The following is a 56,941-nucleotide window of genomic DNA, read 5'->3' as shown; positions in this document are numbered from 1 at the left end:
GCGACCTTCGGCCATGAGTAATGATTCGCGCGCAACTAGAATGCTAAGTAAGCCGAGCTCGCTTATGAAGTCCTCTGACTCTTGGGTAGTCATAGGTTCTACGGCTTTCGCAAGAACTGAAATGACATCACCAGCAATAAGCGCTGCGGTATCCTGGGACCGCGACCGGGCTACTAAAGTGCCTATCTCCTCATAAGTTTTGGGGACCGCATGGCCAATGCCGTTGATGTTCATGTCTGCTGCCTCGTTATCGGAGAAGGTATCGGAGTGACTTTATCAGCGCGTTAATGGCGAACCCGGTTGTCATCGTCAGGGACGTTACCGGATCCGGTGCTAGCGCGTCTGCGGGTGGAGGCAAAGAGGGGGTAGAGGGCGTGCCCTCTATTGCTTTCGTAATATTTGAAGCTTGTTCCCCAAGTTTCGGGAGAGATTTACCTAGTGCTTGAGTTAGTTTGGTTACAGTTTCTTCACTGATCCCCTCGGATGGGTTGCCGTTTACTTCCATGGACGGGTTGGTGAAGTTCATTTCAGGCTTTGGCAATAATGGTGCTTTAGATTTAGGGAGGACGTCAGCGAAAGTGCTGAGCGCGCGTGCAAATGCGCGTCCTCGGAGACCTCCTACGAGTGTTGCTGCGGCGATGCTGATGTCCTTGCCTGCGATTGCTTGTCCAGGGTCGGGGGTGAAGCTTTTGATTAGATCGCCGTTGTGGTTGTAGGTGTTTGCGGTGCCGTTGCTGATGACAGTGAAGGTGCCGTCAGGGTTTTGCAGGGTCTGCACCGTGATTGTTTGATTATTGACTGTTGTGGTCCACAAGCTTTGTCCCTGGGGGAGCCCGTCTGGGAATATGGCGGGGTCTGGGGCGACTTGGGTCCAAATCAGCCCGTTGCTAGCGATGGTTTCGGGTCGTGATCCGGCGGGACCGGTGCCGGACAGGACTGGCAGAGCCTCGATAGCAGGATCGTTCGATGTGCTGGGATCGACCGGCGGCAGATTCGAAGAATCAGGCGGATCAGCTGGTTCCGAGAGTGTCGGCAACTGCGCAATACCGGGACTGTCTGCTATCGACGAGTCCTCGACCGGAGGCAACGACGACGCCTCCGGCGGATCGGCTGGTTCCGAGAGTGTCGGCAACTGCGCAATACCGGGACTGTCTGCTATCGATGATTGTTCGACTGGGGGTGGCGGGGTCGCGGTGGCGGTGCCCGATCCGGTGACGTCGGACAGTGTCGCGTTTGAGCCCGACATCATTCCGATGGGTAAGTCGGGTGGTTCGGTGGGGTCGGCGAGGATGGGGTAGAAGGCGTCGGGGTTGGGGTCGATGTGTTGGACGAGGTTGCCGTTGTTGTCGACGGTGTACCAGGTTTTTTGTGGGCGGCCGAGGCTGTCGTAGGCCCAGGGTTTGGCGATGGTGCCGACTGGCTGGCCGTTGCGGTCGTAGATGGTGGCGGTGCCGTCGGGGTTGACCGATATGTGTCCGCCGGGCGGCACGTCTTCGTGGAAGACGTAGCTTTTCGGGCTGGTGGGGTCGTTGATCAACACGTACTGCGAGTTGCCGATCCGGGCGCGTTCGGATCCGCCGCCGGGCAGCCACGTTCGCAGTGCGGAGGTGATGGTGGGGTAGCCGTTGGCGGTGGCTGCAGCACGGTAGCGGCCGAGCCCACCGGAGCGGGTGCTGGTGGCGCCGGCCACGATCGCGGCGGCACCACCGAGGAGCCACAACATCTGGGTGGTCTGATCCGAGCTGTTGCCGACAGGGGTTGGGATCGACGCCTTCTGGGTAGGCGCGCTCGTTCCTACTGGTGCCGGGGTGGTGGTCGGTGCCGGCGGCCGAGCGGATGTGGAGGGTGGCGGTTGGGTGGCCTGCGGTGCGGTCTGTTGCCCTGGCTGTGCCGGGCCGGCAGGGATTTGGGGTGCTGTGGGTGTGGCCGCAGGTGCTCGGGTGGCGCCGGGCGAGGTGTCGGTGGGTGCACCCGGGACGGGGACGATGGGTGTTCCGTTGCCCGTTCCGGGTCCGGGGCCGGCGTCGATACCGACTTGCGGGCCGCCACTGGACTGCCCGCCCGGATTGGTGGTGGTGGGTGCTGCTGGTGCGGTGGGGGTGAAGGTGTTGGTGGGCACCGAGATACACGGGTAGCCGGGACCGAAACGGGCCCGCATCGCATCACACAGGGCATCAGCGTGGGCGGGCGCGGGAGTGGCGGCAATGATGAACCACGCCAGTGCGAGGGCGGTGGTGATGGCGGCCAAGACCGCCGCCATCATGCGGACGGTGTATCCCGCGCTCGAGCCAGGTCGATCGGTGCTGGGGTGTTCGGGCGTGGCCAGGTGGGTCATTCGCGCCCGCCGATGACGCGGTTCAGGGCGGCGTCGATACCCATCCAGAACCAACGTCCGGCGATCGACATGACGAGAAAGAAGCACAGGAACACCAGCATGGTGCCGTGATCGCGAGTCCACTGCGGGACTTTGCTTCCCAACGCCCACGCACACGCCACCAGCACGACACAGCCGATGACGAAGCTGACCCACCGCCACAGCACCGGCCACACCCCCCAACCATCACCGCTGTGCGAGGCGTTGCCGACCCGGGGCATATCGGTGGCGGTGAGCTGCTCGGTAGGGGTGTCGTCGAGCGGGTTCCGGTGTGGTGATGAGGCTGTGGGTGCGGTCATCGACGTGTCCTTACAGCTGCAGAGACGGTCAGTGGCTCCAGTACTGGGCCACTGTGACAGGCACATTCGGGTTACGGGTGTTGATGAGAATGCCGATGCGCCCCGTGGGGTGGGCGGCGGTCTCGGCAACGAGATTCTGAGTACGGACGGTGACGAACAACCCAGGCTTGCCTGGGATCCGATGCGGAGCCTGGCGATACCGCGAATCAGGTCGCATGTAGACACCGACGTGCTCCGCGACGCCGGGCGTGGTGCTGATGTAGGTGGCCAGACCGCTACGGGCGGCTGCCACGGTCTCGGCGTGGGTGAGCCAGATGACGCCCCCGGTAGGGGTTGAGACGTACTGCGCCGCAGAGGCCGATCCGGCAGTGCCGGCGGCCACCGCAACTGCAACACCAGTGGTCACAGCGACGGTGATCACGGACCTGGCGGCAGATTTCAGGCGAGGCAACATCAGAAACTCTCCTTGAGAATGGGATTCGAGGGGTTGTCAGCGGGGGTAGTTCGGGAATCCGGTGGGGTTGCAGTTGGCGGGGTACACCGATGCGGTGCTGCGAGGGAACACAATTGCGATGGAGGGATATCCGATTCCGTTGGGGCAGGTGTAGGTGCCGAACCCGATGCCGACCGTGTCGCCGGTGTTGGTGCACCGTGGGCCGGCACAGCTGATCTGCGGACCGGGACCTGCTGCGGCGGGGCCTGCTGCGGCGAGGGTGAAGGCGGCTGCGGCTGCACCGGCCGCGATTCCAGCGGCGATACGTCGTGTCGTCGAGGTCATGGCGTGCTCTCCCTGAAGGTGGTGGGGTCGTGGATGGTGGTGTTGTGTCGCCGGATCGGCTGTGCAACAAGCGGCGGCTCCGGGTCTGCCTGTACGCCTGAGCGGCGTTGTGATGAGAAACAGTGACACACCGTCGTTTCTCACACAATCGGTCCTGCGTCGAGTGCGGGACAGTATCGACCGGTGATGTGGATCACCGTCAGGCTGTTTCCGCAGCTAACGGCCCTGTCGATGAGCAGCGCCGGCTTTGGCGACGGGGGTCAAGTGCACGATCGGTGACCAAATTGTGACCATTGCCGCAGGTCAGAGAGGTGTGAAATACGCCATTTTCAGCTTAGGCCAGTTGTGGCGCAGCCAGGATTGTGTGAGCGTTTCGGGACACGCACCCGAAACGCGGTGTGGGGTCGTCGCTTCCGATTCGGCAACGGCGAATCGCGTTTGTTTAATCAAAGATTGGATGTTCCTTATGTCGTTCTCACGTCGTATCGCCGTCACCGCAGGTGCGTGTGTTCTGGTGGGTGCAGGAGCTGCGCTGACCGCTCCCGTGGCCTCCGCTTTCACGATCGCGCCGGCTCCCGGTGGGGCAAAGATCACCGCAACTCAGTCCGAGGCCCGGGCTATCCACGACGCGAATCTCAAACCGGCGCTCGATGCCGCGCTGCCAAACTTTCGCGGCGTGCGCACCGGAAAGTCGTTGGGGACCTTGGTCGATGAGTACTCCGGCAAAGCCGCGGTAACCCCCGGCGCGACGTTCTACACAACCGTGACAGGGATCCCGGATCGGACCTACATCGACGTCGGCTACCGCTCACGCAGGTAACGCCAGGCACCGCTTTCGCCGACGTGCCCCGCACGTGGGCAGGGTCTACGGAACGGTCCCGATGACGACGACACCAGCACACATCGTCGAGGCGCTGACCGCCGTCGAGTTCGCCATGAAGGTCATCCGCCCCGATACACGCCCGCACGCCCGACGTCTCCACGCCGGATTCCTCGCCGCCCGGGGTGTCGACACCGACACCATCGCGGCGCATTGGGACAACATCGCCGATCGCTGGCCAGACGACAGCTAACGTCCGCCCGAGGTTGCGGACGCGCCGTTGTGATCTGCGGTGGGCTCGCGGTGGGGGACCTTCACAACGGTGACACCGGCCGCCTCGAACGGGTCGGTGAGGTCGGCTGTCGCCGAGGCGTCGGTGACCAGTGTCGTCCCCGGCGGCAGCGGCGCCCAGGCGTGGAATGGGCGTTTGCCGAGCTTGGCGGCGTGCGCGAGGACGTAGACGTGTTCGGCGCGGTCCATCATCGCCTCCTTGAGGCGCGTCTGGATCAGCTCGGCCTCGCAGATCCCGTAGCGGGCATCGACCGCGTCGGCACCGAGGAACGCGCGGTCGACGGTGAGCCGCGACAACGTCGCCTCGGCCAGCGGGCCGACGAACCCCTGGGTCAGCGGTCGCAGCGTCCCGCCGAGGCATTCGATGCGGATCTCCGGACTCTCCACGAGTGCCTCGAGGATGGTCAACCCGGCGGCCACCACGGTCACGTCCCGGCAGTCGCGCAGGTGGACACCCATCGCGCCGACGGTGGTGCCGGCGTCGACGAGGACGGTCTCACCCGGCTGCACCTGCTGGGCCGCCCACGCGGCGATGGCGCGTTTGGCGTCGAAACCCTCGACGGAGCGTTGCCGCAGCGACGATTCGTGGGTGGTGTCGATCGCGATCGCGCCGCCGTAGGTGCGGGCGATGAGTCCACGGGAGGTGAGGTGGCCGAGGTCTCGACGGATGGTCGAGGGGGTCACACCGAACTGCACGGCGAGGTCCTCGACACCCGCCAGACCGGTGGATCGGGCCTGACGAACGATCTCCGCACGTCGTGATTCGGACTCGCGCAGGGCCATGAACCAGAACCCTACTTCAAAGCCACTGTGCTGGTTGCCAGTTCAGCGGCCTGTCGGAGCGCCTCGACCATCGAACCCGGCTCGGCGATCCCGGTCCCAGCGATGTCGAAGGCGGTGCCGTGGTCGACCGACGTGCGGATGACCGGGAGTCCGACGGTGATGTTGACGCCGGCCTCGATGCCGAGCACCTTCACCGGGCCGTGGCCCTGGTCGTGGTACATCGCCACGATGAGGTCGTAGTCGCCGCGGCCGGCGAGGAAGAACGCGGTGTCGGCGGGCAGCGGACCGCGCGCATCGATGCCGTCGGCCTGCAACTTCTCCACCGCGGGGACGATCTTGAGATCCTCCTCGCCGTACCCGAACAGGCCGTTCTCCCCGGCGTGCGGATTGATGCCGCAGACCCCGATGATCGGGTCCGCGACACCGGACCGGCGCAGGGCATCGTGTCCGCGGCGGATCGTGCGCTCCACCAGGCCCGGTTCGATCCGGGCGACCGCGTCGAGCAGACCGATGTGCGTGGTCACATGGATGACCTTGAGTTTCGGCGTCGAGAGCATCATCGACACCTCCTCCGTACCGGTCAGATGCGCAAGGAGTTCGGTGTGGCCGGGGAAGATGTGCCCCGCGGCGTGCAATGCCTCCTTGTTCAGCGGCGCGGTGCAGATCGCCTGCACCTCGCCGGCCACGGCCAGTTCGCTTGCCACGCGGATGTATTCGTAGGCGGCGTGTCCGGCGACGGCGGAGAGCTCGCCCCACTTCAGGTCGTCGGGCAGCAGGTCGAGGTCGATGACGTTGATCCGACCCGGTGTCGACTCCGCCTCGGCCACAGTCGAGATCGTGACGATGTCCGGGGTGAGGCCGAGCACCTGCGCCGCGAGACGCAACCGCTTCGCGTCGCCGATGACGACGGGCAGGCACCACGACAGGGTGCGGGCGTCGAGCACGGCAGGCACGATCACCTCGGGCCCGATGCCGGCCCCGTCTCCCATCGTGAGGGCCACGATGGGGACCGCGGACGTCGCGGGTACTGCGGTCACGGCGTCGATCGATGTCATGGCACAAACCTCACTGTCGAGAGAACTGTCGGATGTTTCGATGTCGGATCCGCTGCGGGAGCGGAGATGGTCGACGACGCGGCGCAGGGTGTCGGCGTCGCCGAACGAACCGGGTTTGGTGGCGATCATGCGGTGGTCGGGGGTGATCGAGACGACGGCGCCACGTTCCACCTCGCCGACCGGTCGGAGGGATTCGATGCCGAGTGCGTCGATGACCGCGCGGGCGGTCTCGCCGCCGGTCAACACCAGATGGGCGCGACGGCGGAGGTCGAGTGCGGCGACGGTGGCTGCGAGGGCCCGCGCGACGCCCGAGGTGGTGCCGGGGCGCAGTTCGCCGTCGATCGTGACCACGGCTGCGCCGGAGTCGAGTGCGGCGGCGAGGGCATCGAGATCGACACGATCGGCGAGCAGGTGGTCCACGTGAACCGGTATGTGCGGTATGCCGGCGGCCCCGAGGGCGGTGATCTGCGCGATCTTGATCTCGTCCGCGGTACCGACGACGGCGAGAACCGGCAGCGACGCGGCGTGCGGTGCGGACGGCGTCACCTCGTCGGGCATGGTCCTGGCCACCGCCGCAGCCAGGGCCGATGTTCCGACGAGGCGCACGTCGGGGATGGTCGACGCGGCGGCCACGATGTCGTCGAGGTCGGTGTCGGTCGCCACGTCGCAGATCGCGACGACCCCGCGTCGGCAGGCCGCGGCGATCAGTTCGGCGCGGTGCGGACCGTGACCGATGACGACGTGGTCGATACCGTTCACCATGGCGGCGATCGATGTCGGTGCGGGGGTCGACTCCGCGGCCCACAACGAGGTCTCGTGCAACGGCGAATCGCCGACATGGACGATCCCGTCACGCACCACCCGCCGCGCCGCGGGCAGTCCCGCGGCCACGATGACCGGGTGTGACCGGGCGAGACAATGGATCTCGGCACCGACGTGGCCGCGTAGGAGTGAGTCGATCTTCTTCACGATCGGGGTGCCGGCCGGGATCAGCGACACCGCGTGGGCGAGCGCGTCGACCGCGGTGGACTCGTCAGAGGTGCGCGTGCCGAGATCGACCACCTGCGTGGGCAGTCGGCCGTCGGCGGAGCTGCGCAGGGTGTGATCTCCGAGGTGCAGTTCGACCCCGCCGCTGCGGCCGAGGAAGACGGCGGCGGTCTCGGCCGCGCCGGTGAGGTCGTCGGCGATGATAACGGGTGCAGGCGTGGTCGGACTGGCGGTCATCATCACCTCCTGTTGCGCGAAACGTGCATTAAGCATAGCAATATTGCGCGAAACGCGCATCAACCTAACGAGGTGCCCGCACACTGCACCAGCGTCTGCCCGGTGATGCTGCGTGCGGAGGGGCTCAGTAGGAACTCGACCGTGGCCGCGACCTCGGCGGGATCGATGAAGTGGCCCATCGGCGGAGTGCGTGGCGGGGTCGCGCTGCGAGCGGGATCGCTGAGCATCGGCGTGGCCGTCGGCCCGGGGGCGACGACGTTCACCGTGATGGCCCGACCGACCACCTCCGAGGCGCACGACCGGGCGAAGCCCACCAGGGCCGCCTTGGTGGCCGCGTACTGACTCTTGCCTGCGACACCGGTCATGGTGCGCGATCCGATCAGGACGATCCGTCCGCCGTCGCTCATCCGGTCGACGGTCGCGTCGACGAGGACCTGTGCGGCCGCGACATGGATTCGCCACATGAGCTCGCCGTCCGCATGATTCAACTGCCCTACCGGTGCGGAGAACTGCAGCCCGGCGGCGTGCACCACGGCGTCCGCGGCGGGTGCCTCGGTCGCGATCCGACGCAGCTGGTCGAGGTCGGCGAGATCGCATTCCTGCCAGGTGAACCGCTCGTCGGTGAACTCGGGTCGTCGGCGTGACAACCCGGTCACCGACCACCCGGACTTGGTCAGTAACGCCACGATCGACGCCCCGATCCCGGAGCTGGCCCCGGTGACGATCGCGTGCCCGGGCAGCGCCGCCGCGGTCACGGCTGCGCCCCGCTCACCCAGTCGGTGGGCACCCGCACGTACTCGATCGCCTGCCGGTAGCGGGTGAAGGCGATGTGCAGGGTGCCGTCGACCGCGACGATGCTCGGGTAGGAGAACTCCCGGTTCAGTCCGTCGCGGGAGTTGTTGCTCAGGCAGTAGCCGTCACCGGTCTCGATATCCCGCCGTTGCGGCCATGTGACGCCCTCGTCGTCGGAGATCGCCACGGTCATCGGTGCGCGCGGTGCACCCCAGAACGCCGAACGGGCATCGCCGTCGTCGAGCGGGGTCGCCGCCTCAGCCGCGACCGCGGGGTCGGTCAGACCGCCGTCGGGATCTATCTCGTCGTAGAGGGAGACGCGTCGGGCGGTGGCGTCGAGCGCACTGGCCTCGTTGAACACCATCGCGAGTCGGTCGTCGTCGAGGACGACGAGCTGGATCGACGAGTTGTTGTTGGGTACGTCGATCGGTGTCGGCGCGGTCCACGTGTCGCCGTCGTCGTCGGAGACCGACCGGTACACGTGGTCGGCCCAGCGACTGCGGTAGACCGCGACCAACCGCCCGCTCGACAGCCGTCCGATGTTCATGTGGACGCAGCCGATGCTGCCGGGCACCGTCACCTCACGCCAGGTGTCGCCGTTGTCGTCGGAGACCAGGACCGAGCTGTAGTCGCGGTCGCCGACCCATCGCCGACCGTCGAGGCGGACGCAGTGGAAGATCGGCAGCAGTAGACGATTTGACGGCAGACGCACCGGAGGCTGGCGTACGAACACTCCGCCGGCCTCGGTCTCGGGGATCAGCACGGTGGGATCGGCCCAGCTCCGTCCGCCGTCCGACGAGATGCGGCGGCACACGCGGGCGGTGTCCTGATCACCCGCGCGTTGCGACGTCCACAGCAGCCACACCTCGTTCTCGTCGACGACGTGCAGGACCGGGTTCTGTTCGGACCGGTTCGGATCGTCCGACAGCGCAACCGGATCCGACCACTGCGACGATCCGGGATCGAGCCGGGAGAACCAGACGCTGATGTCGGGGACGCCCTCCTGGGTTCCGGCGAACCACACGCACGCCATCGAGCCGTCGGGCAGGACACAGAGGTTCGCCGCGTGGTTCTGGATGGCCGGAGCCGGCAGCAGGGCATCCAGGCGGCCGTCGGTACCGACCGCACGCAGCCGTCCGTCGGCGACGCCGGCGTCGACCGGGCCGACGTCGGTGGTGGTGGAGTGCGTCATGGTGGTCTCCGATGGGGTCGGGGGCGGGGTCACGCGCGCAGCGCCGCGGCGGACAGGTCGTAGGAGTTCGTGGGCCGCAGACCGATGTCGTCGATGCGGGATCGGCGTGCGAGAACGACTTTCGGAACGAACGACCACAGGAACGGCGAGGTGTCCCACACCTGCTTCTGGGCGGTCGCCAACAGCTCCGAGCGACGGGCCGGGTCAACTGCCTCCGACGCCTGGGTGATGGTGTCGGTGATCTCGGGGAACACGTAGCCCTGGTAGGTGTCTCGCGTGCGCTCCTTGGCCGCGGTGCCGGCGAACATGCCCTGCATGATCGTGATGCCGAGTCCGGTCGGGCCAGGGAAGCCGTTGCCCAGGACGTCCCAGTCGCCGCCCTTGCCCTGCCGCCAGGTCATGATGTCGCCGCCGGGCTCGAACTGTTGCAGCGTCGCACGCACCCCGGCCGCCGACAGCATCTGCACGACCGACTCCATGATGTCGGTGTCGGCGACGAATTCGCCGGTCTCCCAGATGAACTTGAGGGTGAGGTCGCGGACACCGAGAGCGGCGAGCTCCAAGCGGGTGCGGGCCGGGTCGTAGACGTATCGGCCGGTCTCGATGGCACCGTCGAGCGTGAGGGGGATGACGCCGGTGGCCTCGGTGGCCGCGCCCTGCATCACCTGATTGATCAGTGCCGGTCCGTTGATGGCGTAGGTCAGGGCCTTGCGCACACGGGCGTCGGCCAACGGGTGGTTGCGCGGCTTGCGGAAGTTGTAGAACAACTGGTTGAGACGGACGCCGTCGGCGCGGTCGATCGACACGCCCTTGAGGCCGGCCAGCTGGTCGGCGGCGTCGGGGCTGATCGAGTCGATCACGTCGACCTCGCCGCTGCGCAACGACACCACCCGGTTGGACTCGTCGGGCACGAAACGCACCTGCACCGACTCGATCTGGGCGGGTGTGCCCCAGTAGTTCGCGTTGCGCTCGAGCGTGTAGTTGCCGGTACCGCGGTCCGACGACGTGACGACGTACGGTCCGGAGCCGAGCCCGCTCTGGAGTTCCTCGGGCTTGTTGGCCCGCGCCGGGGTGATGAGGATGTTGGTCATCAGGTAGTCCAGGACGGGAACCGGGCGGTTGGTGTTGAGCAGGAACGTCGAACCGTCGACCTGCTCCACCGTCGGCCATTCGGGGAAGAACCCGCCCACGAAGGAGCCGTCGACCTCGCTGTACATCTTCAGCGCGGTGGTGACGTCGGCGACCTCGACGGGCGAACCGTCCGAGTAGTGGGTGCCCGGGCGCAGGTGGACGAGCCACTGCGTCGGGGCGACGAGCTCGAACCGGTCGGCCAGCACGAGCTGCGGCTTGAGGTCCTTGTCGAGCGTGATGAGCGACTGGCGCACCCCGCGCTGCACGGTCAGCGCCGCGTCGAACTGGTTCAGTTTGTTGTCCAGGCTGACCAGGGAGCGGTTCAGCGCGAGGCTCACGGTGCGCGGACCGGGCGTGCCCGTGGGGGTCGCGCATGCGCCGATCGACCCGATCGCCAGGCCGGTGGCGCCGAGGGCGAGACCGGAGCGCAGCAGGGTCCGTCGCGACATGGTTGTCCTCGAATGGGACTGCTGTACATCAGAACTGGTCATCGTCGACCTCTCGCGGACAATCGTTCTCAGGCGTGGTCGCGTCGTCGGTGCGACGCGCGTGCACGTCGCGGATGTGACGACGAGCACATCTGGACAGTACGTCAGACTGCTCGATATGCGCAATAGCGGTCCGGGTATTGCGTAATTCGCGCAGTAATGCCATTGTGAGCTGAGTAACACCGATCATTCGCGAGGGGCACGCGTGGATGAGTGCAGACAACGACGTCGCCCAGTTCTGGCAGAAGGTGGATCCATGAGAAGCAGCGAGAGTTCACAGGCGGTGCATCGATGAGCGCATCGACGGACTCCATCGCGGTGCAGTTGCCACCACCGCCACCGGAGAAGGCGCCCGGCCGCGGTGGCTTCGGCGTCGAGTCGGTGTTCCGCTCAGCCACCCTGCGCTACGTCCTCAAGCGTCTGGCGCAGAGTGTCCTGACCATCTGGCTCACCATCACCACCGTCTTCGTGCTGATCCGCATGGCGCCCGGCGACCCGGCCTACTCGGTCGCCGGCCCGCTCGCGTCGTCGGACGAGCTGGCGCGGATCCGCACCAGCATGGGCCTCGACGACTCGGTGTTCACCCAGTACCTCATCTATCTCAAGGACGTCGTCCGGCTCGACTTCGGGACCTCCTACTCGTTCCAGGCGCCCGCACTCGACGTCGTCCTCGATCGTCTGCCATACACGATCACCCTGGCCGTGGCCGCGATCCTGCTGACCGTCGTCGTCGCCGTGCCGCTGGGTGTCTGGATGGCGCGTCATGCCGACAGCCGCCGTGAGCTCGGCGCCAACGTGGTGACCATCGCGGGTCAGTCCATGCCGGACTTCTGGACCGGGCTGATGCTGCTGACGTTCTTCGCCGTCGTGTTCCCGATCTTCCCGGCCGCCGGCTTCACCTCCTGGTCCGGTCTGGTCCTGCCCGCGGTCACCGTCGCGGTGCTGCAGATCGCGCTCATCTCGCGCATGGTCCGCCGCGAGATGGTCAACTCCTTCGCCTCTCCGTACATGACGGTCGCACGGGCCCGGGGCCTGACCGACCGGCGTCTGACATGGCGTTACGCGATGCGCAACTCGGCCATCCCGGTCCTCACTGCGCTCGGCACCCGGTTCGCGGCGTTGCTCAACGGTGTCGTGGTCGTCGAGGTCGTGTTCGCGTGGCCCGGTGTCGGTTCGCTCGTCGTCCGGGCGCTCGAGACCCGCGACTACCCCCTCATCCAGGCGACCGTCCTGGTCACCGCCGTCCTGGCGATCGGCGTCCAGCTGCTCGTCGACCTCTGTTACCCACTGCTCGACCCGCGCGTCCGCCTGGGAAAGGGAGCCAGCAAATGAGCGTCGTCATCGAACGCCCCACCGAACCGCGTCCCAGCGCGGTCACCGAGAAGGACGTCGCCCGCTCGGCGGCCACCCGACGGACCCGCGACAGTCGGATGAAGATCTGGATCGGCAGCATCTGCGCGCTGATCGTGATCCTCCCGGTCGCCTTCGCCCGGGTGCTTCCCATCCCCGACCCCGACGTCACCAACCTCGGTGACCGCCGCCTCGCCCCGTTCACCGACGGCCACCTCTTCGGCACCGACCAGCTCGGTCGCGACCTGCTGGCCCGCGTGCTCTACGGCGGCCAGGTATCGCTGACCATCGGCATCCTCGCCGTGATCGTCTCCGGACTGATCGGACTCGTCCTCGGCGCGCTGGCCGGCTACGTCGGCGGCTGGGTCGACGCGGCCATCAGCCGTCTCCTCGAGGCGCAGATGTCGCTGCCGCTGCTGATGATGTTGCTGCTCGTGGTCGCACTGTTCGGCCCGTCCATCCCGGTCATCACCTTCGTCATCGCGATCGCGCAGTGGCCCGAGATCGCCCGCCTCACCCGATCACTCGTGCTGGTCGAGCGGGAGAAGCCCTACGTCGCTGCAGCCAAGGTCCTCGGGCTCGGCAGCGTCGCCACCCTGATGCGCCACGTCATCCCCAACGTCATCAAGTCGGTGTCGCTGGTGGTCCTGCTGCTACTTGCCCAGGCCGTCCTGCTCGAGAGTGCGCTGAGCTACCTCGGTGCCGGCCCGCAACGGCCGTTCGCGACCTGGGGTCGGATCATCTCCGATGGCCAGGACTACATCACCACCTCGTGGTGGCTGGTCACGCTGCCCGGCATGGTCATCGTGCTGCTCGTGGTCGGCGTGAACCTCCTCGGCGACGGACTGCGCGACGGCGCACCCAAACTCCGCCGCTTCCCGTTCGGTCGAAAGGACAAGTGATCATGGGAAATCTGTTGCAGGTGGACGACTTCCAGGTGGAGCTGATCACCGACAAGGGCGTCATCCGCGCCGTCGACGGCATCTCGTTCTGCATCGACGCCGGCGAGACCGTCTCCATCATCGGTGAGTCCGGCTCCGGCAAGTCCACGACCGCGATGGGCATCCTCGGTCTGCTGCCCGACGACCTCGCCGTCCGGTCGGGATCGGTCCGGTTCCGTGGCGCCGACCTGCTGGGCGACGAGGCCGCGTTGCACGAGGTGCGCGGACGACAGATCGCGCTGATCCCGCAGGACCCGATGGCTGCGCTGAGCCCCGTGCACACGGTGGGATCGCAACTGCGCGAGGCGGTCGCGCACAGCGGCGTGCACGGACGGGCCGCGCAGAAGGCGCGGTGCATCGAGCTCCTGCACCAGGTGCGCATCCCCGATCCCGAGGGGCAGCTGGGCCGCTATCCGCACCAGTTCTCCGGTGGCATGCTGCAGCGGGTGCTGATCGCGGCGGCGCTCGCGTCGTCACCGGTGCTGATCGTGGCCGACGAGCCCACCAGCGCACTCGACGTCACCGTGCAGGCCAGCATCCTCGACCTCCTCATGGAACTGCAGGAGCGCACCGAGATCGGGATGCTCGTCATCACCCACGATCTCGGGGTGGCACGACTGGTCTCCGACCGCATCCACGTGATGAAGGAGGGACGCTTCGTCGAGGTCGGGCCGGCCGACGAACTCGTCCGCACCCCGCAGAGTCCGTACACCAAGAAACTGCTCGACGCGGTCCCGCAACTGGGACCGTGGAGCCTGCCCGACGCGACCGCCGCACGGGCCCAGACGTCCGGAGTCCCCGTATGAGCGCACCCGAGAAGTCCACGCCCCAGAAGTCCATGCCACTGCTGACCGTCGACGACCTGGCCGTCGAATACCACACGGGTGCAGGGGTGTTCCGCGCCATCGACTCGGTCTCGTTCGAGGTCGACAGGGGCAGGACCCTCGCGATCGTGGGGGAGTCGGGCTGCGGCAAGTCCACCATCGCCAAGGCGCTGGTGCGTCTGCTCACCCCCTGCGGTGGTCGGATCGTGTTCGACGGCACCGACATCGCGACGCTCTCCGAACGGGCGCTGCGCCCGTACCGCTCGCGGATCCAGATGGTGTTCCAGGACCCGTACGGCTCTCTCGACCCACATCTGACCGCCCTCGACATCGTCGCCGAACCGCTGCGAATCCGTGGCACCGGCAGCCGCACCGAGCGCACGCGTCGCGCCGAGGAACTCATCGACCAGGTGGGTCTCCCGACCTCGGCGCACCACCGCCGGCCGGTCGAGTTCTCCGGCGGCCAGCGCCAGCGCATCGGGATCGCCCGCGCACTCGCGTCCGACCCGGAGCTGCTGGTCTGCGACGAGGCGACCAGTGCGCTGGACGTGTCGGTACAGGCACAGGTCCTCGATCTGCTCCGGTCCATCCAGCAGGACACCGGGATCACCTACGTCTTCATCTCGCACAACCTCGGCGTCGTCCGCGAGATCAGCGACACCGTCGTCGTGATGTCGAAGGGCCGTCTGGTCGAATCCGGCGTCACCGCAGACGTTCTCGCCCAACCGGTCAATCCGTACACTGCGGCGCTGCGCTCGGCCGCGCTCGATCCGACCACGATGGTCGGCATCAAGCCGCGTCACATCGTGTCCCGACCGGCATCCCCCACGCAGAAAGCAGGAGCCCCCGCATGACGGCAGCACATCTGTCCGGACTCGTCCTCGGGACGATGACCTTCGGCGACACCGCCGACGCCGCCACCTCGGCGAAGATGGTCGACGCCGCACTCGACGTAGGCATCCGCCACATCGACACCGCCAACGGTTACGCCGGCGGCGAGTCCGAACGGTTACTCGCGTCGATCCTCGCCACCCGCCGTGACGACGTCACCCTCGCCACCAAGGCGGGTATGCCCAATCCCGATGCAGGCGAGCATTCCCCGCTGTCGGCGGCGGGTCTGCGCGCGAGCGTGGAGGCCAGCCTGCGTCGTCTCGACACCGACCGCGTCGACCTGTTCTACCTGCACCAGCCCGACCGTGCGGCGTCGCTGCACGAGACCCTGACGACCGTCGCCGAACTGGTCGCCGAGGGCAAGATCGTCGAACTCGGTGTGTCCAACTTCGCGGCCTGGCAGATCGGCGAACTCAATCACGTCGCCGACGAGGTCGGTGCGCCCAGACCCGTTGTCGCCCAGCAGCTCTACAACCTCATCGCCCGGCGCATCGAGGACGAGTACGTCGAGTTCGCCTCGGTCACCGGCCTCGCCACCATGGTCTACAACCCGCTCGGTGGGGGACTGCTCACGGGGCGTCACACGTTCGAGGCGGCGCCCGGCGAGGGTCGTTTCGGCGACTCGCGTCTGGCCGCTATGTACCGCGAGCGGTACTGGAACGCCGAGCTGTTCGAGGCGATCACCGCGCTGACCGCGGTCGCGAGCGACGCCGGGATCCCGCTGGTCGAGCTGGCGCTACGCTGGTTGGTGTCGAAGCCGGCGACGTCGTCGTTGCTGCTGGGCGGATCGAAAGTCGAACAGCTGCAGTCGAACATCGCCACCGTGGCCAAGGGTCCGCTGCCCACCGACGTCGTCACGGCGTGCGACGAGATCGGTGCCGCGCTGCGGGGTCCGATGCCGAACTACAACCGCTAGGAGCTCCTCGAGATGACCCGCAGAACCGCGGCCCGCGACTTCGCCGCCCGTGTCCGCGCCCGCGACCGGATCCTCGGTTACTGGTCGGTGATCGACAGCCCCGTCTCCACCGAGTGGCTCGCCCACGTCGGCTGGGACTACATCGCACTCGACCTGCAGCACGGCCTGATCGGCTATTCCGGCATGCTCGCCGGCATCACCGCGATCGATGCCGCCGAGGGGCCCGTCGGACTCGTGCGCGTGGAGAGCAACGACCCCACCCCGATCGGTCGGGCGCTCGACGCCGGTGCGGCCGGGGTCATCGTCCCTCTCGTCAACTCGGCCGATGAGGCCGCCGCCGCGGTGGCGTCGGCAAAGTACCCGCCGATGGGTATCCGGTCGTACGGACCCATGCGGTCGCAGCTGCGGGTCGGGCCGGTTCCGGCCGAGGCCAACAACGAGACCATCGTCCTGGCGATGATCGAGACGCCGCAGGGATTGGCGAACGTCGCCGAGATCTGTGCGGTCGAGGGACTCGACGGCATCTACGTCGGGCCGTCGGATCTGCGGATCGCCGTCGGTGGCGCGCACTCCAACGATCCGGCCGTCGACGCCGAGTTCGAGGCCGCGCTGACGACGATCCGCGAGGCCGCGGCCGCCGCAGGCATCACCGCGGGCATCCACACCGCCTCGGGCGAGCTGGCCGCCAAGCGTCTGGCCGAGGGCTACACGCTCGCGACCGTCGCCTCCGACCTCACCCACCTCAAGGCTGTGTCGCAGTCGCATCTGGATGCGGCTCGCGGCTGAGGCGTCACAGCGCGTCTCGTCGAGGTGCGCGCGAGTCACTCAGCGCCAGCCGAGCTCCGGTGCGACCTCGGTCAGGATCGATTCGATGACGTGCGCGTTGTACTCGACGCCCAGCTGATTGGGGACGGTCAGCAACAGCGTGTCGGCCTCGGCGATGGCCGAGTCCTGCGCGAGCTGCTCGATGAGCTTGTCGGGCTCGTCGGCGTATGACCGCCCGAACCGTGCGATGCCGCCGTCGATGTGGCCGACCTGGTCCGTCTCCGTGCCGCCGCGCCCGAAGTATGCGCGGTCGCGGTCGTCGGTGATGGCGAAGATGCTGCGGCTCACCGACACCCGCGGGGTGAACGCGTGGCCGGCGTTCTCCCATTCCTTGCGGAAGACGCGGATCTGCTCGGCTTGCAGCTCGTGGAACGGGACACCGGTGTCCTCGGTCAACAGCGTCGAGCTCATCAGGTTCATACCCTGCCGCGCTGTCCACTCCGCCGTCGCGCGGGTGCCCGCACCCCACCAGATGCGCTCCCGCAGACCTTCCGAGTGCGGCTCCAGCCGCAGCAGCCCCGGCGGATTGGGGAACATCGGCCGCGGGTTCGGGCGGGCGAAGCCCTCTCCCTCGAGTGCTTGCAGGAAGACCGCGGTGTGGCGACGTGCCATGTCGGCGTCGGTCTCACCCTCGGCGGGCGCGTAGCCGAAGTACTTGTAGCCCTCGGTCACCTGCTCGGGCGATCCCCGGCTGATACCGAGTTGTAGCCGGCCTCCGGAGATCAGGTCCGCCGCACTCGCATCCTCGACCATGTACAGCGGATTCTCGTACCGCATGTCGATGACACCCGTTCCGATCTCGATACGGGACGTCCGTGCGCCCACTGCGGCCAGCAGCGGGAACGGGGACGCGAGTTGGCGCGCGAAGTGGTGCACACGGAAGTAGGCGCCGTCCGCGCCGAGCTCCTCGGCGGCGACGGCAAGGTCGATGGACTGGGTGAGCACATCGGCCGCGGACCGCGTTTGCGACTGCGGGGAAGGCGTCCAGTGCCCGAAAGAAAGGAACCCGATGTTCTTCATGGTCCCCATAACGGACCCCGGTCCGTTTGTATTCCAGAAATGGCCTGAAAGCATGCGTCCGGGCCGGCGTCGAACCCTGGCCCAGATGATCAGCAACCACCCAGGTTGGACGGAGGCGAGCGACCCTGGTCGCCGAGGTTCCCGCGTCTTCCGATACCAATTGACTCGGAGCGTGGACACGCTCGCGCGCTGATGTGGAATCGAGGACGCCGACGATGTCAGAGCTCTTGTACGCCGAGGACCTGGTGATCGGTTCCGAATGGCACCTGGGCAGTTGCGTCGTCACCGAGACCGAGATAATCGAGTTCGCCCGGCAGTGGGACCCGCAGGGGTTCCACGTCGACCCCGACATCGCCGCCGACGGGTTCTTCGGCGGCATCATCGCCAGCGGCATCCACACCATGGCCATGTTCCAGCGACTCGCGGTCCCCGCGGTGTTCGACCGCTGGGCGACCATCGCCGGTCGAGGCATGCGCGACGTCCGACTCCTGCGGCCCGTTCGCCCGGGCACGACGCTGACCGGCACGATGGTCGTCGACGTCGTGGATCTGCATCACCCCGACCGCGCCCGCGTGGAGATGACCGGACGCCTGGTCGAGGACGGCGGGACCGTGCTCGAGATGACGATGGAGATCTCCGCGCGCCGACGCTGATCGGGACGCCGACGGCGTGACTCAGCGCAGGGTGCGCGCGAAGAGTGCCTCGAGTTCGGTGAAGCTGCGCTCGGCACCCGCCTCCTGGTACATCGAGGTGTCGGCCATCGAGTAGCCGTGCGGCGCATCCGGGTAGATCTCGTTCGTCGCGGTCAGACCGGCGGCATCCAGGGCGGCGCCCAATGCCTGCACCGCTTCCGGCGGCATCGAACCGTCGTTGTCGGCGTGGCCGTAGACGAACTCGGCGCGCGCGGTGGCGATCGAGTGATGCGGGCTGTCGGCCTGATCGGTGACCAGTCCGCCGCCGTGGAACCCGGCCGCTGCGACGACGTTGTCGGGGAAGGCTCCCGCATAGCGCGTCACCAACCGCGCACCCATGCAATAGCCGACGGTCCCGACGTGGTCGCCGACGACGGCGTCGAGCCCGAGCAGTGTCTGATGGAACACCGCTGTGTCGGCCGTCGACTTGTCCGTCGTCAGGTTGCCCATCCGCGGTCCGACGCCCTCGAAGAAACTCTCCCGCTCACCGGGCTGCCGCAGGTCGCCTTTGGGCATCAGTTCCTCAGCGGTGCCGTCGCGGTAGAACAGGTTGGGTGTGAGCACCACGTATCCCCAGGACGCGATGCGCTCGGCCATGGTGATGAGCTCGGGCCGGAGACCGATGGCGTCCATGAACAGCAACACGCCGGGTCCTGAACCCGAAGGGGGAGTGGCGACGTGGGCTTCGACGGTGCCGCCGGGGGCTTCGAATGTGATGAGATCCATGACCACAGCGTACGGATCGCTGATGCCCGGCTGATCCTTCGTGAGGTGCAGCAGCCAGTCGCGACCGGTGTCGATCAGGGCGTATCGGACAACCCCTCGCTCACCGTGCAGCTCGAACACCAGTCGTCGCTCGTTGCTGTCGATGAGGTCCCACCAACCGTGATCGGCGATGCTCTTGTGTTCGTCGGTGTAGGTGGCGTGATCCATGTCGTGGTCGCCGACCGCCACGGCGAGCCGGTCGTGCTTGACGTCGGTCGGCATCCCCTTCGGTACCGCCCACGACCTGAGGACACCGTCCTGCTCGAGCCGGAGATCGAAATGCGGACGTGGTTTCCGATGGTCGTGCAGAACAAAGACGGGTTTCACCAGCACCTTTCCGTGGTGCCTGTAACGGTAGTGCCCGGCGGTCAGCGTCCGCGATGTTTCGAGGCGTGCACGGCGAAGAATCGGTTCTCCTCGCCCTGACCGTCGACAGTCAACGCCACGGCCGCGGTGATCGATTCGTGGTCGTAGCCGGTCCACCGTTCGGTGTGCTGGCGGCGGTACTCCGACCACGAACCGACGACAAACTGTTCGACGACGAGTTCGTGGTCGTCCCCGCTGCGATAGAGGCCCCAGCAACTACCGCCGGTGCGGCGTCGTCCGCGGGCGACGCGCGTCATCGCCCGCGCGAAGTCGTCGAGAGAGTCCGGGCGGACCCGGTAGCGCACCGTCACCAACACCGGCCCGTCGTCGGGTTCGGGCTCGAAGACGAGGGTGGGTACCGGCCAGGTCATCGCCACCTCGCGATCCAGCTTCCCGGTGCTCTCCCGCAACGGGAGGTGTCGAACGCTCACCGCGACCACCGCGAGCACGCCGGCCGCCACGAGCAGCGCGGTCCGGTACCCGACCGCGGTGGCGACCACACCCCACACGAAGGAACCGATGGCCTGCGACCCCATGAAGACCAGCAGGTAGGCGCCCATCGCGCGAGCCCGCACCCAGGCAGGCAGTGACAACTGGATTTCGGAGTTGATGGTGGTGAGCGCGGCGATCCACGCGGCGCCTGCGGCGAGCAACGCTGGGACGGCCAACCACAGCGGAGCGAATCCGAGGGCGAGGGTGCCGATCCCGAAAACGGCAGCGCCACCGCCCAACACGATCGACCCCGACACCGACCGTCGAAGGCGCGGTACCAGCACGACGCCCAGCAGTGCCCCGAGCCCGAGGACGCCAAGGATGCCGCCGTACCCGGCCGACCCCAGACCCAGGTGGCTCGACGACGCGACCGGCAGCAACGCCCAGAGCGCGGACGCCGGGAAGGCGAACATCGCCGCCCGCACCATGAGTCGGCGGATGGTCGGTGCGGCGAGGACGTACCGGACGCCGACCACCAGCGATGTCCCGATGCGTTCGCGCTCGATGACGCGGGTGTCGGGTGGGCGGCGCCAGATCGCCAGTGCCCACACCACTGCCAAGTAGCTGACCGCGTTGAGCGCGAACACCGCGCCGGGTCCCGCGGCGGCTACGACGACACCGGCAAGTGCCGGACCCAATGCGCGGGCGCCGTTGACGGTGACGCTGCCCAGCGCGGCGGCGGACGGGATCTGTTCGCGCGGAACGAGTTCGGGCTGGATGGCTTGCCACGCCGGCGACGTCAGCGCCGACCCGGCGCCGAGCAGGAAGGTCGTCACCAACAGCCATGGCGCGGTGAGCAGGCCGGTCCACGCGAGCACGGCCATGACCGCGCCCACCACACCCGAGTACACCGAGAGGGCGATGAGCATGCGCCGGTGGTCGAGCAGATCGGCGAGCACCCCGGCGAGCAGTGAGAACAGGATGGTCGGCGCGAGGCTCGCGGTCTGCACGAGGGCGATGACGGTGGGACTGCTCCCGCGTTCGACGAGAAACCACTGCGCGCCCACCGATTCCATCCACAGGCCGATGTTGGAGACCATCTGCGCCAGGAACAGATTGCGGTAGACCGTGTTGCGCAGCGGAGCCCAGGCGGACCCCTCGGCCGTGGTTGTCATCGCGTGCTGATGGCGCCGTCGAGCCATTCTCCGAAGCTCTGCCACCCGATGCCGGGGTGCGCCGCGTGCAGGGTGTCGATGTCGGCGGAGTAGCCGTGGTCACCGAGGTAGGTGAACATCGCGCGCATGTCGTCGGACCCCAGATCGTTCGGGTCGGCCGCGACGGCGGTGACGTCACGGCCCAACGCTGCGCCGAGGATTGCCGCCATCTCGTCTGGGGTCGGGTTGTCCGAGGCGATGTCGATGCGTCGACCGTCGAACGCCGACGGATCGGTCAGCACGGCGGCCGCGAACCGACCCAGGTCGCGACGCGAGAGTTGCTGCAGAGGCGTCGTCGTCGGGATGGGCAGCTCGAGGCGGCCGCTCGCGCGGATCTCGTCGAGGCTGCCGGCGATGTTGTCGTAGAAATACGTGGGGCCGATGACGGTGTGCGGCCGCCCGGATTCGCGCAGCGCCGCCTCGACGACGGCCTTGCTGTCGAAGTGCGGGATACCGGTGCTGCGATCGGCGTCCGACACGGACGAGAAGACCAGATGCGGTACGTCGGCGGCCGCGGCGAGAATCGACATCCCTGGTCGATCTCCGCCTGCGGACCGCTCTCGAACGGGGTGGTGACCGCGAAGACGGTGTCGGTGCCGGTGAACGCCGCCCGTAGCGCCGCCTGATCCAGGAGGTCGGCCTCGACCACCTCGACGCCCACCGCGGAGAGGGCCTGCGCGCGTGCGGACGAGGCGTGGCGGGTGACGGCCCGCACCGACTCGCCCATCTCCAGCAGTGCGGTGACGACGGCGCCGCCCTGGGCGCCGGTGGCACCGAGCACCGTGTGGTGTGACATGGACGTCCCTTCCTTGATCGCATCGGCAGAACCGATCCGATCAACCCTAGGAATCCACTGCGCGTGTCCGCCCCTCCATGTGGGCCGTGAACACCACGGATTCGGCCGCACCCGCCGGGAAAGCAGAATGCCCGCCCGGTGAGGGGCGGGCATCTGGCGGCGGAGGATAGGGGATTCGAACCCCTGAGGGCTATTAACCCAACCCGCGTTCCAGGCGAGCGCCATAGGCCACTAGGCGAATCCTCCGTCGGGAATGATAGCCGCGCAGGTGACAGGCGCCAAAAATGGCCTGGTCAACGCCCCGCTGTGCGAGCGGCGCGGCACCGTCTACACTTGACGACGGATCCCGCGCGGCGTGCATCCTGTGAACTCCCCCAGGGCCGGAAGGCAGCAAGGGTCAACGGGCTCTCTCGGGTGCGCGGGATCCTCTTATCTATCCTCGACGCCCGGGTTCGGAGCGAAAGGCCAGCGTGAACTTCCACTCGATGAGTGCGACCGAACTCGGTACCACCCGCGACGAGCTGACCACGCTGTACTCGGATCTGCAGGCGGCCGGTCTGAAGCTCGACCTGACCCGCGGGAAGCCCGCTCCCGACCAGCTCGACCTGTCCAACGGACTGTTGTCGCTGCCGGGCGACGACTACCGCGACGGCGCCGGGACCGACTGCCGCAACTACGGCGGCCTGGCCGGTCTGCCCGAGCTCCGCGAGATCTTCGGCGAGCTGATCGCCGTGCCCGCGTCGCAGCTGGTCGCGGCCAACAACTCCAGCCTGCAGCTGATGTACGACCTGACCTCGTACGCGATCCTGCACGGTACCCCCGACTCCGACGGTCCCTGGGGTCAGCAGAAGATCAAATTCCTTTGTCCCGCACCGGGTTACGACCGGCACTTCTCCGTCTGCGAAGCCCTCGGCATCGAGATGATCGCGGTCGAGATGCTGCCTAACGGCCCGGACGTCGACGCCTGCGCGGCGCTCATCGCCGCGGACCCGTCGATCAAGGGACTGTGGGCGGTCCCGACCTACTCCAACCCCACCGGCGTCACCTTCAGCGAGGACGTCGTGAAGGCGCTCGTCGAGATGGACGCGCCCGCCGACTTCCGCATCTACTGGGACAACGCCTACGCCGTCCACACCCTCGCCGACACCGCGCCGACGCCCTACCCGATCCTGGAGATGGCGGCTGCGGCCGGAAACCTCAACCGTCCCTACGTGTTCGCGTCGACGTCGAAGATCACTTTCGCGGGCAGCGGCGTCTCGTTCTTCGGGTCGTCGGAGGCGAACGTGGCCTGGCAGCAGAAGTACGCGGCGTTCAGCAGCATCGGACCCGACAAGGTCAACCAGCTGCGGCATCTGAAGTTCTTCGGCGACGCCGACGGGGTGCGTGCGCACATGGCCCGTCACCGCGAACTGCTGGCGCCGAAGTTCAAGCTGGTCTCGGAGATCCTCAACAACCGACTCGGGTCGTCCAAGGTCGCGTCCTGGACCGATCCCGAGGGCGGCTACTTCGTCAGCCTGGACGTCATCGACGGCACGGCCGCGCGCGTCATCGAGCTGGCCAAGGACGCCGGGATCGCCCTGACCGCAGCCGGTTCGACCTACCCGTACAAGCGTGATCCCTACGATCGCAACATCCGCCTGGCACCGACCTTCCCCGGCCTCGACGAGCTGGGCACCGCGATGGACGGTGTCGCGACCTGTGTTCTCCTGGCGGCAGCGGACAAGCTGCTCGCCGACCAGAAGTCCTGATCGGTGCCGGACCTCCGGGTTCCGCGGCCGGTACTCGTCACCACGATCGCCGTCGCGCTGGGCCTCCTCGCGATCTGGCTGCAGCACGTCGTGGTCGCGTTCGACGAGCCCTTCTGGGGGCTGTTCGACAACCAGCTCGACCTCGACGTCTACCGCGCGGGCGCCCAGACCGTCCTCGACGGCCAACGCCTCTACGACGCGAAGCTGTTGGGCCATCTCGACTACACGTACGCACCCATCTCGGTGCTGCTGTTCACGCCGTTCGCGTGGATGCCGTTCGCCGCGGCCCGCGTCGTGTGGTCGGTGTTGATCTTCGTCGTGCTCTACCTCGTGATCACGCTGAGCTTTCGTAACCTCGGCTACCGCATCACCTGGCAACTGCGCGCGATCTCTGCGTCGCTCGTCGTGATCTCGGCGCTGCTCGAGCCGGTACGCAGCACCATCTGGTTCGGCCAGGTCAACATCTTCCTGATGGCGTTGGTGCTGTGGGACCTGTTGCGCCCGGAATCCTCTCGGCTGCGCGGCGTCGCCACCGGCGTGGCGGCCGGCATCAAGCTGACGCCGCTGATCTTCATCGTCTATCTCGCCGCGCAGCGTCGGTGGCGGTCCGTGGCCGGCGTGCTCGCGGGGTTCGTCGCGACCGTGGTCATCGCGTTCGTCGCTTTTCCGCGCGACTCATGGCAGTACTGGACGGGCACCTTCATCGACTCCGACCGCGTCGGCGTCCCCGACACCGTCGGCAACCAGTCGATCCGCGGCGCGCTCGCGAACAACTTCGCCACCTCGCATCCGTCGACCATCGCGTGGCTGGTGCTCGCGCTCGCCGCGCTGGCCCTCGGGCTCGCCGCGGCGCTGATGGCCCACCGCCGCGGACACGAGCTCCTCGCGCTGACCCTGGTCGGTCTGACCTCGTGTGCGGTGTCGCCGATGTCATGGGGGCACCACTGGGTCTGGATCGTCCCGCTCGGGGTGATCGCGCTGCACCACGTCTTCTCGGCCCGTACCGCGGTGCACCGACTGCTCGCCGGCGCGGGTGTCGTCGGGCTCGTGCTGACGACGTTCGCGTGGCGGACCCACCTCGCCGGGTCGATGACCTTCGTCGGTGTCGAGCACCCGGACGCGTACTACACCGGACTGTTCTTCAAGTACGGCATCAGTTGGCTGCGCTGGTTCACCTATGACCCCTACAACTGGATCTTCGTGGTGGCCGCGGTGACGACGATCGTCGCGCTCGCCACGACCCGGCCGCGAGCCGCCGAGTCCCCGCCTCGCGTCTCGGCGAACCGGTAACCGTCGCCGATCCGAGCGAAAGCGTCCAAAACGGTCTCTGAGCAGTGTGGACGCAGAATCGCCCGACGGCGATCGATGTTCGCTGCCACCCGCTGAGGTGGTTACTATCTCTCACATTCCACGGAAAACAGGGAGAGTGCTGTGAACTCACCGAGTTCGGCCGCCCCCGCCCGGCGACGGGCGGGCAAAAGCCTGCCCCGTCATCCGCTGTTCCTGGTGCTGCTCGCGGTCATCGTCGCGGTCGCGGTGTACGTGCAGCTCACCTACATCCCGATCAACGCCCGCGTCTTCGGACTGTTCAACAACCAGGTCGACCTCAAGGTCTACCGCGCGGGTGCCCTGCATCTGCTGCACGGCATCCCGATCTACGACGGCCCGATCCGCGGCCGCTTCGAATACACCTACCCGCCGTTCTCCACGATCGTCCTGCAGCCGTTCGGGTGGATGTCGAAGGACGTCGCGGTGTTCGTGTGGTCGGTGCTGATCGTCGCGGCCCTGTTCTGGGTGGTCTTCGGATCGTTCCGTGCACTGGGCTACCGGGCCGACTGGCGGCTGGTGGCGATGTCGGTGTCGCTGGTGACCGTCGCCCTGCTCATGGAGCCGGTGCGCACCACCATCTGGTACGGCCAGATCAACGTCTTCCTCATGGCCATCGTCATGTGGGACCTGTTGCGGCCCGACGGGAGTCGACTCAAGGGCATCAGTGTCGGGCTCGCCGCCGGCATCAAGCTCACGCCCGGGTTCTTCGGGCTCTATCTTCTCGTGACCCGTCGCTGGAAGCCTGCGATCATCGCGGCCGTCACCGGGCTGCTCACCGTGGTCATCGGTGCGGCGATCATCCCGCGCGGATCGTGGAAGTTCTGGAGCGACAAGATCTTCGACTCGCAACGCGTCGGACCCACCAGGACCCCCGCGAACCAGTCGATCCGAGGTGCCCTCGCACGTATCTTCACCACCGAGCACCCCAGCAACGGTCTGTGGGTGTTGATGTCGGCGGTGGCGATCGTCATCGGTCTGACCGCGGCGTACCTGGCCTTCCGGCACGGCAACGAGGTCCTGGCGCTGGCCCTGACCGGGATGACGACGACCGCGGTGTCGCCGTTCTCGTGGGGCCACCACTGGGTGTGGTTCGTCCCGCTGCTCGTGGTCGCGATCGATTTCGTCCTCGGGGCGTTGCGCAACCGGCGACCACTCGCCGCCGTCGGCCTGCTGGTCCTGCCGGTGGGGCTGGTGCTCGCGACCTTCATCTGGAGCTTCTACCTTCCCGACGGCGCCCTCGGGTTGCGGCCGTTCTACGGCATCGGGACGTTCATGAACCCGGTGCCGGACTGGTTCCGGTGGTTCGGCACGCAGCCCTACATCTGCGTGTTCGGTCTGACCGCGCTGACCACCATCGCGGTGTGCCTGACGAGGTCGTCGAACGGGTCGTCGGTCGACGACGCACAGGGGCCTGTGGATGACGGCCTCGGCGCCTCGAGCGCCGTCGGTCCACGCCGGTAGTCTCTTCGACGTGGCCCTGTACCGGACGTATCGACCCGCTACGTTTGCCGACGTCGTCGGCCAAGAACACGTCACCGAACCGTTGTGCCGCGCTCTCGATTCCGGCCGCATCAACCACGCGTATCTGTTCTCCGGCCCCCGCGGCTGCGGCAAGACGTCGTCGGCACGCATCCTGGCCCGCTCACTCAACTGCGTGCAGGGCCCGACGTCGACGCCATGCGGTGTCTGCGCCTCGTGCGTCGCGCTTGCCCCTGGCGGGCCGGGCAACCTCGACGTGATCGAGCTCGACGCCGCCAGCCATGGTGGTGTCGACGACACCCGCGATCTCCGGGACAAGGCGGGGTACTCGCCGGCCGAGTCGCGCTACCGCGTGTTCATCGTGGACGAGGCCCACATGGTGACCAACGCGGGCTTCAACGCGCTGCTCAAGATCGTCGAGGAGCCGCCGGAGCACCTCATCTTCATCTTCGCCACCACCGAGCCGGAGAAGGTCCTGCCGACCATCCGCTCGCGAACGCACCACTACCCGTTCCGCCTGCTCCCGCCGCAGGTGATGCGCGGGCTGCTGGAGAAGATCTGCGGGCAGGAAGGGGTGCAGGTCGCGCCCCCGGTCTTCCCACTGGTCATCCGCGCGGGTGGGGGTTCGCCCCGTGACTCGCTCAGCGTGCTCGACCAGCTCCTCGCCGGAGCCGGGGACGACGGCGTCACCTACGAACGAGCGCTGGCCCTGCTCGGTGTCACCGACGTCGCCCTCATCGATGAGTCCGTCGACGCACTGGCCGCGGGTGACGGCGCATCGTTGTTCGGTGCGGTCGAACGCCTCGTCGACGCCGGACACGACCCGCGCCGCTTCGCGGTCGATCTGCTCGAGCGACTCCGCGATCTCATTCTCCTGCAGGCGGTTCCGGATGCCGCGGACCGCGGTCTGGTGGAGGCGCCCGGCGACCAGATCGAGCGGATGCGCGACGAGGTCGATCGCATCGGACCGGCCACCCTCACCCGTTACGCCGAGACGGTGCATGCGGCGCTCGGTGAGATGCGCGGCACCACCTCGCCGCGGTTGCTGCTCGAGGTGATGTGCGCACGGATGCTGCTGCCCGCCGCGACCGACGCGGAATCAGCGGTGCTGCAGCGACTCGAACGCATCGAGGCGCAGCTCGTCGGTGGTGCACCCGTCGTGGCGCGCGCCGCGGCCGCCGCGACCGCTCCCGCTGCGGCGTCGGGTCCCGGTGCGCCGGTGTCCGAGCCCGCGCCGGACTCGAAGTTCGTCCGACGCTCCCAGCAGCGCGCCGAGCCGGAGGTCGAGGCCACCCCGGAGCCCGCCGCGCAGGTGGTGGCCGCCCCGCCGGCTGCCCCTGAACCGGTCACCCCCGTGGCCGCGCCGGCTCCCACGCCCGAACCGCGGCCCGAGCCGACCCCGGACCCCGCGCCGGTCGAGACCGTCGCACCCGAGGTCGTCGCGGCCGCTCCCGTTGCGCCCCCGCCGGCGGACACCGAGCCCGTCGCACCGGAAGAACCCGCGCTGATCGAGCCACCGGAGACCGACGAGCCGCCGGAGCCGGAGCCGCCGCTCGCCGACGAACCGGCCGCCGAGTCGGAACCCGTCGTCGAACCGCCCGAGGTCGAGGAGCCGACACTCGTCGAGCCCGAGCCCGAGCCCGAGCCCGAGCCGGAGCCGGAGCCGGAGCCCGCGGCGGCGTCGACGCCTGCGACCCCGGACGCCGCGGCAGTGCGCGCGGTGTGGTCCGAGGTGCGCACCAAGGTTCGTGATCACGACAAGGTCGTCGAGGTGATGTTGTCCGGCGCCACCGTCCGCGGTGTCGAGGGCTCCACCCTGGTGATCAGCCACGACAACGCACCACTCGTCGCACGTCTGGCGTCCGATCGCGGCACCGCGGTGATCGCGGCCGCCATGCACGATGTGTTCGGCGGCGCGTGGACCGTGCGGTGTGAGCACCTGCCCAACGACACCGTCACGGTGAAGACCGTGGCCGACCCGGCCGGTCCCGGACGGGCCAAGGCGGCCGGGCAGAAGAACACCTACACCCGACGCGGTGGACGCGCCGCCGGCGACGGGCCACCGGCGTCATCGGATGAGCCGCCTCCGCCGGAAGAGCCCTCCCCGGTACCCGAGGCTCCACCGGTCGCCGACGACGAACTCACCGACGCCGAGCGCGACGAGATGGCCGCCGATGCCCGCGACAACGATCCGGACCCGCGGCAGGATCCCGAGCAGGTCGCGATGGCGTTGCTGGCGTCCGAACTCGGCGCCCGCCGTATCGACGGCTGAACGTCGATGCGCGCCTACGGTTCACACGCGCGCCCAGGTGGGCGCGCATACGAACGGGGAGCGCGCGTACGCAGGCTGGACGGCTGCGGTCGTCGTGGTCGAATGACCCAGTGGTGAGCGTTTCGGTGACGGAGCTCGACGCCCGCGGGCCGTCGGCGGAATATCGGTCGTCGCCGCGGTGCTGACAGCGGCATGACGGTCGTCAACGACACCCCGCGGCGGCAGGCGCTCGATCGCGCCCTCTCAGCCTTGGAATGGACCCTGGTCGAATCGTGTGGCGTCGAGCTCGAGGCCGGTCGCGCGATCGAGCGGTCGGACGGTCCGGCCGGGTTCGTCTTCGTCTCGACAGGTCTGGCGACGCTCTGGGTCGGCGACGACGACGGGATCGACGTGGCCGAGGGGGATCTGGTCTTTCTTCCTCGTGTTCACCGCTACCGTCTCCGCGCGCAGACCCGGACGTCCGCGGTGCGAGTGAGCATGGTGCCGACGGTGGACGGCCGCACGAGCGTGAACACGCTGCCCGCGGTCATGGTCGTGCACCGGTTCTCCCACCATGAGCCCCAGGTGATCGCCCTGATCGAGGACATGAGCGCTGGGTGCGAGCCGGACGGTTCGACGCGGCCCGGGGATTCGATCATCTGCAGTCGGATCGGCACCATGGTCGCCTCGGTGGCTGTTCGGCGGTGGTTCGAACTCGGCTGCGCGGAAGCCGGCTGGCTCCGGCAGGTCCAGGACCCTCACGTGAGCAGGGCCGTCGATGAACTCCATCGAGACCTCGGACGGGCCTGGACGGTCGACGAGCTGGCTCGCGTGGCTGCGATGTCACGGTCGGCTTTCGCGGTGCGGTTCCGAGACCTGTTCGGGCAGCCTCCCGTCGCCTATCTCGCAGCAGCGCGCATCGACGCGGCCAAACGGATGCTCGCACGCGGTGACACGACAGTCACCGAGGTGTCGCACCGGTTGGGATACGGTTCCGACGCAGGTTTCAGCCGCGCGTTCCAGCGGCACGAGGGGGTCTCGCCTGCACGCTGGCGGACGGCACGCCAGGAGTCATCAGACCGCCTCGTCTGACACCTGTGCCACCGACAGGCGGGCTGTGCTGAAGATGATCGCGCCGGCCAGGGCGGTGGTCGCGGCTATGAGGACCGCTGTCCGGATGCCGGCACTGTCCACGAGCAGACCGCCGGCACCGGCGCCGAGTGTGATGGCGAGCTGGAACCCGGCCACGACCAGCCCGCCGCCTGCCTCCAGTCGGTCTCCTGCGGCCCGCGCCATCCAGGTGGACACGACTGTCAGCCAGGCGCCGAAGGAGAATCCCCACGCGGCAACGGCTACGGCGATCACGGCAACCTGACCGGGAAAGATCCCCAGGCCCGCGATACCGACGGACATCAGGAGCGGCACCGCCAGTCGCAGGACCGAGAGGTGACGGTCGATCAGCACGCCCACGACGAGATTGCCGACGAAGCCCCCGATCCCGAACACGATCAGCAGAACGGCCGCGCCGGTCGAGCCGAGCGATGGTGACTGATCCAGTGCGGACCGAATGTAGGTGAACGCGGCGAAGTGACCCAGAACCACCAGGACGTGGCCGACCAGCCCCCAGGCCACGCCGGGCACGGCGAGGGCGTCGCCGAGGCCGCGGAGACCGGTCGCGGCGCCGGGTGTCACGGGAGGCAGGACGAGTCGCACGGCGACCGCCACGACGGCGCTGAGCGCCGCGGCACCCAGAAAGACGCTGCGCCAGTCGAGGATTGATCCGAGGTAAAGGCCCAGGGGCACTCCCGCGACGGTCGCGAGGGTGGTGCCGGTGTTGACGGCCATGACGGCGCGGCCCAGGTGCTCCGGGGCACTCAGGCGGGCGGCGACGGCCAGCGACATCGCCCAGAATCCACCGATGGCCGCCCCGAGGAGCAGGCGTGCGATGAGGAGGGTCAACAGATTCGGCGCGACGGCGACGACGACGTTCGAGACCGTGGCGCCGACCACCAGCCAGACCAGGAGGGCGCGTCGGTCGAGTCGCGGGAAGATGACGGCGATCGTCGGTGCGGTGAGCAGCCCGACGAACGCGGTCACGGTCACGGCTTGTCCCGCCTGCCCCTCGGTGACGCCCAGGGACTCGGCCATCGACGGCAGCAGGCTCGGTGGGAGGAACTCGGCGGTCACCAGGACGAAGCTCGTCGCCATCATCGTCACCACCGCCCACCAGGCAGTGCGAGTCCGCAGGATGGGGGCTGCGTCGGTCTGTGTCGTCATGCGACCAGCGTGACGGTTCGATGCTCTGGGCGCATGACCGTGCGTCCACCGCACCTGACCATCCGTCTACCTCGCCTCGGCGACGTGGTCCCTCTGCAGGTGACGTGGCCGGAGCATGGCCGCACCGATCCGTCCTGCGAGGTGGGACCGGAGTTCGCTGCTGTCAGGCGTTCCACCACGGCCGCAAGGGAAGGCCGTTGGAACCGTCGTCGGTGAGCTTGACGCCGAGGACCTGATGCAACTGGATGATGTTGCGCTCGAAGCCCACCCGGCAACCGGCCAGGTACAGGCCCCACAGTCGAGCCGTCGACTCGCCGACCTCCTCGACCGCCGCGTCCCAGTTCTCCACCAGATTGCGGTTCCAGTCACGCAGCGTCATCGCGTAGTGCTCGCGCAGGTTCTCCTCGTGCACCACCTCGAGTCCGCCGACGTCCTGCACGGCCGAGATGATGGTGCCCGAGCCGGTCAGCTCCCCGTCGGGGAACACGTACCGGTCGATGAAGGCGCCCGCCTTGTGCTTGCCCTTGTTGTCCGGGCGGGTGATGCAGTGGTTCAGGAAGAGTCCGCCGGGCTTGACCTTGTCGCGCATGAACCCGAAGTACGACGGGTAGTTCGCGACGCCGATGTGCTCGGTGAGTCCGATGGAGGAGACGGCGTCGAAACCGGACTCGGTGACGTCGCGGTAGTCGCTGAAGCGGACCTCGGCGAACTCGCTGAGCCCTTCGTCGACGATCGCCTTCTGCGCCCAGGCCGCCTGCTCGGCCGACAGTGTCGCACCGATTGCGTACACGCCCTGGCGGGCGGCGTAGCGGACCATTCCGCCCCAGCCGCAACCGATGTCGAGCAGTCGGTCGCCCGGCTTGAGCTGTAGCTTCTCGAAGACGAGTCGGTACTTGTTGTCCTGGGCCGTCTCCAGGCTCGCATCGCGTTCGGGGTAGCAGGCGCACGTGTAGGTCATCGACGGTCCGAGCACCCACTCGTAGAACGTGTTCGAGACGTCGTAGTGGTGGTGGATCGCCTCGGCGTCACGGGTACGGCTGTGCCGCAGGCCTTCTGCGATGCGCCGCCAACGCGGCTGCGCCTCCTGTGCCGGCGGCGCGATCGGCTTGAACGCCTCGAGGCCGAGGGACCGGGTGATCGTGGCCATCGTCATCGCGCTCGGGCGGGCGAAGCTCACGTTGGCCGACAACGCCTTGAGCGAGTCGTACGGGTCGCCCGGGTGGCTGCCGCGCAGGTTGAGGTCGCCCGAGATGTAGGCGCGTGCGAGACCGAGATCGCCTGGGGCGGTGACGAGATAGGTCGTACCGCGGGGAGTGACCAGGTCGAGGCCGAACTCGGCGTCCTCGGGTCCGGCAGCGCTGCCGTCGTAGGCGGTGACACGGACCGACAGGTCGCCGCCGGCCACGGCCTCGACGATCTCGGCCAGCGACATCTTCGGGCTGCTGCTGCGAGTGGAGCGCGACGTCCCCGAACTCGAGGAATTGCTGTTGTCCTTGAAAGTCGTCATTGACGCTTCACCGCCTTTGCGTAGAGGTCCAGGAATCGTGATCCGGGGTCGTGATGTTTGCGCAGCAGGCGGTAGGACTCGCCGCCGTAGAGCTCGTCGAACTCCGCCTCGTCGTAGAACGAGTCGGAGTACAGCGACTTGTGGCCGTCCAGTTCGGAGACCTTGCGCTCGATGAGCCGGTTGGCCCGGCCCTCCGGTTCGCCCTCGATCTTCGGGACGGCCGACCAGAAGCCGACGTTGACGTAGGTGTGCCGGGGTGCCAGCGGATAGAGCGGCCAGGGACGACTCGGATCGGCGCCGGTGGGCAGCGGTTCATGGAGTCGCAACGGGCACAACCAGATCGGCTCGATCGGGATGTTCTCGAGAAACCACGCGATGAACTCGGCGGTGCGTTCGATCGGCACCTCGATGTCTTGTACGACCCGCTCGTTCGGCGGCTCACCCTTACGGGCGTTGAGCCGGTCGGCGATGTCGAAGCGGTGGTCGAGCGCGATGAGTTTCCAGTAGAAGCTGCTGCGCAGCAACCGCTTCGGCCAGAGCCGACGTATCTTCGGGTTCTGCGCACCGAATGCGCGCGAGCACCAGAACCAGTCGGTGTCCCAGCGCCACAGGTAGTCGTGGATCGTCAGCCGATCCCGCTTCGGGGTCGAGGCGGCCGGATGCTGGATGGATCGATAGAAGATGTCGGTGCCGGTGTAGTCGCTGACCGGCCCGGGCTCGGCGCTGCGCCGCCCGAGGGTCAGGTAGGACTCGGTGGCCGAGAACACGACTCCGTCGAGGTAGTCCACGACCTCGCCGTCGTGGCTGCGGTCGGTGACGATGCGATCCATCGTCTCCTGCAGCGTGGCGACGTCGTCGAAGCGCAGATGGCGCAGTTCGACGAACGGGTCCACCTTCTCGAGCTCGATCTTCAATCGCGTGCTGTAGCCGAGCGTTCCGTAGGAATTGGGGAACCCGAAGAACAGGTCGGACCGCTCGTTGGTAGGGCTGACCGTGACGATCTCGCCGGCTCCGGTGAGCACGTCCATCTCGCGGACGGTCTCGTGCGGCAACCCGTTTCGGAACGACGTGCTCTCGATTCCCAGTCCGGTGACCGCGCCACCGAGGGTGATGGTCTTGAGCTGTGGGACCACCAGCGGCGCGAGACCATAGGGGAGCGTGGCGTCGACGAGGTGCTCGTAGGTGCACATGCCGGCGACGTCGGCGGTCATGGCGTCGGCGTCGACCTCGATGACACGGTCGAGACCAGAGACGTCGAGACCCGGATACGGGTTCTTGGCACGGCGGCGGAACAGATTCGACGTTTTCTTCGCAAGTCGGACACGTGCATGTGACGGGATCGCGCGGTAGCTCGCCAGCAGGGTCTCGACCCCCGCGGCGAAGGCGTCCCAGCCCATCTCCCGGTCGCTGCTCGTCGACCTGTCTGCACTCATATTCTTGTGAACCTCTTTGGTTGCTCACGTCGGCACGGCGGCTGCCACCGACGCGGCGAAGCCGTCCTCGCCGTCCCGCCCGCGACCCGCGCCCGAACCCACTGAGCCTAGGACTCCTGCGTCTGCACCGCCAACCAACCGTGCGACACCAGCGGCTGATCCGAAGGTGAACAACAGCCGATCCGAGCCGGTGGCCTCCGCCGGGCGGGCGACGTGGCAGCATCGATTCCATGGATGCCACCGCGCTGCGCAATCTGCAGAAACCCCTCAAGGACAGCTACCGCGACGACCCGGGCGCCGCGATCGCCCCGCTGCACGCGGTCGGCACGTTCACCGACGACGACATCACCTGCACGGTCGACACGTGGGCCGGATCGGTGCGCGCCGGTCTGCACCCGACCACCGGTGGCGACGGCAGCGAGGCCTGCTCGGGCGACATGTTGCTGCAGGCCCTGGTGGCGTGCGCGGGTGTGACGTTCCGGTCGGTCGCGACGGCGATGTCGTTGGACATCCGCAACGCCCAGGTCCGCGCCGACGGCGCATTCGACGCCCGCGGAACCCTGGGCGTCGACCGCGATACGCCGGTCGGGATGACCGACATCTCGCTGACCTTCACCTTCGACACCGACGAGGACGACGTGAAGATCGACAAGCTCCTCGAACTGACCGAGCGCTACTGCGTCGTCGCCCGCACCCTGGCCGGTTCGGCCCCGGTGGAGGTACGTCGCGGCTGAGGCCGCCCACACCGCAGCGCCCCCAGGTCACACACCTCCGTATCCTTGCGAGCGACATCGGAGTCCATGGACACGCAAGGGGAGTGATTCGTCGTGGCACAGGTTTCGGCTACACAGTCGATCGACATCAACGCAACACCGGATTCGGTGCTGGCGGCACTGAGTGACTACGCCGTCGTGCGTCCGCAGATCCTGCCCGAGCAGTACCTCGACTACCAGGTCATCAGCGGCACCACCGGTGCGGGCACGGTCGCACAGTGGACGTTGCAGGCGACGTCGAAGCGCTCGCGCAACGTGAAGGCCACCGTTGCGGTCAACGGCTCGACCATCACCGAGAACGACGAGAACTCGACCATGGTGACCACCTACACCGTCTCGCCCCAGGGCAACGGGTCGATGGTGGAGACCACCACGTCGTGGAAGGGCGCAGGCGGTATCGGCGGCTTCTTCGAGAAGACGTTCGCCCCCAAGGGGCTCAACCGCATCCAGTCCGCCCTCCTGGGCAACCTCAAGTCCCGCCTGGAGAAGTGATCGCGACGGGCGGGTTCGACGCGGGTCGGTAGCGCGGCGATGGGCCGACGCCGGAGGTCGTCGCCGCTGCCGCCACGGCACGGTGTCGACGCCACGCGCGTGGTGCTGCGGACCACCGACGAGCTGTTGATCGACGCCCTGCGCCGGGCGCCTGCGTTGTCGGATCTCGACGAGGCCGGCCTGCTCGCGCGGTTCGCGGCACGCGAGATCGTCGACCTGTCGGGGTCGCCGCTCGATCCGTCGACCCCGACCACCCCCGGGGCGCCGGTCTATCTCTATCGCGACCTGCCGGTGGAGGTCGCGATCCCGTTCGACCTGCCGGTGTTGCACGCCGACGACGACATCATCGTCGTCGACAAGCCGCACTTCCTGGCCACGATGCCGCGCGGCGTGCACGTGGTGGAGACCGCCCTGGTGCGTCTGCGTCGCGAGTTCGGCACCGACCTCATCAGCCCGGCCCATCGACTCGACCGCCTTACCGCGGGCGTCTTGCTCTTCACCCGACGACCGCAGGCGCGACGCGACTACCAGGCGTTGTTCGCCGATCGGCTCGTGCAGAAGGAGTACCGGGCGGCGGCGCCGGTGCGGACCGATCTGCGGCTGCCCGCCGACGTGGAGAACCGGATCCTCAAGGACTCCGGTGACCTCCGAGCGCGGGTGGTCGACGGCGAGGTCAACGCGCGCAGTCGGGTCGAGCTGCTCGACGCCTCTTCGGACGCGACGGCCGGGCTGGCCGAGTACCGGCTGACGCCGCACACCGGCCGGACGCACCAGCTGCGACTCCACATGGCAGGCCTGGGCATCCCCATCGACGGCGACCCGCTCTACCCCGAGGTCCGCGCGGAGCTCGCGGCCCGACCCGACTCCGGCGACTTCACCCGGCCCCTGCGTCTGGTCGCCCACCGACTCGAGTTCGACGACCCGCTCACCGGCCGACGGCGCGTGTTCTGCAGTACCCGGTCGGTGTTGTCCGAAGATGAGGTGTCCGAGGACGGGGTGTGAGGAGATGGGGTCATGATCGTCGTCTCCTACGACCGTTTGCCCGACCTCAAGTTCGAGGCCGTCGTCTTCCTCGACACCGAGAGCGGTGACTGCTTCCAGATCCAACGCGACCTGATGTCGTTGGCGACCACCGAGGCCTCCACCCATCAGATCTCGACCGGGATGGGCGCCCCGATCCCCGAGGGCATCCTGCGCTGGCGGCGGGTGGACGACCGATTCGAGTTCGCGCTGACCACCCGCGCGGCCCGCATCTTCGGCGGCAGCGACGTGCTCTCCTTCGACGTCGAACCGGCCCAGGGCAGCACTGTCGACGAGATCGCCGACCACGTGGAACGCCTTCTGCGCTGAGCCGCGCGTGGGGGACGAGGTCGTCGGTCACCAGCCACTACTCTGGAGCGCGTGGATCCCGAGAACCCGATGGCAGGCCTGCTCGCCCAGGCTCAGAAAATGCAGGAACAGCTGCTCAGCGCCCAGAACACGATCGCCGCGACCGAGCTCACCGGCACCGCCGGTGGCGGCCTGGTGACGGTCACCGGTTCGGGCGCGGGCGAGATCACCGCGGTCACGATCGACCGCAAGGTGGTCGACGTCGACGACATCGAGACATTGCAGGACCTGATCGTCGGGGCGCTCGCCGACCTCGCGACCAAGCGCGACGAGCTCACCTCCACCGCGATGGGCCCGCTCGCGGGTGGCCTCGGCGGTGGACTCCCCGGCTTCGGCGGTCCCGGCCTGGGGCAGTGAGGATCGAGTGTACGAAGGGCCGATCCAGGATCTGATCGACGAGCTGGCCAAGCTCCCCGGTCTGGGACCCAAAGGCGCTCAGCGCATCGCGTTCCACCTGCTCGGCGGCGAGAACAAGGAGATCGACCGTCTGATCGGCGCCCTCGGGCACGTCCGTGACGACGTCACCTTCTGCGTCGAGTGTGGGAACGTCTCCGCCGACAAGCTGTGTCGGATCTGTGGCGACGCCCGCCGCGACGCGACCAAGATCTGCGTGGTCGAGGAACCCAAGGATGTCCAGGCCATCGAGCGGACCAAAGAGTTCGCCGGCCGGTATCACGTCCTCGGTGGCGCCCTCGACCCTCTCGGCGGCATCGGGCCGGACCAGCTGCGGATCCGGGAGCTGTTGCGCCGGTTGGCCAATCAGACCGATGGGGTCGACGTCAGCGAGATCATCGTCGCGACCGACCCCAACACCGAGGGTGAGGCGACCGCGACCTACCTCGTCCGGATGCTCAAGGACTTCCCCGGGCTCTCGGTCACCCGGCTCGCGTCCGGGTTGCCGATGGGCGGCGACCTCGAGTTCGCCGACGAGCTGACCCTCGGGCGCGCGATGTCGGGGCGACGGGTCCTGACGTGACCGCCGCCGTCGGGCGGTTGTCCTATGGTGCTGCGGCACAACAGATCGCAGACGGTCTCCGCGCAGGCATCGTGGCGATCGACGGACCGTCCGGGGCCGGGAAGTCGACGTTCGCCGATGCCCTGATGGCCGAACTGGCCCGGCGTCGCGTCCGGGCGGTGCTCATCCGCACCGACGACTTCGCGACCTGGGATGACCCGGTGGGGTGGTGGCCAGAACTGGAAGCCGATGTGCTGCAATCGTTCACCCGTCGCCACGACTACCGCTATCACCCGCGGGTGTGGCACGACGGCACCGCACAGGCAGGGCCGCGTGTGTGGCTGCGGTGGGAACCACTGCTGATCATCGAGGGCGTCTCGAGCGCCCGTGCACGGATGGCCGATCGGCTCGAGACCGCTCTGTGGCTCGACGGCGGTTCGCCGTCCGAACGCCTGGAACGGGCCGTGGCCCGCGACGGCGAGGAATCGCGGCCGTACCTGCAGCGGTGGCAGGATTTCGAATTCGGGTGGTTCGCCGTGGACCGCACCCGCGAGCGTTGTCAGGTGGTGTCGGTGTGAATCAACCTCCGTACGGTCCTCCCGGGGATCAACCGGGCGGATACGACCCGGGTCAGTGGGGGCCGCCTCCGCAACCCGGATACGGCCCCGGCCCCTACGGCCCACCGGGACAGGCGGGTCCGTATGGCCCGCCCGGTCCGTATGGTCCGCCGGCAGGTCCCTACGGCGGAGCTGGTCCCTACGGTCAGCCCGGCCCCCAGGGCCCGCCCTTGTTCGGTCAGTTCCCCTATGGACAGCAGCCTTTCGGCCAACCGCCCTTCGGTCGGCCGGGCCCCGGAGCACCGTGGCAACCGCAACCGGGCCCGGGTGGGCCGAAGCGCAATCGCGGCCCGCTGGTGGCCGCCGCTGTTCTCGTCGTGGCGGTGATGATCGCCGGAGTCGTCACCGCGGTCGTCCTGCTCACCGGAGATGACGACTCCGATGGATCGTCCGTCGCCGCCAGTTCGTCTGCCGCGTCGTCGGTTGCGCCGACGACATCCGGTTCCGCAGGGGCGTCGTCGGGCGACGAGGCCGAGATCCAGGTCGTCGTCGCCGGCTACGCGAAGGCGATCACCGGTGGCGACGGCGCCTCCCTGGGGCCGCTGGTGTGTTCCCAGGACCTGGCCCTGATGCAGCGATCGGCATCTGGTGGTGGCGCCGGCGCGTTCACCGGCCTCCCGGAATACCAGGTGACCGACATCGTCGTCGACGGCGACAAGGCCACGGCCAAGTTCGGATTCGACGGTGTGCCGGTGAAGGTCGACGTCGTGTTGCTGAAGGAGAGCGGCAGCTGGAAGGTGTGTCCCAGCAGCGGTCGTTGATCCGACTCGCCGGTTTCCCTGAGCGGAGCTCTGTCATTTCCCTCAGCCGAACGCATCGATCCTGCGATGATCATCCCTGCGCTCGGGTGGGCGCGGGGATGACGGACGGACGGTTGCCATGGGCACGGGTGAAGCGATCGACCGGCGCACGGTGCTGGGCGCCCTGGCCGTCGGTGCGGGTGGAGTCGCGCTCGGCGGAGCGTTCGCCACCGACCGGGCGGGTGCCGCGCACGCAGCGCCGTCCGGGTCGGGCGGGTATCTCGTCGGGTGCGGTCGGGCGGACATGACCGGTGCCGTCGCCGGGCAGGGGATGATGGGCTACTCCGAGCCCGACCAGGTCAGTGCGGGCCTGCTGTCCCGATGCTGGGCACGCGCCTACGTGATCGCCGATCAGGTCGGCGGCGGACGCGTCGTCTTCGTCAACGCCGACGTGGCGTGCCTGTTCCAGTCGGTCCATCTCGGTGTGATCGCACGCCTCCGACGGCGATTCGGCGATCTGTACACCGAGCGAAACGTCAACCTCAACGCCACGCACAATCACAACTCCTGTGGCGGTACGGCGTGGGACTACGCCTACACGCTCGCAGCTCTCGGCTTCAAGAAGAAGTCGTACGAGGCCGAGGTGAACGGCATCGTCAACGCGATCGTCGCGGCGCACAACGATCTCGCGCCCGGCACGATCGCGATGGGTCGCGGAGAACTCCACGACGCCAGCGCGAACCGCTCTCGTACCGCTTTCGACCGCAACCCGGCGTCGGAGAAGGCAGTGTTCCCCGACGCGATCGATCCCGCGGTCACCGTGCTGCGGCTGCGCAAGAACGGTGCGGCGACCGACGCGGGTCAGATCACGTGGTTCTCGACGCACGGCACCTCGCTGACCGACCGCAACGTCCTCATCTCCGGGGACAACAAGGGCTACGCCAGCTATCTCGCCGAGTCCGCCACCGACGGTGTGGTGGCGTCGTTCCCGCAGACCAACGCAGGCGACATGACCCCGAACCTGTGGTTGCGCAAGCTGCACCCGTCCGGCCCCACCGCCGACAACCGGACCAACTGCCTCATCATCGGACGCCGACAGCACGACGCGGGCCGGGCGGCGCTCGCGACCGCGACATCCATGGCGCGCAACGGGATCGAGTCGGTGGTCCACTACGTGGACTTCTCGAGGGTGTCGATCGCCGCGCGCTTCACCCCGGAGGGCAGGCCCGCGCGGACGGGACCGGCGTGCATGGGTGCGGCGGCCATCGGGACCAGCACCGAGGACAACTACAACCGGCCGGTCCCGCTGTTCGACGAGGGCCAGAAGATCGACGTCCCCGACTGGGTGCGCGCGGTGCAGGCGCCCAAGCTCGTCGTCGTGCCGCTGGGGTTGCTGCCGCCGTCGGGGTGGATTCCGTCGATCCTGCCCATCCAGATCATGCGCATCGGGTCGCTGATTCTCGCCGCGGCGCCCGCCGAGTTCACGATCGTTGCGGGCCTGCGGGTCCGGCGCGTGGTGGCCGCCGCACTCGGTGTCGATGCCGACGACGTGCTGCTGCAGGGCTACGCCAACGGCTACAGCCAGTACGTCACCACCGAGCAGGAGTACGACGCGCAGCAGTACGAGGGCGGCGAGACGCAGTTCGGGCGGTGGACGTTGTCGGCGTACCTGCAGGAGTTCGACCGCCTGGCCCGCTCGATGGTGTCGGGTAGGGGGTTGGGTCGAGGGCCCGCGCCGGTGGACAAGTCGTCACCGCAACCCGATCTGCTCCCGGCCGTTCCGCCGGACGCACCGATGCGCGGACACCGCTTCGGCGACGTGCTCACCGAGCCGTCCACGTGGTACGCCCCGCGAGCGACTGTCTCCGTCGACTTCGTCGGTGCCCATCCGACCAACGACTTCCACACCGGTGGAACCTATTTCGCCGTGGAACGTCAGGACGGCCCGCGGTGGGTGTTGGTGTTCGACGACAACGACTGGTGCACCGAGTTGCACTGGAAGCGGCCGAGGGGCTCGCAGAACACCTCGCTGGTCACGGTGCGATGGACGATCCCGGCCGACACGCGGGGTCGTTTCCGGATCCGCTACTTCGGGGACAGCAGGTCCGCCACGGGGACGGTGCGGCCGTTCACCGGGACCTCGGGAGCCTTCACGGTCACCTGACCCGACGGCGTGAGCGAGGGATTCGACCCTCGAACGCGCGCCCACCGTTCGAATGCGCGCCCAGGTTGCCGCGCGTTTGCGCGGTAGGTGCGCGCTCATGTCGGCGGCGGCGCGAAGACCGATGATCAGCGCTTGGCGGCGGTGATCCGTTCGCGTCGGAGCTGGTCGATCTCGGGTAACGGCAGGGGAGCGAGCTCGTCGGTGCCCAGCGCCTGCTTAAGCAGATGGTCTGCGAGCTCGGGGTTGCGGGCCAGCGCCGGGCCGTGGAGGTAGGTGCCGATGACGGAACCGGTGACCGCGCCGTCGATGCGGCCGCCCTCCCGGTTGCCGTCGCCGGCGACCACGCGCGCCAAGGGGGTCGATTCCGTACCGAGAGTGGTTCCACCGCGGTGGTTCTCGAATCCGGTGAGCTGTTGAGTGAGGCCGGGCAGCGTGGGGTTGGTGACGAGCTCGCCGATGCTGCGCACACCCTGTGGGGTGGTGGTCAGATCGAGCATGGAGATTCCCTCGACGCGGTCACCGGCCGAGGTCTCGTACCAGTGCCCCAGCACCTGGATCGCGGCGCAGATCGCGAGTACCGGCGCACCGCGCTCGGCGGCTTTCTGTAAACCGGGGTAGCGCAGCAGATGTCGGGTCGCCAGGCGCTGGGCGTAGTCCTCGGCGCCGCCGAGGGTGTAGACGTCGAGGGAGTCCGGCACCGGGTCGTCGAGGGTGATCTCGATGATCTCGGCGTCGATGCCGCGCATGCGCGCCCGCTGACGCAACACCAGCGCGTTGCCGCCGTCGCCGTAGGTCCCCATCACGTCGGGCAGGACGAGCCCGATGCGCAATGTCGATGTGCCGTCAGCCATGTCGCTGCTCCGCCCGTTCGATGCGGTCGATGGCGACACCGAGGTCGCGGAACGCCGTGTAGTTCGCGAGCACGTCCACACGACCCGGCGGGCACGATGCGATCGCGGCCAGCGGATCGGGAATCGTCGAATGCTCTGCACCGGCATAGATGAGGCGGACACCGAGATCCGATGCGCGCTCGCCCGCGGCGACCACCGCGGTGTTCTCGAAGTGCTCGAACCGCACGTCCCACAGCCACGACAGGTCCTCGCCGTCGGGGACCTGACCGTTCACGGCGATCACCAGCCCGGCGGCGGTCGGGTCGATCATCGACATCGCCTCCTGCCAGCCCGCGGGGTTCTTCGCCAGCAGCATCCGCACGGAGTGCTCGCCGACCGTGCGTACGCCGTAGCGTCCGGCGACCTCGCCGACGCCGGAGACCGCGACCACGGCTGCGGCCGGATCGGCGCCCATGGTGACCGCGGCGGCGACCGCCTGTGTCGCGTTCCCGCGGTTGGCCTTTCCGGGCAGCGTCAGGGTCATCGGTGCAGTGAAACCGTCGGGACCGTGGATGGAGTCCTCGTCGAACCACCACGTCGGGGTAGGGCGCCGGAAATCCGTTCCGCTGCTGTACCAGTCGTTGTCGGTGCGGACGATGGGCTCACCGGACCGCGGGCAGCTGACCGAGTCGTTCGCCCACCCGGCGCCCGCGGCGACCCACACCACGTTGGCGGCGTCGTAGGCCGCCGACGTGACGAGAACGTCGTCACAGTTGGCGATGACCGTCATGTCCGGGTGACGGGCAATCCCCTCGCGCAGACGTCGTTCGATGATGTTGATCTCGCCGACGCGGTCGAGCTGGTCCCGCGAGAGGTTCAGCAGCACAAGCACATCGGGGTCGACGGCGTCACTGACGTGCGGCACGTGCAGCTCGTCGACCTCGATCGCCGCGTAGGGGGCGTCGCGACCCAGCGTGAGCGCCGCGATGATCCCGGCGTCCATGTTGGCGCCGTCGGCCTGGCTGATCACCTGTCCCAGGGTGCCCAGGGCTGCGGTGGTCATCTTGGTGGTCGTCGACTTGCCGTTGGTGCCGGTGATCAGCGCCGTGCGCTTGCCCCCGGCCAACCGACCCATGATCGACGGGTCGATCTTGGCGGCGATGAGACCACCGATCATGGAGCCTTTGCCGCGACCGGTTCTCTGCGAGGCCCATCGGGCGCCTGCTGCTGCCGCGAGCGCCGTCCGGGTACGAATCGGGAGGCGTGCCCGGGGGGTTCGGGGAGCGTCGGACATGCCTGCGAGTCTTTCACAGGAGCCGGTTTGCGCGCCGATCCCATCAGTCCGGCCAGGCAGCCGACGATGACGATCGCCGCCCCGACGAGTTGCAGGACACTCGGCCGCTCGTGCAACGCGATCCACGACGCGGTGATGCCGACCACGGGGACCAGCAGCGAGAACGGGGCGACCGTGCTGGCCGGGTGCTGGCTCATCAGGTACGACCAGAGTCCGGAGCCGGCGATGGTCCCCAGCAGGACGACGTAGGCGAGGCCGGCCAGGGCGACCAAACCGTTCGGGGTGAACGCGGTGGACATGGCGTCGAAACCCGCCGCGGGGCCCTCGATGACCAGGCTCATCAGGTACAGCGGGATCGGTGGCACGACGCACATCCACAGGGTGAGGCGCATCGGGTCGTCGCTGCGTGCGAGTCGGCTGCCCAGGTTGCCGAACGCCCAGCCCAGGCCGGCGATCAGCGTCAACGCCATCGGGATGATGCCCGCACCCGCGCCGTCCTGCATGCGGTCGACCGCGATCACCACCATCCCGCCGACAGCCACCGCGATCCCGCCGATCTGGCGTCTGGTCATGCGCTCGCCGAGCAGCAGGACGCCCAGGACGACCGTGAAGGGTGCCGACGACTGCAGGACGAGCGACGCAAGACCGGTGGGCATGCCGTTGGCGAGCGCGAGGAACAGGAACGCGAACTGGACGATGCCGAAGCCGACGCCGTAGAGCAGCCACCACCGCACAGGGACGTTGGGGAAGGGCACGAACAGGATCACCGGTATCGCCATGACCGCGAAACGCAGGGCGGCGAAGAAGAACGGCGGGAAGTGTTCGAGGCCGGCATGGATGGCGATGAAGTTGACGCCCCAGAGCAGAACCACGGTGAGGCCGATCATGCGGTGACGAGTGGACATGCGCTCATCGTGCGGGCGGAATCAGTTCAGCACAATCGAAATGAAGTGCATCTACTGTTTAGAATCTCTTCATGGAAGTACGGCGTCTGCGCATACTCAGGGAGTTCTCCGACCGGGGCAGCGTGGGCGCGGTCGCCGATGCCTTGAAGCTCACACCGTCGGCGGTCTCGCAGCAACTCAAGGTCCTGGCGCGGGAGTCCGGCATCGCCCTGCTCGAGCAGGACGGGCGTGGCGTGCGGCTCACCGACGCCGGCCGCGCTCTCGTATTGCGCGCGGACGAGGTCATCGCCGCCGTCGACCGCGCCCAGGACGAGATGGCGTCGCGACGGGGCACCTCGGTCGGGTCGGTACGCGTCGCGATGTTCCCCTCGGCCACCGCGCTCGTGCTGCCCCGCCTGCTGACGGTGATGCGCGAGGGCGGTATCGAGATCGTCGCCACCGACATCGACCTGACGTACCCGGAGGCGCCCGATCTGCTGCCCGACCACGATCTGGTCCTCACCCACCGGGACGAACGCGCGCCCGCACTCGCGTCGCCGCGGGTGACGGTCGAGCCGCTGATGCGCGAACCCATCGACGTCGTGGTGCCCCCGGGCCACCGACTGGCCGACCAGCGCACCGTCGCCGTCGACGACCTCGCGGACGAGGACTGGATCAGCGTCCGCGGTGGGTTCCCGGTCGACGACGTCCTGCTCTCACTGGCCACCGTCACCGGGGTGCAACCGCGGATCACCCACCGCATCAACGACTTCACCGCCATCGAGGCGTTGGTCGCCGCCGGTCACGGGATCGCGTTGCTCCCCAGGTTCGCGGTGCGCAACCCGGAGGTGGTGCGGCTGGTCCTGTCCGGCGTGCGCGCGGCCCGCCAGTACGACCTCGTCCACCGGCCCGATGCGCTGCGCCGACCCGCGATCCGCTCGGTCGCCGAGGGGCTTCGCGAGGTGGTCACCACGTGGTCGGGATGAGGGGCTCGACGGGTCGTGTCGGCGACTCCCCGTAACGCGCGGGGGTCTGTGGGCGATGAAGCAGTGAGGGCGTACCACCGTGGGTGCGCAGCGTGAGGAGTGTCGTGTCTTATCCGAACCATTCGTCACCAGCCGTTCCTGCCGGTGCCTTCCTCGACACCGTGAGTGGCCTCATCCGAGATCTGTACGCACGAGCGGCTGCCGACGACAACGGTCACGGCGCGCGCTACGAAACCGTTGCCGACATCCTCGTGCACAGCATCCCCACCCACACATCACCGCACGACCTGCGCGACCGGCCGCTCGGCACCGTTGCCGACCAGATCGCCCTGGCCCTGTTCACCGCCCACCGCAGCCTCAGCCCGCACACGATCGAGGTCAACACGCTCGCCGCAGTTCGTCACACGTTGACCGCCGCACGCGAGGACGCCGACCGAACCGCTCGAGCGCGATCATCGCGGATCGGTGAGTCGGTTCGGAGCTCTCATCTGTCAGCTACATCGGGTCGGAATCCGATCTGAGCCGGGTCAGCGCACCTGTTCGGTCGGTCGGATCAGGACCTCGTTGACGGCCGCGTGGCGCGGTCGGGTGACGATGTAGACGATCGCGGCGGCGATGTCGTCCGGATCGAGCACGCCGAGCCCTTCGGCGTTGCGGGCGTCCGGGGCGTACTCCTCGCCGGTGGTGGTCATCTCGGTGGTGACGATGCCCGGTTCCACGACACCGACCCGGACGTGCGCGGGCGCGAGTTCCTGGCGCAGCCCTTCGGAGAACGCGCCCACCGCATGCTTGGTCGCGGCGTAGACGTTGCTCTGGAAGCTCGGAACCCTGCGTCCGGCAATGGAACTGACGTTGACGATGTCGCTGATCCCGCGAGGCCCGTTCGCCGCGGCGACGAGGTGGGGCAGTGCGGCGTGGGTGGCCGCGAACACCCCGTTGATGTTGACGTCGACCATCGCGGTCCAGTCCGACAGCTTCGCGTCGACCGCAGGTCCCCACGTGCCGACACCGGCGCAGTTGACGAGGATGTCGATGCCGCCGAACTCCGTGGCGACCGCGTCGATGGCGGTGCTGACCGCGTCGGCATCGGTGACGTCCACCCCGTAGGCCTTGGCGGCTCCGGCGCCACGTCCCTCGATCGTCCGTGTGAGGTCGTCGAGACGGTCCTTGCGTCGTGCGAACAGCGCGACGGTCGCCCCCGCGCCCGCCAGCGCCTCGGCGGTGGTCGCGCCGATACCGCTCGACGCGCCGGTGATGACGACCGTGACCCCGTCCAGGGTCCGCTCAGCGCTGCGGGCCGTCGTGGTTGCGTTGTCCGGTTCGGTGGTCATCGGGCTCCTCTGGTCGAGACGGGTTACTTACCCAGGCTAGCCAGATCGCTCGATCGTGCGGCGGCGCGACCGCCCCGGCTCAGGCGAACTCGTAGTCGGTGAGCGGGAACGTCGATGCCGCACGGAAGCTGTTCGACGTCGACGTGGGGCGCAGCAGCGCCGCCTCGCCGTGCTGGTTGAAGTAGTAGCTGCGGGAGGTCGAGCACTTGCCCTCGTAGAACACCGAGTCGCCGAGCTTCTCGGTGACGGCGTCGAGGAACTTCGCGTTCGCGCGGTCGGTCACCTCGAAGGTCGCAGAGCCGCGGCGCTGCAGTTCACCGAGCAGTCGGCGCATGTGCGCCATCTGCGACTCGATGGTGGTGAAGTACGACAGCCCGCTGTAGCTGTACGGGCTGTTGAGGCTGAGCAGGTTCGGGAACGCCGGGATCGCGATGCCCTCGTAGGCCTGGAAACGGTTGTCGCGCCACCACTGTCCGAGGTCGCGGCCTTCGCGTCCGACGATCTGCAGGGCGGGGAAGTTGACGTCCCAGAGGTTGAACCCGGTGGCCAGGACGAGGGTGTCGATCGGGGTCCTGCGACCGTCGGCCGTCACCACGGCGTCGGGTTCGAACCGCTCTATGGACGTCGTCTCCAACCGGGTGTTTCGGCGGTTGAACGTTCGGAAGTACTTGTTGGAGAACGTGGGCCGTTTGCAGCCGAAGTCGTAGTGCGGAGTCAGGGCTTTCCGCGTGGCCCTGCTGCGCACCGACACCCGCAGGTGCGCCTTGGCCGCGAGTGCAGCGGCCCGGTTCATCATCTTGGCCTGTCGGAAGTGTAGGACGCCGACGACCATGATCCCCTCGAGAATGGTGTTGTTCACCGATCGCGCGAGCCGCTGGGTGAGCGGCACCCGGGCAAAGAGCCGGCGAACCAACGGCGGGATCGCGAAGTCGATCTTCGGGACGACCCAGATCGGCGTCCGTTGGAAGACCGTGAGTTCGTCCGCACGGGAGGCGATCTCGGGGATCAGCTGGACGGCGGTGGCGCCGGTTCCGATGATCGCGGCCCTCTCGCCCGCGAAGTCATGTGACTGATCCCAGGCCGTGGTGTGGATGATCTTGCCTGCGAAGGTGTCGATGCCGGGGAAGTCCGGCGTGTACGGCTGCGAGAGGAATCCGGTGGCGGTGACGAGGAAGCGTGCGGTGACGGTCTCGCCGCCAGCGATCGTAACTGTCCAGAGCTGCTGGCGCTCATCCCATTCGGCGCGCTCGACCACGACACCGAACCGCATCGAGCGGCGCAGGTCATATTTGCTCGCGACGTGCTCGGCGTAGGACTTGAGCTCGGCACCGGGGGCGAACAGGCGGGTCCAATTCGGGTTGGGCTCGAACGAGTACGAATAGGTCACCGACGCGATGTCGACGGCGAGTCCGGGGTAGCGGTTCACGTGCCAGGTGCCGCCGAGGTCGTCCTCGCGCTCGAGGATGGACAAGCGCGTGTAGCCGAGCTGGGCCAGCGCGATGGCCGCACCCATGCCGCCGAAACCGGCGCCCACGATCACTGCGTCGAACTGTGGTGTCATCGTCGACCCCTCGAGTTAGGTGTGACCAGCCGTCACATGTATTCGAGGAGTGTCGTGCATCAGCACAAGTGAGTCAAGGTTCGCGTTCCCGAGCGAACCTCAGATGGGGCGCGCCACCCGCGGGTTGGGCCGTTGTTGCGCTGTTCAGCACAACGACGACCCAACCGGGGGAAACGACGGCCCAACCGGGGGAAACGACGGAGTCGGAGACCTACGGCGCCCAGGTGCGTGGAGCCTGGCCTTCTTCGGCGGCGGTGGCGATGCCGTGGCGCTTGCGGTGGGCGCGATTGACCGCGGAGACCACCGCGCGCAGCGACGCCGTCGTGATCGAGGTGGCGATACCGACACCCCACACCGTCTCGCCGTCGATCTCGGCCTCGACGTAGCTGACCGCGCTGGCGTCGACGCTGGCGGTGAGCGTGTGCTCGCTGTAGTCGAGCAGGCGGATGTCGTAACCGACCGTGCTCAGCGCATCGGAGAACGCGGCGAGCGGACCGTTGCCCGCACCGGAGATCTCCTTCTCCACGCCGTCGACCTTGACCACCGCGGTCATCCGGTCCTCGCCACCGTCGGTCTCGGACGCATCGACGCGCTGACGGATCCGCTCGAGCGGCCGGATCGGGCTCAGGTATTCGTCGGCGAAGACGTCCCACATCTCCTTGGGCGACACCTCGCCACCCTCACCGTCGGTGATCTTCTGGATCTCGCGGCTGAACTCGATCTGCAGACGACGCGGCATCGACAGCCCGTGGTCGGCCTTCATGATGTAGGCGACGCCGCCCTTGCCGGACTGGCTGTTGACGCGGATCACGGCCTCGTAGTTGCGGCCCACGTCCTTGGGGTCGACGGGCAGATACGGTACCTGCCAGTACATGTCGTCGATGTCGGAACCGGCCGCGTCGGCATCGACCTTCATCGCATCGAGGCCCTTGTTGATGGCGTCCTGGTGGCTGCCGGAGAACGCGGTGTAGACGAGGTCGCCGCCGTAGGGGTGGCGTTCGGGGACGTTGAGCTGGTTGCAGTACTCGACGGTGCGGCGGATCTCGTCGATGTCGGAGAAGCTGATCTGCGGGTCGACACCCCGCGTGAACAGGTTGAGCCCCAACGTCACCAGGCACACGTTGCCGGTGCGCTCACCGTTGCCGAACAGGCAGCCCTCGATGCGGTCGGCGCCGGCCTGGTATCCGAGTTCGGCTGCGGCGACCGCTGTTCCGCGATCGTTGTGCGGGTGCAGGCTGAGGATCACCGAATCGCGGCGCTCGAGGTTGCGGTGCATCCACTCGATCGAGTCCGCGTAGACGTTCGGCGTGGCCATCTCGACCGTGGCGGGCAGGTTGAGAATGATCGGGTTGTCCGGTGTGGGCGCGATGATCTCGGTGACGGCGTCACAGATCGCCTTGGCGTAGCTCAGTTCGGTGCCGGTGTAGGACTCCGGTGAGTACTGGTAGCGCCACTGCGTCTCGGGGTAGTCCTTCTCCACCGTCTTGCACTTGTGCGCTGCGTCGGTGGCGATCTTCGTGATCGCATCCTTGTCGGCGCGGAACACGACTCGTCGCTGGAGCACCGAGGTGGAGTTGTAGAAGTGCACGATCACACGGTTCGCGCCGCGGCACGCCTCGAACGTCCGCTCGATCAGCTCGTCGCGGCACTGCGTCAGCACCTGGATGGTGACGTCGTCGGGAATCGCGTTGTCCTCGATGATCTCGCGGACGAAGTCGTAGTCGGTCTGACTCGCCGAGGGGAAGCCGACCTCGATCTCCTTGTAGCCCATCCGCACGAGCAGATCGAACATGCGGCGCTTACGCGCCGGGCTCATCGGATCGATCAGGGCCTGGTTGCCGTCACGCAGGTCCACCGCGCACCACTGGGGTGCGCGATCGATGACCTTGTCCGGCCACGTTCGGTCGGGGACCGAGATGGTCTCGACCTCGTCGGCGAACGAGCGGTACCGATGCGACGGCATGGCGGAGTTCCGCTGGGTGTTCCAGGAGGGCTGCTGAGATGGGATGGGTCCGGTCGGCTCGACGATGCGGCTGACTCCGGAGGTGAAACTGTCTGCTGCTGGCATTTCGGGTCATTTCTCCAAGATGTGGACGAAAGACCGGCGCATGATCGACCCCCGCGACGGGAAGCCGGTCTGATCAGATCCCGCCGCGGCACCCGAGGAGGAGCTCGTGCCGCATGGCGGCGACATTACCCCCGGTCGCGTCGCCGACAAAATGCCTCCCCGAGACGCCACGGTCACGACACCTGGTCGCTGAGTGCACGCAGCTCGGTCAGCGCGGATCGATCGACCGTCGTGCCCGGCGGGGCCTTCCAGCACTCGGCGAGCGTCTCGTAGCCGAGGTGGCGCAGTCGGACGTGCGCGGGCCAGTCCTCGCGTGCCCACGCCGGATCGTCGATGGCGCTCTCGGTCGCCGCCATCTCCGCCTCCATCAGCGCCCACTGCACATCGCGTCGGCACACCCGCCCCTCGTCGGTGTCGGGCGGGCGCGTCTCGAGCAGATCCAGCAGCTCGACGACGTCGTCGACGGCCTCCGAACGGGTCCACGTGGTGGTGCGGCGATGCGCTTTGGCGTCGATGACCCACAGGGCCGCGACACCGAGCACCACGCCCAACGCGGTCTCGATGAGCCGGTCACGTGCCGGATCCCACAGCCCTGGACCGGTCGCCGACATCAGCAGGGCCAGTGGGGTGATGGCGGTCGCTGCGAGTCCGTAGTTGCTGACGACGGTGATCTCGATGACGAAACTCAGCACGGCGAGGATTCCGATGAGCACGATCGTGGTGGGCTGCGCGGCATGCAGCAGCGCGAACACGCCCAGACCGACGACGGTTCCCGCCAATCGGTGCGCACCCCGCAGGGCGCCGCGGACGCGGTCCGGTCCGAGCTGCAACACCAGGACAACCGCGACGATCGCCCAGTCCGGACGTGTCAGCCCGAACGCGATGGACAGACCACCCGCGGCAGCGGCGGCCACCATCACCCGCATCGCGGCCACCGCGGCGTGACTGCGTGGGTGGGCCGAGGCACGGAGGCGCTGGCGGACGGTCGGTCGGGGCAGTGGGGTGGGGAAGGTGTCGGCGGGCACATCGATCGTCGCGGTGCTGCCACGGTGGAGACGTTCGTGGGACGTCCAGAGTTGTTGCGCCAGTGCGCTGTCGGTCTCGGCGGCGTCGTGCAGGACAGTCCACGCGTGCAGCAGGTGGCCCGACGCACCGTGCCGCAGCGGTGAGCTCCGGGGAGCGTCGGCATCGATGTAGTCGTCGATGGCCGCGATGGCGGCGTTGACCGACGCCAGTTGTGGGCGCGAACGATCCAGCAGCGCGGGTGTCATCCCGGCCAGCAACGACCCGGCCGCACCGGCCGCGGTGCACCCGATGAGCACCAGGGGGTCGACGCCGTGGCGCGCAACGGTCGCCGCGATCCCACCGGTCAGGACTACGAACAAGGGACCGGGCGGACCGAGCCGTAGGGCGTTGCCGATGTAGACCGCGAGACCGGCGACGACCACCGACACCGCGACGATCCCGAACTCGGCCGCCGCCGAGCCGTCGGTGCCGACCACGTGGCCGAGAGCGGACATGATCGCCACGGACGTGATCAGCACCGCCGAAGCGATGACGATGACACGCCAGCGAATCCGGTACGGACGGTTCTCGCCGTACAGGACGGCGAACGAGCCGAGTGCGGCGAAGAGCGCCTCGTGTCCCAGACCTGCGAGCCAGAGGATGATCGCGGGCACGGCGAGCGCCGCCATCGACCGGGTCGCGGCCGGCCATCGCGATCCGATCCCGCGCACTGTGAAGAACAGTTCCCGGACCGACGGTCGGGACGGCGGGACCTGAGCGGGGTGTGTCACCGGAACGGGTGGCCCCACCGCGTCGCGTAGGCGACCTGGTCCAGGGGGAGTCGGGTGCGCTCGCGGGCGTCCTTCTCGGCGATCTTCTCGTCCACGGTGGACGGGTCGGCCAGGGTGCCGATCGCGAGGAGCACGAGCGGACGTTCGCCCGCCGGGATCTCGAGTCGCTCGATCGCGGCAGAGGACTCGAAGCCGGCCATCGGATGTGCGACATACCCGAGCGCGACGGCCTGGATGATCATCTGCGCGGTCGCGATGCCGAGGTCCACCGCGCCGTAGGTGTGGGCGTTGTTGTCCTCGGGCTCGTTGCGGGTGCACACCAGGATCAGAGCCGCGGCCGCCGGGGCCCACGGCTGGTTCCCGCGGCTGAGGACACCGGTCAGAGTGGTGAACGTCTCGTCACCGCGCACCCCGACAACGAAGCGCACCGGCTGCGTGGCACCCCAGGTCGGGGCCCAACGTCCGGCATCGAGCACAGCGGTCAGGTCGTCCGACGAGATGGTCGCGGTGGAATCGAGTCCTCGTGCACTCCAACGCTTCTCGAACAACTCGTGCATGGTGTTCCTCCCGGCGCCCGAGGGCGGCTACGTGCGACGTCGAAGCACCACCGAGATGACGGCGGCCAGCACGACTAGTAGCACCGCCCCGCTCGTGGCTGCAACATGGAGTCCGTCGACGAAAGCGCTGCGTGCTGCGGTGGCGAGGTCGGTGCCCGGACCCGACCCGAGCTCGCCTGCGCGGTGCAGGGTCTCGCCGAGGGTGTCCGAGAAGTCGCGTCCGTCCGAATTGGCCCGGAACACCAGAGTCGCCAGCGATCCGATGAGCGCGAGACCCAGCGAGGTGCCGAGCTCGAAGCTCGTCTCCGAGATGCCCGAGGCCGCACCCGCGCGCTCCGGAGGCGCCGACGACACGGCCACTTCGGACACCAGGCTGAACACGATGCCGTAGCCGATGCCTGCGATCGTCGTGCTCACGAGGTAGATCCAGATCGGGGTGTCGGTGCCCAGGAACAGCAGGCCGGCGTTGCCGACCGCGGCCGCGAGCAGTGCAGTGACGAAGGCGGCCCGGGTACCCAGCAGGGCGTTGACCCGGGAGGCGCCCAGCGAGAACACCGCCACCGCGACCGCCATCGGGATGCCGGCCAGCGCTGCGGCGAGGACGTCGCGCCCCAGCACCGACTGCAGGTAGATGCCGGTCAGGTACGAGAGCGCGCCGAGGGTCATCATGCAGCCCAGCGCCGCCATGATCGCCGAGGTGAACGCGGGGTAGGAGAACAGGTTGAGCTGCAGCAGAGGGTGTTTGGCCCGACGCTGCTGGGTGATGAACAGGGTCAGCGCCACGATTCCCAGCACGCCGCTGCCGATGCCGATCGCGTCGACACCGTCGGAGGCCAGGTGCTTGATCGCGTAGACCAGCGGGAGGATGCCCAGCAGCGACAGCACCACGCCGAGGAAGTCGAAAGGGTCGGTGGTGCCGGATTTGTACTCCGGCACCAACTTCGGCGCGAAGACCAGCAGCAGGAGCAGGATCGGGACGTTGATCAGGAAGACCGAGCCCCACCAGAAGTGATGCAGCAGGATGCCGCCGAAGACCGGCCCGACGGCCGAGCCGCCGGCGAAGCACGCCGTCCACACGCCGATCGCGAGGGCACGGGCCTTGAGATCGGGGAACATGTTGCTGATCAGCGAGAGGCTCGCGGGCATCAGTGTCGCGCCGCCGATACCCATCAGGGCACGGGCGAGGATCAGCACCATCGCCGACGGCGCGAACGCCGCCAGGAGCGAGGCGATGCCGAACACCGTCGCGCCGGAGAGCAGCACCATCCGTCGACCGAAACGGTCACCGACGTTGCCCATCGTGATCAGCAGGCCGGCGATGAGGAAGCCGTAGATGTCGACGATCCACAGCTGTTCGGACGCGGTGGGCGCGAGTTCGTCGGTGATCGTCGGGATCGCGAGGTAGAGGACCGAGAAGTCCATGGCCACGAGGAGCACCGGGAGCGACATGATCGCGAGGCCGAGCCAGGCGCGCGGGTCGGTGCGCGGCTCGCTCGCTCGCGGCGCAGCGCCTCCCGCGGTCTGATGGATGGTGCTCATCTGCTTCGTCCTCCTTCGGTCACTCGGCGCGACAACGGCGCGTGGCGTACGGTGTACGCGTTTGGTTGACCTGGCTAACCTACCCACCTGGGTACGGTGTACGCAAACAGTTTCACGGTGGCATCGACCACCATCGACGGGGACGGAGGTGTCGCGGTGACCGAAGCCGACCCCGCGCCGCGTCTGACCAGGTCGGCGATCGTCGACGTGGCGATCGAACTCGCCGATGCCGAGGGCTTCGCGGCGGTGTCCATGCGCAAGCTCGCCGACCGTCTCGGTGTGGGGGCGATGTCGCTGTACCGGCACGTCGCGGACAAGGACGCCCTGCTGATGGCGATGACCGAGGAGGTCGGTCGCCGGTTCCCGTACCCGCACGAGATGGCCCCGGTCGACGCGGCCGGGGACGGTTCGCCGATCGGGGGAGCGGGCGACGACCTCGACGTCGTCGGGCATCGGAGCTGGCGCGAGTGCGTACAGGTCGCGGTCGAGATCGACTGGGCGCTCTACCAGCGCCACCCCTGGGTGGTGCTGGCGTACTCGTCGCCGCGCCACAGCATGGGTGCGTCGAGTCTGGGATGTCTGGACTGGATGATGGCCGGCTTCGGTCAGCTCGGCGTCGACCGTGTCACCGCAGCGGAGATGACGCTGACCCTGTGGAGCTACATCCAGGGTGTCGCACTGGCCGACGTGAGCGAGCAGCTGTTGCGCACCAACGCCGAACACGCCTCGACGCGCAGCGGCCTCGACGACGTGCTCGACGGTGAGGAGGCCGATCCGCCACCGCCACGGGTCGCCGCGTTGCGCGGGGTGGGCCGGGAACGGGGACTGACCGATTCACGTCGCCGCCTCGACCACGGGGTGGACCTGCTGTGCGTGGGGTTCGAGGCCGCCGCGGCGGAGCTCGGCCATAAACCACACCGCTGACGCCCGTCGCGTGAGATACGCGGGCACGGTGACCGAGCGGTGTGGTTTGTCGACGGGATCCGAGATCAGATGGCGTGCGGGTAGACCGTCAGCATGTGGGCGCCGAACCAGGAGCTGAGCGCGACCACCGCGGCCAACACCCACAGCTGCGTGAACGGTCGACTGCGGGCGAGTGCGATGGCCGCGGGGATCAGCATCACGAACGCGGGCAGCAACAGTCGCGGACGGCTCATCATCAGACCACTGGAACCGGCGATCGAGATGACCACCAACGTCCCGTAGAGCACCACCGGCCACGGCAGTCGCTCCCAGATGCAGACCGCGACAAGGGCGATCGTGGCGATCATGATCCAGGCCGTCGCCACCACGGCCACCTCGCTCGAGTTGATCAGCGAGTAGTTGATGAACTGCCAGCTCGTCTTGCCCCAGTCGATCTCGGTGCCCCACCCCTGCGTCTGGATGGTGAACCACCCGGTGGGGCTACCGGTCTGGTGCCACACCACCCCGAGGTATCCGAGATAGCCGAGCGGGCTGAGCACGACCGCCGCCCACGCCTTGGGGCCGTCGCGGTGCGCGAGCAGCGCGGCCAGCATCACCACACCGACCAGCACGACCGCGGTCGGACGGGTCAGTCCGGCGAACATCGTCACCACCCCCGCCAGCACCCACCGCTTCTCCAGCACCCCGACCAGCGCCCACACCGCGAGCGAGCAGAACAAGGTCTCGGTGTACGCCATCGACAGCACGACCCCCATGGGTGCGGCCGCGAACAACACCACGAGGATCAGCCCGACGCGGCGCGGGTCGGCGCCGGCGGTCGACGAGCCCACCGCCGATTTCGTCGGGGACGTCGTGGAGTTCAGCCACATCGAGATCCGCGACGAGACGCGCAGGTTGTCGGTGAACCAGCCCGTGGTCGAGTTGCGTCCGGTGAGCCCGGTCCGTTCGGCCATCAGTCGGCAGCAGAGCGCGCCGAGTCGCGCCGCGCCGACCGCACCGATGCACCCGACGACGACGTTGACGGTCATCGCGGCGCCGAACGTGCTGAACCCGGGGATCTTCGCGACCGCGCCCACCAGCATCGGATACCCGGGAAAGAAGGCGTACGGCGTGTTCGCGTCGCGATACCCGTGCGCGTCGGCCTGCGAGAACGGCACACCGCCGTAGCCGTACTGGGCGATGTCGAGCATCCACTTGCCGTCCCATGACGACAGGGCCTCGCGCAGCGACCCGCCGCGCAGGTCGGTGAAACGAGCCAGGACGAGCACCCCGATCAGACGGACTGCGAGGAACAACGCGACCGGCGTCAGCCAGGAGTGGTTGCGTGCGATCACACCCGGCTGCGCCGACGCCGCGGTCACGGTCGGGACGTTCGGGTTCGAACCGTCACTGACGACGGTGTCGGAGGAGCTGCTCGGCACGTCAGCGATCGTAAGCCAGCCGCGCGATCTTCCACCGACCGTGCTCGAAACCCCGGGCCGGTAAGGTGTGGCGAGTCATCGGGTGCCCGATTCACCTGACCTGGCCGTTTGTGTGGTCCACATCACGCGGCCGTGACGATCGATCTGGCATGACGACACAGACGGAGGTAGACCGGCGTGGCACTGGTGGTGCAGAAGTACGGCGGATCATCGGTGGCGTCGGCGGAGCGGATCCGACGCGTCGCCGAACGGATCGTCGCCACCAAGCGGGCCGGCAATGACGTGGTCGTCGTCTGCTCGGCCATGGGCGACACGACCGACGAACTCCTCGACCTCG

The 56,941-nt window shown here is 68.1% G+C and carries 54 protein-coding genes, 1 tRNA gene, 1 other RNA gene and 1 pseudogene (2 of these 57 only partly in view); 28 read left to right on the top strand and 29 right to left on the bottom strand.

From position 1 onward, the window contains the following. The 5 genes from LX13_RS07680 to LX13_RS07660 form a co-directional block, all read right to left on the bottom strand. Positions 1–234, bottom strand: the 5' end (the start) of a protein-coding gene (locus LX13_RS07680) for a hypothetical protein (protein ID WP_253660757.1). The gene continues 243 nt to the left of window position 1, outside the view; the window shows 234 of its 477 coding nt (coding positions 1–234); it begins with the start codon at positions 232–234; the stop codon falls past the left edge of the window. 13 nt (positions 235–247) lie between these two features. Then, positions 248–1,723, bottom strand: coding sequence for a hypothetical protein (locus tag LX13_RS07675; RefSeq protein WP_253660756.1), 1,476 nt, complete (start codon positions 1,721–1,723; stop codon positions 248–250). A 608-nt stretch (positions 1,724–2,331) separates the two neighbouring features. Then, positions 2,332–2,673 (bottom strand): hypothetical protein, encoded by a 342-nt coding sequence (locus LX13_RS07670; RefSeq protein WP_253660755.1) that lies wholly within the window; start codon positions 2,671–2,673, stop codon positions 2,332–2,334. A 28-nt stretch (positions 2,674–2,701) separates the two neighbouring features. After that, entirely contained in the window at positions 2,702–3,127 is a 426-nt protein-coding gene (locus LX13_RS07665; protein WP_253660754.1) for a hypothetical protein, read from the bottom strand. A gap of 36 nt (positions 3,128–3,163) precedes the next feature. Then, positions 3,164–3,451: a hypothetical protein gene (locus LX13_RS07660; protein ID WP_253660753.1), complete on the bottom strand. Its 288-nt coding sequence runs from the start codon at positions 3,449–3,451 to the stop codon at positions 3,164–3,166. A gap of 286 nt (positions 3,452–3,737) precedes the next feature. Between LX13_RS07660 and LX13_RS07655 the strand changes: the two genes are divergently transcribed. After that, entirely contained in the window at positions 3,738–4,271 is a 534-nt protein-coding gene (locus LX13_RS07655; RefSeq protein ID WP_253660752.1) for a hypothetical protein, read from the top strand. A 61-nt stretch (positions 4,272–4,332) separates the two neighbouring features. Then, positions 4,333–4,524 (top strand): hypothetical protein, encoded by a 192-nt coding sequence (locus tag LX13_RS07650; RefSeq protein WP_253660751.1) that lies wholly within the window; start codon positions 4,333–4,335, stop codon positions 4,522–4,524. On the opposite strand, the gene LX13_RS07645 is transcribed toward LX13_RS07650, so the two are convergent. From LX13_RS07645 to LX13_RS07625, 5 genes are read right to left on the bottom strand one after another with little or no spacing between them, the layout of a single operon-like run. Next, entirely contained in the window at positions 4,521–5,345 is an 825-nt protein-coding gene (locus LX13_RS07645; RefSeq protein ID WP_253660750.1) for a DeoR/GlpR family DNA-binding transcription regulator, read from the bottom strand. The two genes, LX13_RS07650 and LX13_RS07645, sit on opposite strands and share 4 nt — an antisense overlap. Before the next feature lie 11 nt (positions 5,346–5,356). Further along, positions 5,357–7,624, bottom strand: a complete 2,268-nt coding sequence (gene pdxA, locus LX13_RS07640) for a 4-hydroxythreonine-4-phosphate dehydrogenase PdxA (protein ID WP_253660749.1) — start codon at positions 7,622–7,624, stop codon at positions 5,357–5,359. Positions 7,625–7,683: 59 nt separating this feature from the next. Continuing rightward, positions 7,684–8,379, bottom strand: a complete 696-nt coding sequence (locus LX13_RS07635) for an SDR family NAD(P)-dependent oxidoreductase (protein ID WP_253660748.1) — start codon at positions 8,377–8,379, stop codon at positions 7,684–7,686. Further along, positions 8,376–9,608, bottom strand: coding sequence for a sialidase family protein (locus LX13_RS07630; RefSeq protein ID WP_253660747.1), 1,233 nt, complete (start codon positions 9,606–9,608; stop codon positions 8,376–8,378). The genes LX13_RS07635 and LX13_RS07630 overlap by 4 nt, the downstream gene beginning before the upstream one ends. Before the next feature lie 29 nt (positions 9,609–9,637). Then, entirely contained in the window at positions 9,638–11,188 is a 1,551-nt protein-coding gene (locus LX13_RS07625) for an ABC transporter substrate-binding protein (RefSeq protein WP_253660746.1), read from the bottom strand. A gap of 330 nt (positions 11,189–11,518) precedes the next feature. On the opposite strand from LX13_RS07625, the gene LX13_RS07620 reads away from it, so the two are divergent. Genes LX13_RS07620 through LX13_RS07595 form a run of 6 tightly spaced genes read left to right on the top strand, consistent with a single transcriptional unit; the run spans position 11,519 to position 16,935 of the window. Beyond that, on the top strand, positions 11,519–12,559 hold the full coding sequence (locus LX13_RS07620) for an ABC transporter permease (RefSeq protein WP_253660745.1): 1,041 nt from the start codon (positions 11,519–11,521) through the stop codon (positions 12,557–12,559). Continuing rightward, a complete protein-coding gene (locus LX13_RS07615; protein WP_253660744.1) occupies positions 12,556–13,479 on the top strand; it encodes an ABC transporter permease in 924 nt (307 codons plus the stop codon). The genes LX13_RS07620 and LX13_RS07615 overlap by 4 nt, the downstream gene beginning before the upstream one ends. A 2-nt stretch (positions 13,480–13,481) precedes the next feature. Beyond that, complete coding sequence (locus LX13_RS07610; protein ID WP_253660743.1) at positions 13,482–14,324, top strand: ABC transporter ATP-binding protein; 843 nt, start codon at positions 13,482–13,484, stop codon at positions 14,322–14,324. Then, complete coding sequence (locus LX13_RS07605) at positions 14,321–15,196, top strand: ATP-binding cassette domain-containing protein (protein ID WP_253660742.1); 876 nt, start codon at positions 14,321–14,323, stop codon at positions 15,194–15,196. Before LX13_RS07610 ends, LX13_RS07605 begins: the two co-directional genes overlap by 4 nt. Further along, positions 15,193–16,149, top strand: a complete 957-nt coding sequence (locus LX13_RS07600) for an aldo/keto reductase (protein ID WP_253660741.1) — start codon at positions 15,193–15,195, stop codon at positions 16,147–16,149. Before LX13_RS07605 ends, LX13_RS07600 begins: the two co-directional genes overlap by 4 nt. A 12-nt stretch (positions 16,150–16,161) precedes the next feature. Beyond that, entirely contained in the window at positions 16,162–16,935 is a 774-nt protein-coding gene (locus LX13_RS07595) for an HpcH/HpaI aldolase family protein (protein WP_253660740.1), read from the top strand. Positions 16,936–16,974: 39 nt separating this feature from the next. Here LX13_RS07595 and LX13_RS07590 read toward each other — a convergent pair whose 3' ends face one another. Further along, positions 16,975–17,994, bottom strand: a complete 1,020-nt coding sequence (locus LX13_RS07590) for an LLM class flavin-dependent oxidoreductase (protein ID WP_253660739.1) — start codon at positions 17,992–17,994, stop codon at positions 16,975–16,977. Positions 17,995–18,209: 215 nt separating this feature from the next. Here LX13_RS07590 and LX13_RS07585 point away from each other — a divergent pair, with 215 nt between their 5' ends. After that, entirely contained in the window at positions 18,210–18,647 is a 438-nt protein-coding gene (locus LX13_RS07585) for a MaoC/PaaZ C-terminal domain-containing protein (RefSeq protein ID WP_253660738.1), read from the top strand. Positions 18,648–18,668: 21 nt separating this feature from the next. Here the strand turns inward: LX13_RS07585 and LX13_RS07580 are convergent, their stop codons facing one another. The 5 genes and pseudogenes from LX13_RS07580 to LX13_RS07565 form a co-directional block, all read right to left on the bottom strand. Continuing rightward, positions 18,669–19,778: a dienelactone hydrolase family protein gene (locus tag LX13_RS07580; protein ID WP_253660737.1), complete on the bottom strand. Its 1,110-nt coding sequence runs from the start codon at positions 19,776–19,778 to the stop codon at positions 18,669–18,671. A 41-nt stretch (positions 19,779–19,819) separates the two neighbouring features. Beyond that, positions 19,820–21,424, bottom strand: coding sequence for an MFS transporter (locus LX13_RS07575; RefSeq protein ID WP_253660736.1), 1,605 nt, complete (start codon positions 21,422–21,424; stop codon positions 19,820–19,822). Further along, entirely contained in the window at positions 21,421–21,993 is a 573-nt protein-coding gene (locus tag LX13_RS07570) for an NmrA family NAD(P)-binding protein (RefSeq protein ID WP_505011330.1), read from the bottom strand. Before LX13_RS07570 ends, LX13_RS07575 begins: the two co-directional genes overlap by 4 nt. Before the next feature lie 59 nt (positions 21,994–22,052). Next, a pseudogene (locus LX13_RS23625) lies at positions 22,053–22,190 on the bottom strand (NmrA family NAD(P)-binding protein); the annotation flags it as partial. 229 nt (positions 22,191–22,419) lie between these two features. After that, a tRNA-Ser gene (locus LX13_RS07565) sits at positions 22,420–22,505 on the bottom strand. Positions 22,506–22,597: 92 nt separating this feature from the next. Here LX13_RS07565 and ffs point away from each other — a divergent pair. The 6 genes from ffs to LX13_RS07535 all read left to right on the top strand — a co-directional run bounded on the left by ffs (position 22,598) and on the right by LX13_RS07535 (position 30,158). Continuing rightward, positions 22,598–22,692: signal recognition particle sRNA small type (gene ffs, locus LX13_RS07560), an RNA gene on the top strand. 37 nt (positions 22,693–22,729) lie between these two features. Next, on the top strand, positions 22,730–24,007 hold the full coding sequence (locus LX13_RS07555) for an aspartate aminotransferase type Ic (RefSeq protein ID WP_253660735.1): 1,278 nt from the start codon (positions 22,730–22,732) through the stop codon (positions 24,005–24,007). A gap of 3 nt (positions 24,008–24,010) precedes the next feature. Beyond that, on the top strand, positions 24,011–25,297 hold the full coding sequence (locus tag LX13_RS07550; protein ID WP_253660734.1) for a glycosyltransferase 87 family protein: 1,287 nt from the start codon (positions 24,011–24,013) through the stop codon (positions 25,295–25,297). A 141-nt stretch (positions 25,298–25,438) separates the two neighbouring features. Continuing rightward, positions 25,439–26,797, top strand: a complete 1,359-nt coding sequence (locus tag LX13_RS07545; protein ID WP_253660733.1) for a glycosyltransferase 87 family protein — start codon at positions 25,439–25,441, stop codon at positions 26,795–26,797. Between the two features lie 10 nt (positions 26,798–26,807). Continuing rightward, complete coding sequence (locus LX13_RS07540; protein WP_253660732.1) at positions 26,808–29,087, top strand: DNA polymerase III subunit gamma and tau; 2,280 nt, start codon at positions 26,808–26,810, stop codon at positions 29,085–29,087. Between the two features lie 192 nt (positions 29,088–29,279). Then, positions 29,280–30,158: an AraC family transcriptional regulator gene (locus LX13_RS07535; protein ID WP_253660731.1), complete on the top strand. Its 879-nt coding sequence runs from the start codon at positions 29,280–29,282 to the stop codon at positions 30,156–30,158. On the opposite strand, the gene LX13_RS07530 is transcribed toward LX13_RS07535, so the two are convergent. The 3 genes from LX13_RS07530 to LX13_RS07520 all read right to left on the bottom strand — a co-directional run bounded on the left by LX13_RS07530 (position 30,141) and on the right by LX13_RS07520 (position 34,247). Then, positions 30,141–31,343 (bottom strand): MFS transporter, encoded by a 1,203-nt coding sequence (locus LX13_RS07530; RefSeq protein ID WP_253660730.1) that lies wholly within the window; start codon positions 31,341–31,343, stop codon positions 30,141–30,143. The two genes, LX13_RS07535 and LX13_RS07530, sit on opposite strands and share 18 nt — an antisense overlap. 163 nt (positions 31,344–31,506) lie before the next feature. Further along, positions 31,507–32,850 carry a class I SAM-dependent methyltransferase gene (locus LX13_RS07525; RefSeq protein WP_253660729.1) on the bottom strand — a complete coding sequence of 448 codons (1,344 nt, stop codon included), beginning with the start codon at positions 32,848–32,850 and terminating at the stop codon, positions 31,507–31,509. Further along, positions 32,847–34,247 (bottom strand): FAD-binding oxidoreductase, encoded by a 1,401-nt coding sequence (locus LX13_RS07520; RefSeq protein WP_253661780.1) that lies wholly within the window; start codon positions 34,245–34,247, stop codon positions 32,847–32,849. The genes LX13_RS07525 and LX13_RS07520 overlap by 4 nt, the downstream gene beginning before the upstream one ends. 266 nt (positions 34,248–34,513) lie before the next feature. On the opposite strand from LX13_RS07520, the gene LX13_RS07515 reads away from it, so the two are divergent. The 9 genes from LX13_RS07515 (at position 34,514) to LX13_RS07475 (ending at position 41,413) form a co-directional block, all read left to right on the top strand. Next, positions 34,514–35,017: an OsmC family protein gene (locus LX13_RS07515; protein WP_253660728.1), complete on the top strand. Its 504-nt coding sequence runs from the start codon at positions 34,514–34,516 to the stop codon at positions 35,015–35,017. A gap of 93 nt (positions 35,018–35,110) precedes the next feature. Then, positions 35,111–35,548 (top strand): SRPBCC family protein, encoded by a 438-nt coding sequence (locus LX13_RS07510; RefSeq protein WP_253660727.1) that lies wholly within the window; start codon positions 35,111–35,113, stop codon positions 35,546–35,548. Between the two features lie 39 nt (positions 35,549–35,587). Beyond that, positions 35,588–36,550, top strand: coding sequence for a pseudouridine synthase (locus tag LX13_RS07505; RefSeq protein WP_253660726.1), 963 nt, complete (start codon positions 35,588–35,590; stop codon positions 36,548–36,550). Positions 36,551–36,562: 12 nt separating this feature from the next. Continuing rightward, positions 36,563–36,898: a hypothetical protein gene (locus LX13_RS07500; protein WP_253660725.1), complete on the top strand. Its 336-nt coding sequence runs from the start codon at positions 36,563–36,565 to the stop codon at positions 36,896–36,898. 69 nt (positions 36,899–36,967) lie between these two features. Further along, positions 36,968–37,294, top strand: coding sequence for a YbaB/EbfC family nucleoid-associated protein (locus tag LX13_RS07495; protein WP_253661779.1), 327 nt, complete (start codon positions 36,968–36,970; stop codon positions 37,292–37,294). A gap of 7 nt (positions 37,295–37,301) precedes the next feature. Then, positions 37,302–37,913 (top strand): recombination mediator RecR, encoded by a 612-nt coding sequence (gene recR / locus LX13_RS07490; RefSeq protein ID WP_188488306.1) that lies wholly within the window; start codon positions 37,302–37,304, stop codon positions 37,911–37,913. 17 nt (positions 37,914–37,930) lie between these two features. Further along, entirely contained in the window at positions 37,931–38,470 is a 540-nt protein-coding gene (locus tag LX13_RS07485; protein WP_301301002.1) for a uridine kinase family protein, read from the top strand. Positions 38,471–38,805: 335 nt separating this feature from the next. Beyond that, positions 38,806–39,270, top strand: coding sequence for an Rv0361 family membrane protein (locus LX13_RS07480; RefSeq protein ID WP_253660723.1), 465 nt, complete (start codon positions 38,806–38,808; stop codon positions 39,268–39,270). 118 nt (positions 39,271–39,388) lie between these two features. Next, on the top strand, positions 39,389–41,413 hold the full coding sequence (locus LX13_RS07475; RefSeq protein ID WP_253660722.1) for a neutral/alkaline ceramidase: 2,025 nt from the start codon (positions 39,389–39,391) through the stop codon (positions 41,411–41,413). 125 nt (positions 41,414–41,538) lie between these two features. On the opposite strand, the gene LX13_RS07470 is transcribed toward LX13_RS07475, so the two are convergent. The 3 genes from LX13_RS07470 to LX13_RS07460 are packed head-to-tail and all read right to left on the bottom strand — an operon-like array spanning position 41,539 to position 44,442. Further along, positions 41,539–42,264, bottom strand: coding sequence for a type 1 glutamine amidotransferase (locus tag LX13_RS07470; protein WP_253660721.1), 726 nt, complete (start codon positions 42,262–42,264; stop codon positions 41,539–41,541). Next, the gene (locus LX13_RS07465; RefSeq protein WP_253660720.1) at positions 42,257–43,420 is read right to left on the bottom strand and encodes a Mur ligase family protein; all 1,164 of its coding nucleotides are present in this window, start codon (positions 43,418–43,420) and stop codon (positions 42,257–42,259) included. The genes LX13_RS07470 and LX13_RS07465 overlap by 8 nt, the downstream gene beginning before the upstream one ends. Continuing rightward, a complete protein-coding gene (locus LX13_RS07460) occupies positions 43,417–44,442 on the bottom strand; it encodes an EamA family transporter (RefSeq protein ID WP_253660719.1) in 1,026 nt (341 codons plus the stop codon). Before LX13_RS07460 ends, LX13_RS07465 begins: the two co-directional genes overlap by 4 nt. Positions 44,443–44,513: 71 nt before the next feature. Here LX13_RS07460 and LX13_RS07455 point away from each other — a divergent pair, with 71 nt between their 5' ends. Together LX13_RS07455 and LX13_RS07450 are read left to right on the top strand one after the other, a co-directional pair. Then, on the top strand, positions 44,514–45,407 hold the full coding sequence (locus tag LX13_RS07455; RefSeq protein WP_253660718.1) for a LysR family transcriptional regulator: 894 nt from the start codon (positions 44,514–44,516) through the stop codon (positions 45,405–45,407). 104 nt (positions 45,408–45,511) lie between these two features. Continuing rightward, positions 45,512–45,928 carry a hypothetical protein gene (locus tag LX13_RS07450; RefSeq protein ID WP_253660717.1) on the top strand — a complete coding sequence of 139 codons (417 nt, stop codon included), beginning with the start codon at positions 45,512–45,514 and terminating at the stop codon, positions 45,926–45,928. Between the two features lie 6 nt (positions 45,929–45,934). Here LX13_RS07450 and LX13_RS07445 read toward each other — a convergent pair whose 3' ends face one another. The 6 genes from LX13_RS07445 to LX13_RS07420 all read right to left on the bottom strand — a co-directional run bounded on the left by LX13_RS07445 (position 45,935) and on the right by LX13_RS07420 (position 54,259). Beyond that, a complete protein-coding gene (locus LX13_RS07445; RefSeq protein ID WP_253660716.1) occupies positions 45,935–46,738 on the bottom strand; it encodes an SDR family oxidoreductase in 804 nt (267 codons plus the stop codon). Between the two features lie 79 nt (positions 46,739–46,817). Further along, positions 46,818–48,299 (bottom strand): flavin-containing monooxygenase, encoded by a 1,482-nt coding sequence (locus LX13_RS07440; RefSeq protein ID WP_253660715.1) that lies wholly within the window; start codon positions 48,297–48,299, stop codon positions 46,818–46,820. 211 nt (positions 48,300–48,510) lie between these two features. Beyond that, positions 48,511–50,367: a 2-isopropylmalate synthase gene (gene leuA, locus LX13_RS07435; protein ID WP_253660714.1), complete on the bottom strand. Its 1,857-nt coding sequence runs from the start codon at positions 50,365–50,367 to the stop codon at positions 48,511–48,513. Between the two features lie 173 nt (positions 50,368–50,540). Next, the gene (locus tag LX13_RS23420; protein ID WP_253660713.1) at positions 50,541–52,163 is read right to left on the bottom strand and encodes an FUSC family protein; all 1,623 of its coding nucleotides are present in this window, start codon (positions 52,161–52,163) and stop codon (positions 50,541–50,543) included. Then, positions 52,160–52,720 carry a nitroreductase family protein gene (locus LX13_RS07425; RefSeq protein ID WP_253660712.1) on the bottom strand — a complete coding sequence of 187 codons (561 nt, stop codon included), beginning with the start codon at positions 52,718–52,720 and terminating at the stop codon, positions 52,160–52,162. Before LX13_RS07425 ends, LX13_RS23420 begins: the two co-directional genes overlap by 4 nt. 27 nt (positions 52,721–52,747) lie before the next feature. Then, a complete protein-coding gene (locus tag LX13_RS07420; protein ID WP_253660711.1) occupies positions 52,748–54,259 on the bottom strand; it encodes an MFS transporter in 1,512 nt (503 codons plus the stop codon). Positions 54,260–54,376: 117 nt separating this feature from the next. Here LX13_RS07420 and LX13_RS07415 point away from each other — a divergent pair, with 117 nt between their 5' ends. Continuing rightward, positions 54,377–55,183: a TetR/AcrR family transcriptional regulator gene (locus LX13_RS07415; protein WP_253660710.1), complete on the top strand. Its 807-nt coding sequence runs from the start codon at positions 54,377–54,379 to the stop codon at positions 55,181–55,183. Between the two features lie 65 nt (positions 55,184–55,248). Here LX13_RS07415 and LX13_RS07410 read toward each other — a convergent pair whose 3' ends face one another. After that, the gene (locus LX13_RS07410) at positions 55,249–56,604 is read right to left on the bottom strand and encodes a glycosyltransferase family 39 protein (protein WP_253660709.1); all 1,356 of its coding nucleotides are present in this window, start codon (positions 56,602–56,604) and stop codon (positions 55,249–55,251) included. A 177-nt stretch (positions 56,605–56,781) separates the two neighbouring features. Between LX13_RS07410 and LX13_RS07405 the strand changes: the two genes are divergently transcribed. Beyond that, on the top strand, positions 56,782–56,941 hold the beginning of the coding sequence (locus LX13_RS07405; RefSeq protein WP_253660708.1) for an aspartate kinase. It continues 1,106 nt past the right edge of the window; 160 of the gene's 1,266 nt are visible here — the first part of the coding sequence; it begins with the start codon at positions 56,782–56,784; its stop codon lies off the right edge, out of view.

The organism is Williamsia maris, assembly GCF_024171815.1.
In the GTDB taxonomy this organism is placed as follows: Bacteria; Actinomycetota; Actinomycetes; order Mycobacteriales; family Mycobacteriaceae; genus Williamsia_A; species Williamsia_A maris.
The sequence above is the reverse complement of the archived record's forward strand: the minus strand, read 5'-3'. Positions and strand labels throughout refer to the sequence as shown.

What these genes read in the sequence shown, in the direction of transcription:
- LX13_RS07675 (WP_253660756.1), bottom strand. Translation starts at nt 1,723, where the DNA reads ATGTTGTGGCTCCTCGGTGGTGCCGCCGCGATCGTGGCCGGCGCCACC.
- LX13_RS07670 (WP_253660755.1), bottom strand. Translation starts at nt 2,673, where the DNA reads ATGACCGCACCCACAGCCTCATCACCACACCGGAACCCGCTCGACGAC.
- LX13_RS07665 (WP_253660754.1), bottom strand. Translation starts at nt 3,127, where the DNA reads ATGTTGCCTCGCCTGAAATCTGCCGCCAGGTCCGTGATCACCGTCGCT.
- LX13_RS07660 (WP_253660753.1), bottom strand. Translation starts at nt 3,451, where the DNA reads ATGACCTCGACGACACGACGTATCGCCGCTGGAATCGCGGCCGGTGCA.
- LX13_RS07650 (WP_253660751.1), top strand. Translation starts at nt 4,333, where the DNA reads ATGACGACGACACCAGCACACATCGTCGAGGCGCTGACCGCCGTCGAG.
- LX13_RS07645 (WP_253660750.1), bottom strand. Translation starts at nt 5,345, where the DNA reads ATGGCCCTGCGCGAGTCCGAATCACGACGTGCGGAGATCGTTCGTCAG.
- pdxA (WP_253660749.1), bottom strand. Translation starts at nt 7,624, where the DNA reads ATGACCGCCAGTCCGACCACGCCTGCACCCGTTATCATCGCCGACGAC.
- LX13_RS07630 (WP_253660747.1), bottom strand. Translation starts at nt 9,608, where the DNA reads ATGACGCACTCCACCACCACCGACGTCGGCCCGGTCGACGCCGGCGTC.
- LX13_RS07625 (WP_253660746.1), bottom strand. Translation starts at nt 11,188, where the DNA reads ATGTCGCGACGGACCCTGCTGCGCTCCGGTCTCGCCCTCGGCGCCACC.
- LX13_RS07620 (WP_253660745.1), top strand. Translation starts at nt 11,519, where the DNA reads ATGAGCGCATCGACGGACTCCATCGCGGTGCAGTTGCCACCACCGCCA.
- LX13_RS07615 (WP_253660744.1), top strand. Translation starts at nt 12,556, where the DNA reads ATGAGCGTCGTCATCGAACGCCCCACCGAACCGCGTCCCAGCGCGGTC.
- LX13_RS07610 (WP_253660743.1), top strand. Translation starts at nt 13,482, where the DNA reads ATGGGAAATCTGTTGCAGGTGGACGACTTCCAGGTGGAGCTGATCACC.
- LX13_RS07605 (WP_253660742.1), top strand. Translation starts at nt 14,321, where the DNA reads ATGAGCGCACCCGAGAAGTCCACGCCCCAGAAGTCCATGCCACTGCTG.
- LX13_RS07600 (WP_253660741.1), top strand. Translation starts at nt 15,193, where the DNA reads ATGACGGCAGCACATCTGTCCGGACTCGTCCTCGGGACGATGACCTTC.
- LX13_RS07595 (WP_253660740.1), top strand. Translation starts at nt 16,162, where the DNA reads ATGACCCGCAGAACCGCGGCCCGCGACTTCGCCGCCCGTGTCCGCGCC.
- LX13_RS07590 (WP_253660739.1), bottom strand. Translation starts at nt 17,994, where the DNA reads ATGAAGAACATCGGGTTCCTTTCTTTCGGGCACTGGACGCCTTCCCCG.
- LX13_RS07585 (WP_253660738.1), top strand. Translation starts at nt 18,210, where the DNA reads ATGTCAGAGCTCTTGTACGCCGAGGACCTGGTGATCGGTTCCGAATGG.
- LX13_RS07575 (WP_253660736.1), bottom strand. Translation starts at nt 21,424, where the DNA reads ATGACAACCACGGCCGAGGGGTCCGCCTGGGCTCCGCTGCGCAACACG.
- LX13_RS07570 (WP_505011330.1), bottom strand. Translation starts at nt 21,993, where the DNA reads ATGTCGATTCTCGCCGCGGCCGCCGACGTACCGCATCTGGTCTTCTCG.
- LX13_RS07535 (WP_253660731.1), top strand. Translation starts at nt 29,280, where the DNA reads ATGACGGTCGTCAACGACACCCCGCGGCGGCAGGCGCTCGATCGCGCC.
- LX13_RS07530 (WP_253660730.1), bottom strand. Translation starts at nt 31,343, where the DNA reads ATGACGACACAGACCGACGCAGCCCCCATCCTGCGGACTCGCACTGCC.
- LX13_RS07525 (WP_253660729.1), bottom strand. Translation starts at nt 32,850, where the DNA reads ATGACGACTTTCAAGGACAACAGCAATTCCTCGAGTTCGGGGACGTCG.
- LX13_RS07520 (WP_253661780.1), bottom strand. Translation starts at nt 34,247, where the DNA reads ATGGGCTGGGACGCCTTCGCCGCGGGGGTCGAGACCCTGCTGGCGAGC.
- LX13_RS07515 (WP_253660728.1), top strand. Translation starts at nt 34,514, where the DNA reads ATGGATGCCACCGCGCTGCGCAATCTGCAGAAACCCCTCAAGGACAGC.
- LX13_RS07505 (WP_253660726.1), top strand. Translation starts at nt 35,588, where the DNA reads ATGGGCCGACGCCGGAGGTCGTCGCCGCTGCCGCCACGGCACGGTGTC.
- LX13_RS07500 (WP_253660725.1), top strand. Translation starts at nt 36,563, where the DNA reads ATGATCGTCGTCTCCTACGACCGTTTGCCCGACCTCAAGTTCGAGGCC.
- LX13_RS07495 (WP_253661779.1), top strand. Translation starts at nt 36,968, where the DNA reads ATGGCAGGCCTGCTCGCCCAGGCTCAGAAAATGCAGGAACAGCTGCTC.
- LX13_RS07475 (WP_253660722.1), top strand. Translation starts at nt 39,389, where the DNA reads ATGGGCACGGGTGAAGCGATCGACCGGCGCACGGTGCTGGGCGCCCTG.
- LX13_RS07470 (WP_253660721.1), bottom strand. Translation starts at nt 42,264, where the DNA reads ATGGCTGACGGCACATCGACATTGCGCATCGGGCTCGTCCTGCCCGAC.
- LX13_RS07465 (WP_253660720.1), bottom strand. Translation starts at nt 43,420, where the DNA reads ATGATCGGTGGTCTCATCGCCGCCAAGATCGACCCGTCGATCATGGGT.
- LX13_RS07460 (WP_253660719.1), bottom strand. Translation starts at nt 44,442, where the DNA reads ATGTCCACTCGTCACCGCATGATCGGCCTCACCGTGGTTCTGCTCTGG.
- LX13_RS07455 (WP_253660718.1), top strand. Translation starts at nt 44,514, where the DNA reads ATGGAAGTACGGCGTCTGCGCATACTCAGGGAGTTCTCCGACCGGGGC.
- LX13_RS07445 (WP_253660716.1), bottom strand. Translation starts at nt 46,738, where the DNA reads ATGACCACCGAACCGGACAACGCAACCACGACGGCCCGCAGCGCTGAG.
- LX13_RS07440 (WP_253660715.1), bottom strand. Translation starts at nt 48,299, where the DNA reads ATGACACCACAGTTCGACGCAGTGATCGTGGGCGCCGGTTTCGGCGGC.
- leuA (WP_253660714.1), bottom strand. Translation starts at nt 50,367, where the DNA reads ATGCCAGCAGCAGACAGTTTCACCTCCGGAGTCAGCCGCATCGTCGAG.
- LX13_RS07425 (WP_253660712.1), bottom strand. Translation starts at nt 52,720, where the DNA reads ATGCACGAGTTGTTCGAGAAGCGTTGGAGTGCACGAGGACTCGATTCC.
- LX13_RS07420 (WP_253660711.1), bottom strand. Translation starts at nt 54,259, where the DNA reads ATGAGCACCATCCATCAGACCGCGGGAGGCGCTGCGCCGCGAGCGAGC.